General features: G+C 44.3%; 46 protein-coding genes and 1 pseudogene. 12 read left to right on the forward strand and 35 right to left on the reverse strand.

The features are described 5' to 3' along the window. The 7 genes from citD to AC0NJP_RS16205 all read right to left on the reverse strand — a co-directional run. A partial coding sequence (gene citD / locus AC0NJP_RS16175) for a citrate lyase acyl carrier protein (protein ID WP_474700440.1) occupies nt 1-263 on the reverse strand: 263 nt, incomplete at its 3' end. Nucleotides 264-452: 189 nt separating this feature from the next. Beyond that, a complete protein-coding gene (gene citG / locus AC0NJP_RS16180; protein WP_474700441.1) occupies nt 453-1,838 on the reverse strand; it encodes a triphosphoribosyl-dephospho-CoA synthase CitG in 1,386 nt (461 codons plus the stop codon). Beyond that, a complete protein-coding gene (locus AC0NJP_RS16185) occupies nt 1,835-2,512 on the reverse strand; it encodes a response regulator (RefSeq protein WP_474700442.1) in 678 nt (225 codons plus the stop codon). Before AC0NJP_RS16185 ends, citG begins: the two co-directional genes overlap by 4 nt. Before the next feature lie 6 nt (nt 2,513-2,518). Next, nucleotides 2,519-4,099 (reverse strand): ATP-binding protein, encoded by a 1,581-nt coding sequence (locus tag AC0NJP_RS16190; protein ID WP_474700443.1) that lies wholly within the window; start codon nt 4,097-4,099, stop codon nt 2,519-2,521. A gap of 69 nt (nt 4,100-4,168) precedes the next feature. Then, a complete protein-coding gene (locus AC0NJP_RS16195) occupies nt 4,169-5,572 on the reverse strand; it encodes a DASS family sodium-coupled anion symporter (protein ID WP_474039983.1) in 1,404 nt (467 codons plus the stop codon). A 179-nt stretch (nt 5,573-5,751) separates the two neighbouring features. Continuing rightward, nucleotides 5,752-6,399 (reverse strand): HAD family hydrolase, encoded by a 648-nt coding sequence (locus tag AC0NJP_RS16200; protein WP_474039984.1) that lies wholly within the window; start codon nt 6,397-6,399, stop codon nt 5,752-5,754. Between the two features lie 16 nt (nt 6,400-6,415). Beyond that, nucleotides 6,416-7,168 carry a YdcF family protein gene (locus AC0NJP_RS16205; protein ID WP_474700444.1) on the reverse strand — a complete coding sequence of 251 codons (753 nt, stop codon included), beginning with the start codon at nt 7,166-7,168 and terminating at the stop codon, nt 6,416-6,418. A 90-nt stretch (nt 7,169-7,258) separates the two neighbouring features. On the opposite strand from AC0NJP_RS16205, the gene AC0NJP_RS16210 reads away from it, so the two are divergent. Then, complete coding sequence (locus AC0NJP_RS16210) at nt 7,259-7,891, forward strand: YigZ family protein (RefSeq protein ID WP_474039986.1); 633 nt, start codon at nt 7,259-7,261, stop codon at nt 7,889-7,891. 103 nt (nt 7,892-7,994) lie between these two features. Here AC0NJP_RS16210 and AC0NJP_RS16215 read toward each other — a convergent pair whose 3' ends face one another. The 4 genes from AC0NJP_RS16215 to AC0NJP_RS16230 form a co-directional block, all read right to left on the reverse strand. After that, entirely contained in the window at nt 7,995-9,638 is a 1,644-nt protein-coding gene (locus AC0NJP_RS16215; protein WP_474039987.1) for a putative polysaccharide biosynthesis protein, read from the reverse strand. Nucleotides 9,639-9,723: 85 nt separating this feature from the next. Next, the gene (gene gluQRS, locus AC0NJP_RS16220; RefSeq protein ID WP_474700445.1) at nt 9,724-10,704 is read right to left on the reverse strand and encodes a tRNA glutamyl-Q(34) synthetase GluQRS; all 981 of its coding nucleotides are present in this window, start codon (nt 10,702-10,704) and stop codon (nt 9,724-9,726) included. Beyond that, nucleotides 10,689-11,825 carry a M20/M25/M40 family metallo-hydrolase gene (locus AC0NJP_RS16225; RefSeq protein WP_474700446.1) on the reverse strand — a complete coding sequence of 379 codons (1,137 nt, stop codon included), beginning with the start codon at nt 11,823-11,825 and terminating at the stop codon, nt 10,689-10,691. The genes gluQRS and AC0NJP_RS16225 overlap by 16 nt, the downstream gene beginning before the upstream one ends. A gap of 33 nt (nt 11,826-11,858) precedes the next feature. Then, a complete protein-coding gene (locus AC0NJP_RS16230; RefSeq protein WP_474700447.1) occupies nt 11,859-12,692 on the reverse strand; it encodes a methyl-accepting chemotaxis protein in 834 nt (277 codons plus the stop codon). A 196-nt stretch (nt 12,693-12,888) separates the two neighbouring features. Between AC0NJP_RS16230 and AC0NJP_RS16235 the strand changes: the two genes are divergently transcribed. Beyond that, nucleotides 12,889-14,505: a glycoside hydrolase family 26 protein gene (locus AC0NJP_RS16235; protein WP_474700448.1), complete on the forward strand. Its 1,617-nt coding sequence runs from the start codon at nt 12,889-12,891 to the stop codon at nt 14,503-14,505. A gap of 65 nt (nt 14,506-14,570) precedes the next feature. Here the strand turns inward: AC0NJP_RS16235 and AC0NJP_RS16240 are convergent, their stop codons facing one another. Then, complete coding sequence (locus AC0NJP_RS16240) at nt 14,571-15,785, reverse strand: SGNH/GDSL hydrolase family protein (RefSeq protein ID WP_474700449.1); 1,215 nt, start codon at nt 15,783-15,785, stop codon at nt 14,571-14,573. A gap of 122 nt (nt 15,786-15,907) precedes the next feature. Between AC0NJP_RS16240 and AC0NJP_RS16245 the strand changes: the two genes are divergently transcribed. The 5 genes from AC0NJP_RS16245 (at nt 15,908) to AC0NJP_RS16265 (ending at nt 22,008) form a co-directional block, all read left to right on the forward strand. Beyond that, the gene (locus tag AC0NJP_RS16245; protein ID WP_474700450.1) at nt 15,908-17,461 is read left to right on the forward strand and encodes a glycoside hydrolase family 26 protein; all 1,554 of its coding nucleotides are present in this window, start codon (nt 15,908-15,910) and stop codon (nt 17,459-17,461) included. Nucleotides 17,462-17,562: 101 nt separating this feature from the next. Further along, nucleotides 17,563-18,996: a sodium:solute symporter family protein gene (locus AC0NJP_RS16250; protein WP_474700451.1), complete on the forward strand. Its 1,434-nt coding sequence runs from the start codon at nt 17,563-17,565 to the stop codon at nt 18,994-18,996. Continuing rightward, nucleotides 18,993-19,415: a HutP family protein gene (locus AC0NJP_RS16255; protein ID WP_474700452.1), complete on the forward strand. Its 423-nt coding sequence runs from the start codon at nt 18,993-18,995 to the stop codon at nt 19,413-19,415. The genes AC0NJP_RS16250 and AC0NJP_RS16255 overlap by 4 nt, the downstream gene beginning before the upstream one ends. Before the next feature lie 202 nt (nt 19,416-19,617). Further along, nucleotides 19,618-20,679, forward strand: coding sequence for an HD-GYP domain-containing protein (locus tag AC0NJP_RS16260; RefSeq protein ID WP_474700453.1), 1,062 nt, complete (start codon nt 19,618-19,620; stop codon nt 20,677-20,679). A 96-nt stretch (nt 20,680-20,775) separates the two neighbouring features. Then, a complete protein-coding gene (locus AC0NJP_RS16265; RefSeq protein WP_474700454.1) occupies nt 20,776-22,008 on the forward strand; it encodes an LL-diaminopimelate aminotransferase in 1,233 nt (410 codons plus the stop codon). Nucleotides 22,009-22,151: 143 nt separating this feature from the next. Here AC0NJP_RS16265 and AC0NJP_RS16270 read toward each other — a convergent pair whose 3' ends face one another. Continuing rightward, the gene (locus AC0NJP_RS16270) at nt 22,152-22,898 is read right to left on the reverse strand and encodes an HD domain-containing protein (RefSeq protein ID WP_474700455.1); all 747 of its coding nucleotides are present in this window, start codon (nt 22,896-22,898) and stop codon (nt 22,152-22,154) included. Nucleotides 22,899-22,983: 85 nt separating this feature from the next. On the opposite strand from AC0NJP_RS16270, the gene mgsA reads away from it, so the two are divergent. Beyond that, a complete protein-coding gene (gene mgsA, locus AC0NJP_RS16275; RefSeq protein ID WP_474039999.1) occupies nt 22,984-23,358 on the forward strand; it encodes a methylglyoxal synthase in 375 nt (124 codons plus the stop codon). A 56-nt stretch (nt 23,359-23,414) separates the two neighbouring features. Here mgsA and AC0NJP_RS16280 read toward each other — a convergent pair whose 3' ends face one another. The 5 genes from AC0NJP_RS16280 to AC0NJP_RS16300 all read right to left on the reverse strand — a co-directional run bounded on the left by AC0NJP_RS16280 (nt 23,415) and on the right by AC0NJP_RS16300 (nt 27,395). Continuing rightward, nucleotides 23,415-23,855: a universal stress protein gene (locus AC0NJP_RS16280; protein WP_474040000.1), complete on the reverse strand. Its 441-nt coding sequence runs from the start codon at nt 23,853-23,855 to the stop codon at nt 23,415-23,417. Nucleotides 23,856-23,869: 14 nt separating this feature from the next. Next, nucleotides 23,870-24,418 (reverse strand): gamma carbonic anhydrase family protein, encoded by a 549-nt coding sequence (locus tag AC0NJP_RS16285; RefSeq protein ID WP_474700456.1) that lies wholly within the window; start codon nt 24,416-24,418, stop codon nt 23,870-23,872. Between the two features lie 97 nt (nt 24,419-24,515). Then, on the reverse strand, nt 24,516-25,895 hold the full coding sequence (gene bioA, locus AC0NJP_RS16290) for an adenosylmethionine--8-amino-7-oxononanoate transaminase (protein WP_474700457.1): 1,380 nt from the start codon (nt 25,893-25,895) through the stop codon (nt 24,516-24,518). Between the two features lie 127 nt (nt 25,896-26,022). After that, the gene (gene trhA / locus AC0NJP_RS16295) at nt 26,023-26,652 is read right to left on the reverse strand and encodes a PAQR family membrane homeostasis protein TrhA (RefSeq protein ID WP_474700458.1); all 630 of its coding nucleotides are present in this window, start codon (nt 26,650-26,652) and stop codon (nt 26,023-26,025) included. Nucleotides 26,653-26,684: 32 nt separating this feature from the next. Beyond that, on the reverse strand, nt 26,685-27,395 hold the full coding sequence (locus AC0NJP_RS16300; protein WP_474700459.1) for an MBL fold metallo-hydrolase: 711 nt from the start codon (nt 27,393-27,395) through the stop codon (nt 26,685-26,687). Between the two features lie 176 nt (nt 27,396-27,571). On the opposite strand from AC0NJP_RS16300, the gene AC0NJP_RS16305 reads away from it, so the two are divergent. After that, on the forward strand, nt 27,572-27,967 hold the full coding sequence (locus AC0NJP_RS16305) for a thioesterase family protein (RefSeq protein WP_474700460.1): 396 nt from the start codon (nt 27,572-27,574) through the stop codon (nt 27,965-27,967). Here AC0NJP_RS16305 and AC0NJP_RS16310 read toward each other — a convergent pair. Beyond that, nucleotides 27,959-28,660: a flagellar brake protein gene (locus tag AC0NJP_RS16310; protein WP_474700461.1), complete on the reverse strand. Its 702-nt coding sequence runs from the start codon at nt 28,658-28,660 to the stop codon at nt 27,959-27,961. The genes AC0NJP_RS16305 and AC0NJP_RS16310 overlap by 9 nt on opposite strands. Nucleotides 28,661-28,864: 204 nt before the next feature. Here AC0NJP_RS16310 and AC0NJP_RS16315 point away from each other — a divergent pair, with 204 nt between their 5' ends. Beyond that, nucleotides 28,865-30,034, forward strand: a complete 1,170-nt coding sequence (locus tag AC0NJP_RS16315) for an iron-containing alcohol dehydrogenase (RefSeq protein ID WP_474700462.1) — start codon at nt 28,865-28,867, stop codon at nt 30,032-30,034. A gap of 95 nt (nt 30,035-30,129) precedes the next feature. Here AC0NJP_RS16315 and AC0NJP_RS16320 read toward each other — a convergent pair whose 3' ends face one another. The 9 genes and pseudogenes from AC0NJP_RS16320 to AC0NJP_RS16360 form a co-directional block, all read right to left on the reverse strand. After that, complete coding sequence (locus AC0NJP_RS16320) at nt 30,130-30,609, reverse strand: NanQ anomerase/TabA/YiaL family protein (protein WP_474700463.1); 480 nt, start codon at nt 30,607-30,609, stop codon at nt 30,130-30,132. 20 nt (nt 30,610-30,629) lie between these two features. Further along, nucleotides 30,630-31,376: an SDR family NAD(P)-dependent oxidoreductase gene (locus AC0NJP_RS16325; protein ID WP_474700464.1), complete on the reverse strand. Its 747-nt coding sequence runs from the start codon at nt 31,374-31,376 to the stop codon at nt 30,630-30,632. An 86-nt stretch (nt 31,377-31,462) separates the two neighbouring features. Then, nucleotides 31,463-32,638, reverse strand: a complete 1,176-nt coding sequence (locus AC0NJP_RS16330) for a sialidase family protein (protein WP_474700504.1) — start codon at nt 32,636-32,638, stop codon at nt 31,463-31,465. A 32-nt stretch (nt 32,639-32,670) separates the two neighbouring features. Continuing rightward, entirely contained in the window at nt 32,671-34,068 is a 1,398-nt protein-coding gene (locus tag AC0NJP_RS16335) for a sodium:solute symporter family protein (RefSeq protein WP_474700465.1), read from the reverse strand. 135 nt (nt 34,069-34,203) lie between these two features. Then, a complete protein-coding gene (locus AC0NJP_RS16340) occupies nt 34,204-35,367 on the reverse strand; it encodes an iron-containing alcohol dehydrogenase (protein ID WP_474700466.1) in 1,164 nt (387 codons plus the stop codon). 18 nt (nt 35,368-35,385) lie between these two features. Further along, nucleotides 35,386-36,261, reverse strand: coding sequence for a 4-hydroxy-tetrahydrodipicolinate synthase (gene dapA, locus AC0NJP_RS16345; protein ID WP_474700467.1), 876 nt, complete (start codon nt 36,259-36,261; stop codon nt 35,386-35,388). Nucleotides 36,262-36,283: 22 nt separating this feature from the next. After that, a complete protein-coding gene (gene pdxA, locus AC0NJP_RS16350; protein ID WP_474700505.1) occupies nt 36,284-37,291 on the reverse strand; it encodes a 4-hydroxythreonine-4-phosphate dehydrogenase PdxA in 1,008 nt (335 codons plus the stop codon). A gap of 63 nt (nt 37,292-37,354) precedes the next feature. Then, a pseudogene (locus AC0NJP_RS16355) lies at nt 37,355-38,623 on the reverse strand (four-carbon acid sugar kinase family protein); the annotation flags it as partial. Between the two features lie 107 nt (nt 38,624-38,730). Next, nucleotides 38,731-40,626, reverse strand: a complete 1,896-nt coding sequence (locus tag AC0NJP_RS16360) for a sigma 54-interacting transcriptional regulator (RefSeq protein ID WP_474700468.1) — start codon at nt 40,624-40,626, stop codon at nt 38,731-38,733. Between the two features lie 157 nt (nt 40,627-40,783). Between AC0NJP_RS16360 and AC0NJP_RS16365 the strand changes: the two genes are divergently transcribed. Further along, complete coding sequence (locus AC0NJP_RS16365; RefSeq protein ID WP_474700469.1) at nt 40,784-41,977, forward strand: pyridoxal phosphate-dependent aminotransferase; 1,194 nt, start codon at nt 40,784-40,786, stop codon at nt 41,975-41,977. 19 nt (nt 41,978-41,996) lie between these two features. Here the strand turns inward: AC0NJP_RS16365 and AC0NJP_RS16370 are convergent, their stop codons facing one another. From AC0NJP_RS16370 to AC0NJP_RS16385, 4 genes are all read right to left on the reverse strand, one after another. After that, complete coding sequence (locus AC0NJP_RS16370) at nt 41,997-43,598, reverse strand: DUF4127 family protein (protein ID WP_474700470.1); 1,602 nt, start codon at nt 43,596-43,598, stop codon at nt 41,997-41,999. A gap of 63 nt (nt 43,599-43,661) precedes the next feature. Then, entirely contained in the window at nt 43,662-44,381 is a 720-nt protein-coding gene (locus tag AC0NJP_RS16375) for an aldo/keto reductase (protein WP_474040018.1), read from the reverse strand. 128 nt (nt 44,382-44,509) lie between these two features. Then, on the reverse strand, nt 44,510-45,205 hold the full coding sequence (locus AC0NJP_RS16380; protein WP_474040019.1) for a TVP38/TMEM64 family protein: 696 nt from the start codon (nt 45,203-45,205) through the stop codon (nt 44,510-44,512). An 84-nt stretch (nt 45,206-45,289) separates the two neighbouring features. Then, the gene (locus tag AC0NJP_RS16385) at nt 45,290-45,847 is read right to left on the reverse strand and encodes a lytic transglycosylase domain-containing protein (RefSeq protein ID WP_474700471.1); all 558 of its coding nucleotides are present in this window, start codon (nt 45,845-45,847) and stop codon (nt 45,290-45,292) included. A 164-nt stretch (nt 45,848-46,011) separates the two neighbouring features. Here AC0NJP_RS16385 and larAH10 point away from each other — a divergent pair, with 164 nt between their 5' ends. Further along, on the forward strand, nt 46,012-47,319 hold the full coding sequence (larAH10, locus tag AC0NJP_RS16390) for an NPN-dependent 2-hydroxyacid racemase, LarAH10 family (RefSeq protein ID WP_474700472.1): 1,308 nt from the start codon (nt 46,012-46,014) through the stop codon (nt 47,317-47,319). A 67-nt stretch (nt 47,320-47,386) separates the two neighbouring features. Here larAH10 and AC0NJP_RS16395 read toward each other — a convergent pair whose 3' ends face one another. The 3 genes from AC0NJP_RS16395 to AC0NJP_RS16405 form a co-directional block, all read right to left on the reverse strand. After that, nucleotides 47,387-49,585, reverse strand: coding sequence for a DNA topoisomerase III (locus AC0NJP_RS16395; RefSeq protein ID WP_474700473.1), 2,199 nt, complete (start codon nt 49,583-49,585; stop codon nt 47,387-47,389). 163 nt (nt 49,586-49,748) lie between these two features. Then, on the reverse strand, nt 49,749-51,749 hold the full coding sequence (gene tkt / locus AC0NJP_RS16400) for a transketolase (protein ID WP_474700474.1): 2,001 nt from the start codon (nt 51,747-51,749) through the stop codon (nt 49,749-49,751). 43 nt (nt 51,750-51,792) lie between these two features. Then, nucleotides 51,793-52,629, reverse strand: coding sequence for a hypothetical protein (locus AC0NJP_RS16405; protein ID WP_474700475.1), 837 nt, complete (start codon nt 52,627-52,629; stop codon nt 51,793-51,795). Nucleotides 52,630-53,003 lie beyond the last annotated feature (374 nt).

Consider the following 53,003-nt stretch of genomic DNA (forward strand, 5'->3'; position numbering starts at 1 on the left):
GCTCTATTAAGAGCTGTTTTCAGTCGTGCCCGTATTGTGCAATCCAAAGCGCCTTTATCACTGGCTTTAATGATTGCTTCTGTAACACCATTTTCGGCAAGTACGGCTTCAATAACCGCTTTGATTTGTTTGCCATACTGTTTCAATACCGGACTGGTCAGTTCAATTGCAAGACCTGTTCCTGCCGTCGCCGGAGCTACCGTGATATAAATATCATTGGACTCCATCGTGCCGGCAACCGCCATTTGTACAATTTGACTCACTTCGATCCCTCCACATATTTCTTTTGCTTAACTTGGTAACTTATTTTTAGCCTGACAAAAACATTCCCTAAAAACTTCGAAAACTTTGTTGTTCTAGTCAGCTAAACAGCAAAATAAATTCACATCAGTATACAGTATACCAAATTCTCAATTAAATTTTTACTATTTTTCGTAGATTTTACATAATATTTATGATTTTTTTTGAAATAACTGATATAAAAACCAGGTTACAGCCAGTAAATCAGCGGCTCCGCCTGGGCTAATATTTTTATTCACAAACAGATCTTCCATTGCTTGGTATTGCACTTTTCCCGCTTCGGTTGCCAGACCGCCCGCTGTAAAAATCGGTTCAACCTGCTCTTTCACCCAACAGCGCATAACCTCCGGTGAATGACGGTTCATCACCGTCGTGTCATCGACACAAGTCATCAAGCAAAGCAACGTTTCGCCTAGGGCGTCATTGAGCGATAACCCCTTGTCCAAAGACTGCTCTAGTTGCGGCATCGCATGATACTTGATCGCCGGTAATCCGGCCTCCATTTCACCGCGAATTCCCGCCACCTGATACTCTTTATAGAGCCGTTCGCCAGCTGTAAGCTGTTCATCAGGCCGCGTAGTTCTTCCAGCCAGTTCCTTCGCCACGAGCCCTTGGGTCATAGCGGCAACAGCGTCATAAAGGAACTCCTTACAGTTTTTGCCTTGTCGCTGCAGATAACCGGCGGCGGCGGCAACAATCCCCAATGAAAAAATCAAACCTTTTTGCGTATTTACACCCTGAGTAGCTTGAAACATGGCTTGTTCCGCCTCAATACCAATGATACGCAATACCGGTAACAACTGCGAAAGTTCACCGGGGAATTGCCAGCCGGCTTCGGCAAAACGAGTCATATGCGGAGCTAAGGCCGCACTACTGGCCATAAAGGTATAAAAATCCATATCTTGGTGTGCACCGCTATGATAACGATTCACCAAACCTGGCGATGGAGTGCATGATACCTCATACAACATTGCTTCTACTGCTAAGGCGCCAATTTCAGCAGTTTGAGCACGATATTGCTTCGAACGCTCCGCTAGAAAAGCATAGAGAAGTTTTTCCACACCTTGTTGAATTTCAGCTTGACTATGCCTGGCCTCGCGCATACAGAAAAGAGCCGGTTCGTCGCAAACAAAGCAGCGTCTAAGACCACGTTGTTCCCGCGCTGACAGCAATTCTCCCTCGGCTGTAAAAACGTCAATATCGAGCAACCGTCCAAAAGAACTCGCCCCTTCAATGGCAGTGCAAATTTCTTTCACGCTAGCCCCTGGCGCATCAACAGCGAGTAAGGCTTCAGGTCCTGTTGCTAAATAGACCGTCTCAGCCGCAAGTACTGGCGCTTGTTCGGTGACCTTCGCTACAGCAAAGTCCAGAAGCTCTTTACTATACCAGCTATCTTTTATTGAACCAGGCATATTGATCGTAATGCTCACAAGTGTTTTCTGCCAGCGATCAATCCAGGAAAGCTGGCGATTATAACGATTTTCTTTGGCCAGAAGCATGGCCTCTAGATTAGTTGTTGTTCCTGTACTCAATGTCATCGAATCTGATAGCGATGAATCGGACGGCCTAATGGCAAATAGTCCAATATCATGCTAACCCTTCCTTCCTGCACAAAATATTCAAGATAGCGCCGTGCTGTAACACGGGAAATCCCTACTTTTTCAGCCACATCTTCGGCTGATTGGGGTTCATGCTGACTGATCAAAAATTCTTCAATGGATTTTAATGTCTGTTGCTGCAAATTTTTCGGCAGCAACACATCTTTCCCGATCACTTTCGGCACTAAAAATTTGTCCAGTTCTTTTTGACTAAAAGCCTGTTTGCCCTGTACAGATATCTGAAAATCGCGATAAGATTCCAAGGCCGTTCGAAAGCGTTCAAATTTGAAAGGTTTGATTAAATAATCGACAACACCAGAGCGAATAATTTTGCTAATGGTATCACCGTCACTAGCAGCGGTAATTAAGATTACATCAACAGGAACCTCCTGTTTGCGAATCAAGGTCAATACTTCTATGCCATCAATAAGAGGCATATATACATCAAGCAGAATCAAATCCGGTTTTTCTGCGACAATCATGTCTAAAGCTTGCTTCCCGTCGCTGGCAATCCCGACAATGGCAAACCCCTCTACCGCTTCGGTAAAACGTCGATTAATATCGGCAACAAGCGGATCATCTTCTACTATAAGAACTTTTAATGCATTCATCATTTCACCCTATCCCGCCGGAATATTCAAAGCAAATAATACCCCACCTTGCGGGAGATTGCAATAAGAAATTCGGCCGCCATGAATCAAGACCTTTTCCTGTACTAAGGCTAGACCTAAGCCGCGACCTTTCCCTTTTGTCGAAATACCTCGCGCAAAAATACTGTCGCCTAATTCTGCGGCTATGGCCGGACCACTATTTTCCACTTCAATAATAAGTCCTGCTGGTACTTCAAAAATCTTCACGCGTACCCTTTTTTCTATTGTTTCACTGACAGCTTCAAAGGCATTTTCAATGAGATTTCCTAGAATAATAACAAGATCGCCACTGGTCAAATTACCGGGCAGATTGCCTAATAACGTTGCGTCATCAATAACTAGCGAAATTCCTAGTTCTTCTGCTCTGCTGCACTTACCTAAAAGCAAACCAAAAGTTACAGAGTCTTTGATTTGACCGCGTAGTTTTTCAAAATCGCCCTCTTGATTGGACGTATTTTCTACGATAAAGTCAACGGCTTGATCGTAGAAACCAAGTTGAACTAAGCCAGCTACAGTATGCATTTTATTTTTAAACTCATGGTTTTGCGCTCTCAGTACGTCAACAAGACGATGAATCCCAGTCATCTCTTCGGCTAAGCGCGACATTTCGGTACGATCGCGAAAGGTAAATACAGCGCCGACAACTTGTCCTTCTACCCAAATCGGCACACTATTGCCGACAATGATGCTATCATTAACGCGATACTCTTCATTGTACATAGCCTGACCGGTTTGGATCACGTCTTGTAAATGATGGCGCGATAAGAGTCTATCGAAAGCCATTCCCTGGCTTTGTTCGCGTGAAACAGCAAAGGTCACAGCTGCTTCTTCATTCATAAGTGTAATTTCCAAATGACGATTTACCGATATAAGCCCTTCATGAACAGCCGACAATGTGGCTTCGCGTTCTTGCATAAGCCCGGCAATCTGATAAGGCTCTAAGCCATAAATCGTCTGTTTGATCTTTTTGGAAAGCCAGATGGATCCAATCACACTTAAAAGCAAAGCGGCAATAATGCCTGGCAACAGTTTATCAATATCTTGGGCGATTTCTTCATGAATATCCGATAAGGCAAACCCGATAGAAATAAAACCGATTTGCCGTCCCTGTTGATTAAAAATTGGCACATTGGCCCGCAGAGATGATTCGAGTGTGCCTTTTCCCAAATACACATAATCCTCGCCATGAAGAACCGGTTCACGATATAAATCAGTGAGCGGCGTTCCAACTAGCTCAGGAATCGGATGAGTAATACGAATCTGATCCATATTGCCAATTACAATAAAAGCTGCGCCAGTAGTCGTGCGCCACCGCTCGACAAAAGGCTGTAAATACGCCGATGGATTCTCTGATTCCATCCCTTGAATCACCCTGCTATCCTGCGCCAATAAATGGCCTAGGTCCAGGGCTTGTTCTACTCTTTCTTGCTGCACCTGCTGCTGAATACTGGAGACCGTAAAATATCCAGCCATTAATAGTACCAAGCAGACAAGCGAAATGGTGAGTAGCATAATATGGTATTGAATCGGCAAGCGATGTAAAAAACGCAAAATAACATTCCACTTCCTCGCTATCATTTCCCTACCTATTGTTCGCTACTCACCATGAAAAATCCTATTTTACCAGAAACCAAGAACCTTCCACCAAATACCGCCAACGCCAAGCCAAACAACAATATGGACAACAGACATTATAAAGCCCATTTTCCACCATTCTTTTTGATCAACATAGCCAGCACCAAAGTAAATCGGCGCCGGACCTGTACCAAAATGGGTCAGACAACCGCAGACATTGGCCATGAACGCAATTGCCAATACAGTAACCATAACGGGAGCGCCTGCCGCCACAGCTACAGCAACAAGAGCCGCATACATAGCTGTTACGTGCGCCGTCATACTTGCAAAGGCATAATGAGAATAGAGATAAGTCAAGGCAGCTACCACAAGGGCAACGATCCAGTTCGTTCCGGCTAAGCCGTGGGCTACACCTTTAGCAAACCAAGCAATAAATCCGCCTGAATTCAAGAAGCCAGCCAAACCAACAACAGCGCCAACCCAAACGAGCGAATCCCAAGCTTTACTTTCTTCAATAACCTGTTTCCATTTCAATACTTCGGTAGCAAGCAAAATACAAATTCCTAAGAGCGCAACTGTCGTGGCTTCCATGTGCGTAAAGCTGGAAGTTGCCCACAATACCAGCGCCATAATGAATACGCCAAGCATAATTTTTTCCTGAATCGTCATAGGACCCATGTTAATCAGTTCCTGACGAGCAAACTCTTTTGCTTCCGGCGTCTTTTTCAGTTCAGGCGGACACATTTTATAAATGACTAACGGTACTACAATAAGACCGACAACGCCAGGAACAACAGCAGCCAAGAACCAGGTTCCCCAGGTTACGTTGACGCCGACTGTCTTTTTGGCCAGTTCCATCGCCAAGGGATTTGCAGCCATTGCCGTAAGGAACATGGCTGATACAACAATATCAACATGGAACATAGCCAGCATCAAAAAGTTACCAAGCCGTTTTGACGTTGGTCCCGGCTGCGAGTTAAAGGATGCACAGAGACTTGATACAATTGGAAATAGCACGCCGCCGGCGCGGGCCGTATTGGATGGCGTAGCTGGTCCAATAATTACATCACTTAACGTCAACGAATAGGCTAATTTCAAGGTACTGTCACCAAAAGAACGAGTAATGACAAAAGCAATTCTTTGGCCAAGACCTGTTAAAATAAAGCCGCGAGCAAATAAGAAAGCTGATACAATGAGCCATACAGTACTATTAGAGAAAACGGATAATGCCTGATTTAAAGTTAATACTCCTGAAAGTACGGCAACCATCAAACTGATCAAAGCAATTGCGCCATTGGCAATTGGCTGCAGGATAAAACCAACTACAGTGGACATAAAGATAGCAAATAAATGCCAGGCTTGCGGCTTCAATCCTTCTGGCGTCGGGGTGAGCCAGATCAGAACAAGGGGAAGCAACGTAATAATTGAATTTCTAATTTTTTTGTTCATAAGAACCTCCTTTTACTTAACTAAGTATTCTGCCTATTTCGCCTATTAGAAAAATATCATTTTTTCTGAGATTCGAAAAGGTTTTGGTCATATTGTTCATAAAAAAACAGTCCCAATATACAGGACTGGTCCAAAGCTTAAATAAAACTTGTCTAGTCACATTTGCGTAGCAATTGCCTTTAGCGCAACAATAGAGAGCCTAGATCGCCTACAGATGTTGCCAGTGTTTTGGCTCCTGCCGCTTCTAACTCAGCTCTGTCGCCAAAACCATAGAGCACACCGATCGCAGCAATCCCCATTTTCTGCGCACCAGCAATGTCATAGCGACGGTCGCCCACCATCACGGCCTGTGCTTTCGCTTCAGGCGGTAACGTTTCCAAAACAGCGGCAATTACATCGGCCTTATGGATCCGACTGCCGTCAAGCTCACTGCCGACAACGGCAGTAAAATAGGAAGTTAAAGAAAAATAGTCAATAATCTGCTTGGCAAAGTACGTTGGCTTGGATGTAGCTACATATAGTTTTTTCCCCTTAGCTTGCAATGCTTCTAATAAGGCCGGAATGCCGGGATAAACAGCATTTTCATACATTCCTTGCTGAGAAAAATACTCGCGGTAGTAGGCGACAGCTTGCTCAGCTTTCGCCTCGCTAAACTGATAGTAAGTACAAAAAGACTCTACTAGCGGCGGCCCCACAAAGGGAATTAAATCATCTAGGTCGGCTACAGAAATTTGAAATTTTTCTAAAGCATAAGCCACCGACTTCGTTATGCCTTCTTTGGAGTCGGTCAATGTTCCATCTAAATCAAAGAAAATATAATCATACATAAAAAGCACCCTTTCTTTAATACCAGCGCACTGCTAATAGGCCCAAGTATTCTTTTAAAGCTAACGATAAGTTACTGAGTGCATCGGCGTCAGGCCACAGACTACGAAAGTCGAAATGGAGCTGGCGGTTTGTCAGGTAATCCGTCGGAAAAGGCGTTACCGTAATCCCCTGCTTCGTAAACTGGCTGACAGACCGTGGCATATGAAAGGCCGAAGTAACAAGAATCGGCGCTGAAAAACCTCTTGACGCTAATACGTCTTTCGTAAATAAAGCATTTTCTGTTGTATTGATACTGGCATTTTCTAAAATAATCTGATCCTGAGGCACACCGAGCCGTAGCAAAATATCACGAGCTATTTCCGCTTCGCGCCCAGTTGTAGCAAATACGCGCCCGCCTGACACAATAATCGGTACATGAAGCTGTTCATAAAGCTGAACTGCCGTGAGCAGACGATTGGCTGCATACCCGGATAAGTGACCTTGTGTGGTAAAATTAGGCGTATCAAAGGTAGCCCCGCCGCCCAGCATAATAATTACATCGCCGCGGGGATTATCAGGCGGTATATACTGCGATTCTAGCCCCCTGATAACAGAACCGGAAACTAACGGAGTCGTAGCAAAATAAAAACAGCAGGTTAAGATAGCAATATAATGACGATAAGGAGCTTGCCGCTGATAAAGCCGCAGTGTCAGAAACAGTAGCGCCAAAACAAAAATTCCCGGCGGTAGCAGTACTGTAGTATAGAAAAATTTGATAAAATAGAACATAGCTTCACCTGCTTTATGAACGTCTCTTGTCATCTATCATATCATTAATTGGCGCTATTTACTAAACTTTGTGCAATAAGAAGGGATTCTATGCTTACGTCTTATCAAACAATTTTAACAGTCTGCGAAGCGCAGTATGAAATTCAAAAATCATTGTTCATTGCCCATGCCGCCCCGGCTCCTAGCGAGGCGGCAGCTCAAGAATACATTCACAGTCTGAAAAAACGCTATTATGACGCTACTCATAACTGCTCGGCCTATTCCATCGGACTTGATGACGAACAGCAAAAAGCAGATGATGACGGTGAACCGTCAGGCACAGCGGGACGACCGATTCTCGAGGTAATTAAGAAAAATAACATGAAAAATATTGTTGTTGTCGTAACCCGCTATTTCGGCGGCATTAAACTTGGCGCCGGTGGCTTGGTCCGGGCTTACAGCAAAAGTGCCGCTCTTGCCCTGCAGTCAGCCCCAATCACGACCTATATTTTAAGTGAAACCTATAAAATTTACGTAGATTACCTGTATCAAGGCCCGTTGGAAAATCAGTTGTTTCATGCCGCGTTTCCCATTACCGATAAAACCTTTCAAGAACAAGCCTGCTTTTTCGTAAATATTTTGCCGGAACAAAAAGATCGACTGCTGCAGCTTGTCAATGAAAGCACACGCGGTACAGCCGTTTTGGAAGCTTGCGGCAGCGGTTATGTGGAAAAAAGCTGTTAAACTAGTTGTTAAACCGGCTGAAAAGCTAATAAAAATTAAAAGCTGTTTTGCTAAGAAATTTCTTAACAAAACAGCTTTTTCTGTATACACCGATCTTTTACAGTTAGTCATGATTTTTCAAAAAACCAGCTCGGCGTAATATGCCAGCAAGAGATCGGCCACATAGAGGAATTCGTTGAATTTCCGTTTCTTCCACACAGCGAAACCAAATAATAAACAGACCATAGACGAGGGCTCCCACTGCCGAAGACAGCAGCGTAGCGATAACATTATTACCTAACTCATGCCACAAAAAGCCGTAAGATAAGTAAATCATGCCTCCCATAAAGAGAGCGGATAGCGTGATCCGTTTCGTATCTTTTAAATTCAAACTACAGCCTGTATAGTGCTGCACATAGGCTAAATTTAGGGAAGCAGCAATCCCCACATCAGCCACTGTAGCCCAAGATGCGCCTAAAATTCCTAAAGAAGGAATAGCCGTCAGCACCCAGTTTAATAAAACTTTAATGGCTGCGGCAATAATCATGTTGATTACGGGAATATAAGTGTGACCAAGTCCTTGCAATACCCCAGTGGTCACTTGATGAATTCCTAACAGGAACACAGAAACAGCCAAAACTTCTAAGGGACCGCCCACTTTTTCCGTACCATAAAGCATCGTCGATAAGGGATAAGCCAACAGGGCTAATCCAATAAAGCCAGGAATCGTAATTAAGTTGGAGAGTCGCATGGCTGAGCGAATTCGTTGTTGAATCTTGGCTGTATCTTTTAGGGTATACGCTTCAGAAATAGCTGGTACAAGGCTAATGGCTAGCGAAGCCGTCAAGATCGTCAATAAATTAATCAGGGGAACCGCCATACCTGTTAAGTACCCGAACAATTCGGTTGCCTGCTCTACCGTATAGCCAGCAACCTCTAGCCGCATTGGCACAATCATCAAATCAAGATTGGAAACAATCGGCAGCATGATACTGGCAAAAGACACAGGCAATGCCAAAGTGATAAGCCGTTTCATAATTTGCATACTTGACTGAACCGGTACATCGGCTTGCCGTTCCTGGCCTTGTTGCTGTGACGTTTTTCGGTTCATGCGCCAAGAATAGACTAATAAAACAATCAAAGCGGAAAAAGCAGCAGGCGCCGCCCCAAAACTAGCGCCAGCCGCGCCAAATTCAATGCCCCGTGGCAACAGCAAAGAGGCGAAAATGATCATGGTCGCTACCCGGACAAGTTGCTCGATGATCTGGGAAACGGCCGGTGGCGTCATTTGCTGCAACCCTTGAAAATGACCGCGGTAACTAGCCAAAATCGTAACAAAAAAAACGGCCGGCGCCAAGGCCAAAATTGCATAGTAAGCTCTCGCATCACGGACTATATGAAAATCAATAAGCCAACGAGCGCCAAAATATAACAGGAGACTAAAACAGACGCCTGTCACCACCATGAGTTTTAAGGATGTGTGAAAGACTTTTTTAGCACCTCGATAATCATACAAGGCGAGCCTTTCGGCTGTCATAATGGAAATCGCTGTTGGTACGCCAGCTGACGAAACACTGAGCGCCAATAAATACAGAGGAAATGCCATCATATAAAGTCCAATGCCTTCGCCGCCAATAACCCGTGATAAAATAAACCAGTTAATAGATCCAATAATCTTAACGACGATCCCGGCAATGGTTAAAATTAAGGCCCCTTGCAAAAAAGTATCTTTTTTAGCGGCCGGTTTTTCATGCTGATTTGTTGTCATTATCTTCCCTATCCCATGGTACATTTTCTTAATAAGACTCGATTGTATTCGCCCTTTGCCGTAGGCAATCCTGCTTCTTAGCAAATCATGCCGACAAAAAAGCAGTAATCTCTGCCTCTTGAATTATAATATTTCCCTTTGGTAAAGTTCCTAATCGAAAATATGGCAAAAGTTTCACAGCACTGATCGGCTCTGCCCGTTCGCGCCAGCCTGCCAAATAGGCTAAATAGCCAATAATTGCTTCGCTTGTGACGCCGCGCTGCTTCAGTTCAGCCAACGATAAATCGTTGTGCCGTTTTGATAAACGCGCGCCGTCATCGCCGCAAAGCAGCGGTACATGAATAAATTCTGGCGTCTTAAACCCGAACAAACGATACAAATAAATTTGCCTTGCTGTAGAATCAAGTAAATCAGCGCCTCTAACGACATGACTGATCCCCATAAGTGCATCGTCAATAACGACGGCAAACTGATAGGCAAACACACCATCAGAGCGGCGCAAAATAAAATCTCCCACAGAAAACGCCACAACTTCGGTTATAGGTCCATAAAGACCATCATTAAAATGAATGGTCTCATCAGACACTTGCAGCCGCAGCGCCGGTCTCCGACCACTAGCTAACCGCGCCTGCCGATCTTGCTCACTCAATTGGCGGCAGGTTCCGCGGTAAACACTATAGGCTTCGCCAACATGGGGCGCCCCTGCCAAAGAATGGAGTTCCTGGCGCGAACAAAAGCAGGGGTAAAGCAGCCCTCGCGCCTGTAATTTTTGCAAATAAAACTGATAGATTGCCTGACGTTCACTTTGTCTGTAAGTATGATGAGGTTTTTCTTTTCCCGGGCCTTCGTCGTAATCAAGACCAAGCCAAGACAAATCAGCGATCAGCTGTTTCGTATACTCTTCCTTGGAACGGTCAGGATCTAAATCCTCGATCCGCAAAATCATCCGGCCTGACTGGCTGCGAATATATAGCCAGGAAAGCAGCGCTGTCCACACATTGCCGAGATGCATCGAGCCTGTCGGGCTGGGAGCAAAACGACCGCAAGGTGTTATTTTCCGTTCCATGGTGTGATTGCCGCTGCCTCAATTAAGGCTTTGACATAGTCGGCCGCTAAAAATAACTCTGTGGTTTCAATAAATTCTTCGGTCGTATGAACCTTAGACATGCCCACACCGAGAACAACACAAGGTACGCCATAAACATTAAAATAATTGGCATCACTACCGCCGCCTGTCGCGCCTAGTTTCGGCTCTAAGGCAAGCGCTTTTGCCGCGGTCACGGCAATTTCCACTACGGGAGCATCGTCAGCCAACACGAAAGCGTCATAAGCGCGTTCCACTTTGACCTCAGCCCGACCGCCGCCGGCTTGTGCTACAGTTATAAAAGTTTCTTTCATATGAGCTACTTGTTTAGCTAATTTTTCGCTGTTGCGGCTGCGGGCCTCACATTTGATTTCCACTTGATCAGGAACAATATTTGTTGCTACGCCGCCGCTGATTTTACCAATATTGGCGGTTGTCTCCGCGTCAATCCGGCCTTGTTCGATGGCGGCAAGAGCTTTTCCTGCTAAAACAATGGCATTAAGACCGGATTCTGGCGCCAAACCAGCATGGGCCGTCTTACCATAGATAGTAACATCAATCTGATCCTGCCCTGGAGCTGCCGTAATAATTTCGCCTACGGGGCCGCCGCCGTCCAAAGCGTAACCAAAATCAGCTTTTGCTAACAACGTTTTATCGATATAGCGTGATCCCTTCAGACCGCCTTCTTCGGCGACAGTGAAAACAATCAAAATATCGCCATGATCAAGTTTCGCTTCTTGTAACGAACGTAGCCCCTCTAAGATCGCCGCTACGCCAGCTTTATCATCAGAACCTAAAATGGTATTGCCAGCCGAACGGATCACCCCGTCAGCTATAACAGGTTCAATGCCGCTACAAGGCTCTACACAGTCAAGGTGAGCAGTAAGCATCACTGTTGGCACGCCTTGTTTCGTACCGGGAAGCAAAGCAATCACATTGCCTGTATTGCCGCCAAACTGTTCGCCTGCTTGATCTTCCGTCACCGTACAGCCTAAAGCTTTTAACTTTTCTGTTACAAACTCAGCCGCCTGCCGTTCCTTCCCCGTCGAACAAGGGAGTTTGACTAAATCAAAAAACTCCTGCAACATTCTGTCTTTATTCATAAAATCGTCTCCTTTGTCCTAGCCAAACCCCAATTAACTATTTAGATTTTTCGCCAAAGCATCTAATTCCTTCGACATGGCGCTCGCTTGTTCAATCGCCGTGGCTGTATTTGTAATCGCTTCAGCGACCTGGCTAATCACTTGTTCAATATTGTGAATCTGACCTTGCATCTGCGCGCTATCATTTTGAATGGCTGCAATAATTTCATTAATTTTTTTCGTGGAATCGGCGCTTCCCTGCGCCAGTTTGCGAATTTCTTCCGCCACAACGCCAAAACCGCGGCCTTGTTCGCCGACTCGCGCGGCTTCTATGGCAGCGTTCAATCCCAGCAAATTTGTCTGGCCCGCTAAATTACGAATTACGCTGATAACATGGTCCGTTTCCTTAACCCTCGCGGCAGAAGACTCCGAAGCACTGACTAAATTATGACTTACAGCCGCAATTTCTTCCGATTGCGCTGAAATTTCCTGCGTCGTACTTGCTAATTTTAACATGCTAGCATTTAAAGAGTCAGCTATTTTCTGCAAACTTTCCTGCTTATCAACGCAATGTTGCGTACTTACTGCGCCGATGAGTTGCTGCGCTTCATTATAAAGAGGAATCGCCACAGCAATATAAGGTACGCCGAAAAGTTCTGGTCCAAAGCGTCTAACGATCTGTTTTCTTTCTTTCATAGCCACATCAACGCAGCTTCCCGGACGCACTGCATCACCTGGTTTTACACCATGATTCAAAGCCTTGCCCGCTTTATAAAAAACATATTTTTCTTTGTCTGTAAGACTTACACTCACGTCATCTAAGGATAAATCGCTAAAGAGGTTAAGCACATATCGAAAATGTTCAAAAATATCTTCGTTGCTTGCCATAAAATACCGTCCTCCTTTTCTCTTGACTTAAAAGTTTTCGACTTCACGTAAAGATTTCCCTGCTCTAAAGCCCAGAAAGCCGAAAGAGTTTCCGACAAAATCGGCCTTATTACATTGTATTCTTCTTTTATCTTTGCTATAGTGTTAACCAATACGACTTTTCTTCTGAAATAAATTGCAAGGATAGTGAATCACAGTGAAAATCAGGTTACAAACGATTGCTTTTTGTCTGGCTAGCTTGGCCTTCCTAAGTGCTTGGCTGCCGTCGGCTGAAGCTGCGGAATCAACTACTTCAACAAGTTCGACAACAGCACCAACTTATATCGTCAATGGCGAAAAGGCTGACGCCGATCCCCAGCTTCCCTACGAAGATCTAAAAAAGATTGAATCCTACAGTCCTTGGTACAATCGCTATACCGATTATACTGGCGGCTACATGATCTGTTTTCCCCGCGACATGCAAATTGATGCCAGTCTATCTGCGGTGCGAACTACCTTTTCCAATGCGACGACGCAAATTGAAGTTTACGCCGATAAATTAGACGGAGATCCGCAATCTGGCGCCGCCTACTTGACCGACAGCAATAAATTTGCGGAAAATCAAAATGATCATGGTATTTTAGCTGACAGCCGCTTTGCTTTAAACGGTTTTCAAGTCCGCTTATTAAAATGGACGCGCCACCGCTTAAAAACCGTCACGGAAGATAAAAATAACTATGTAAGCATCGAGCTCGTCAAAAACAACCGCGACGCCTTTACCGTACTTATAAAATCAAGCGAGCCTATTGTAAATGAAATGCAGATTTTAAATAGCTTTCAAACCGTTGCTAAAAAGGGAATCGCCGGAGTATATCAACACTATAAACCGACGCCAAAAACACCAATTAATGAAGAAACAAAGCAATTTGCCAAAAAGTATCTGGCCGATAGCAGCCCGCAGCGTTGGGGCATGTATGAGGCCAATGCGCCCGAAGAATTTGGCTATTTAACAGGCTTAGAGGAAGAACTGCGTTACTCCTTTCCTGTATTAATCCGCTATCAAACTTTTGATGAAACCTTTCCCGTGAAATCCCTGCAAAACGCCTATGATCACAAAAAGATCATTGAGCTATCGTTGCAGACCTTTCATTATAACGATGACAACTCAAGCGTGCTCTATGAAATTTTAGACGGCCGCTATGATGATTATTTTAATACTTACGCCCAATCTGTAAAAAAATTCGGCCATCCGATCCTGTTACGCCTCGACAATGAAATGAATGGCCGTTGGTGCCCTTACTCAAGCTTTTTCTTCAGTAAGGATCCTGAGTTATTTAAACTCGTCTGGCGTCATATTCACGATATTTTTACCAAAAATGGCGTAAATAATGTCTTGTGGGTCTGGAATCCTAATGACGAATCCTTCCCCAAAGCAAACTGGAACAACTATTTAAATTATTATCCCGGCGACGCTTATGTCGACGTGGTAGGTTTAACAGGCTACAATACAGGAACGTCCCTGCCTGGCGAAAAATGGCGCGAGTTTAATACAATTTATCGTCCCTTGTATGGCGAATACAGTCGACTCTTTGATCAGCCTTTGATCATCGGCGAATTTGCTTCAGCCTCGGCTGGCGGCAACAAAGTTGCTTGGATTCAAAAAATGTTTGATCAAATCGGTCAGTATGATCGAATCAAATTAGCTATTTGGTGGAATTACAATGACTATAACAGTTCTGGCGCTATTTTGCGCAATTATCGTATGGATGATTCCTTAGCTTTGAAAGAAACCTTCCGCCAAGGTCTGGAACTCTTTAAAAGCAATCAAAATTAAATAAGCTGTCTTGCTATCCCTTCTTGATATTAGAAGGGAAGCAAGGCAGCTTTTTCGTTAATTCACTACTTTTGTGATAAAATCTCATAAAGTTTGCCACTGATGGCTTGGGCAATCAATCGTTTCCCTTCACTATCGGGATGAAGTCCATCAGCTGACAAGCGATCAGGCAGGATATCATTACGGTCGCGTAACAACGCTGCCGCATCGACAGCATCATTTTGACTTAGAACCCAGCGATTTACCGTGCGACGCACCGACTGCCAATCAGGCGGCAGTGGTCGGCCAATCTGCACAGCTACCTTCGCTGGATTGACTGGGCAAATTGTCACAAATACAGGCCGCATATGATGTTCAAGGGCCTTTTTCCTTAATTGTTTCAAATTAGCAATAATATCGGCGGCGCTAGCGCCATCACGAATATCGTTAATTCCAGCAAAAATAACGAGTACCTTGGGAGAAAAAGGCAGTACATCCTGGTCAAATCGCTCTAACAACGCCTCAGTCGTATCGCCGCTTTTACCAAGGTTTTTTATCGGATAAGAGACCGACTGCGTCCAGTCGTAAATGGCGATACCTGGCGGCGATGAGAGAGCGCCGCCGCCATGAGTAATGCTATCACCTAAAGCAGCCACAGTATATCCCGTCTGTCTCACCGTAAACGTACTAGGCTTAGACCAATCACTAATAGGCCGGCCTGTTTTATCAAGAGCCTGTACCTGCCAATAATAGGTACCTGCGCAATTATAACTATGCCAATCATAACAATCAAAAGAATTACCGCCATCAATTTGATAAGACACGACTAGTGGATTATTGCCACTATCGGGCTGTCCAGCATAAACAGAAACACGATAACTGTCAGCCCCTAAAACAGGCACCCAATAATAGGCAGGATATAACAGCGTCGATTGCGGATCGGAAAAATCTGTTAAAGGCAACGGCGCTGTCGGATTTTTTTCTCCCCTTGCCAAAGATTTTATTTCACTATACTCGCCTACTGGCTCCTTAGCGCCATTCAACGGCCGTACGCGCCAAGAGAGTTTGGGGGATTTAGGTAAAGCCGTGAGATCTATTTCCTTGCCGGGCACACTTGTCGTAATAGTAGTAACGACCGAAGCCCCGTCACGAATTTCCACTTCATACATAGCGGCATCAGCCATACTATCCCATAAAACACGAACACTTTCCGCTGCCGCCATGCTTGGTGTAATCAAACCAAAACAAAAAAACAAACCGATTGCCATACTCCAAATAGTTTTTACCAATTTTCTTGTCATTCTTTCTCCTTCTTCCGAAAAATTTGCCAAGCTAGATTCCCTTTGCTATAGTAAAATAGTTATCAACTTGTTCGTTCATTATAAATTTATGAAATTGATTCAAGAACAAAGGACTGATGTGTATGAAAAAATTGCTTCTGTTAAGTTTGCTGCTGTTCCATTTTACCTCTTTTTCTATGGCCTTGGCTAGTCCAAAGACAGCGCCTGCGTCAAATGCAGCTCCGCCCGCGCCAATAAAGTATACAGTCTATCAGGATCAGGCCAACGGTTATAGTCTCTCCTATCCTGACACCATGACTGTTGATGATCATGAATCGGCGCTAAGAACGATCATTAGTGACCAAACGACCAAAATTGAAATCTACCGTGATGATTTCACGGGCACAGTGACAAATTCTGATGTATATATTACCTATGGTAATAGCTTTACGAAAAACACCAAGGATCACGTCATTCAGGAAGAAACGAATCAAACGATCCATCGACTTCCCGTCCATGGCTTAAAATGGATGCGAGCTAAACTCATTCATGCTGACGATGACAAGAATTATTACGCGTCCTATGAGATTGTTAAAAATAAGAATGAGGTTTACACGCTCTTTTTCAAATCGAGCGAACCGATTACGATTGATAAAGAAGTTGTCCAAAGTTTTAAAGTGACCGCACGCTCTGGTGCAGCCAATCTCATTCGTCCGGCTGTTGCGATTACGCCCAATTGGAATGACGAAACGAAAGCTCTCTATCAACATTATTTTGCCGCTACAGCACCGCTGCGTTGGGGTATCTTTGAAAAAACCTCGCCAAAAAACTTTACCTACTTAAAATCCCTGGAACAAAAATTAGATTATCAGTTTCCCGTTGTTACCCGCTATCAATCACTCACCGGCCAGTACTTTCCGATGGAAGATTTAAAAAACGCTTACGCGAATGGACGTCTCGTCGAACTGACGATGCAAACCTTTCTCTGGGGCGCCAAAGATGAGGTAAACCGTAGTATTATGTATGATGTCCTCGACGGACGCTATGATGCCTATCTCAATTCCTATGCGAAAAAGCTCAAAGAATTCGGGCACCCCGTTCTGTTTCGTCTCAATAATGAAATGAACGGCGACTGGTGCTGGTATTCTGCCTTTAACACTAGCAAAGACACTGATATTTATACAGGCGTGTGGCGTTATATTTATCAAATTTTCCAAGCCAACGGCGTCAATAATGTGTTGTGGGTCTGGAATCCTCATAGCCCATCAAAACCAACTTTCGCCTGGAACCATTATATGATGTATTATCCCGGCGATGAATATGTCGATATTATCGGTTTAACTGGTTACAATAACGGCACGTATTACCCTGGCGAAACCTGGCGGTCTTTTGATCAGATTTATGGCAATCTCTATAAAGAATATGCCGACCTCTTTGTACAACCCTTTATGATTGCTGAGTTTGGTTCTAATTCAGTCGGCGGCGATAAAGCGGCCTGGGTAAGAGATATGTTTGCTTCTCTGCCTCGCTATGACCGCATTAAACTGGCCGTATGGTGGAGTTCCACTGATTATGATGCCAAAGGTCAGCCTGCCCGTATTTACAATCTTGATGAAAATTCAGCCGTCATTGAAGCCTTTCGTGAGGGGTTAACGAAAGGGGCCTCTTTACAGGACAGCTCTAACCCGGTAAAATAAACCTGTGTAACATTGTATGCACCACTGTAGGATTGTAGTATTTGGTAGGATGAAGCAAGTAAAACTAAACTGTTTCTTTGTAGAAAGGTAGGATGGTATTTATGTCAATTCCCTTGATTATTGTCTCACTTTATGTCGTGCTGCTCTTTGCGATCAGCCTCTATGCTCGTCACGTGGCTTCCAAAAATAGCGCTGGTTTTTTACTAGCAGGACGCCAGCTCAACACAGCCATGGTGGCTGTCAATATTTCCGGTGTGGCCGTCGGCGCCGCCTCCACGATCGGCGTAGCCGAAAATGCCTTTCAGGTTGGTATTTCCGCCGGATGGTATACAGCCGCTTGGGCGGCAGGCGCTATTGCCATGGGCGTAATCGGCGCAAAACGCTATCGTGCCGTGGAGTGCACTACGTTACCGCAATTCTTTGAACATTACTATGATACGAAAGGTCGGACTGCCTGCGTATTTGGTCTAATTATTATTCAGCTTGTTATTACCTCGCTGCAATATCTAGCCGGCGGTGCAATCTTATCATCACTGCTGCCGGAAGTATTTACAATGGAGACAGGTATGTATACAAGCGCTGTCGTCTTTATCGGCGTTACGCTCATCGGCGGTCTTTGGTCTTCCGGCCTTGCGAATATTATAAGCATTACACTCATCTATTTCGGTATTTTCATCAGCACTTTTGAAGCAGTCACCAACCAAGGCGGTCTAGCCACGCTCGCTGCTAAACTGCCGCCTACGACAGATTGGTTTGGTCCTGTCGGCGGTTTAGGCCTTGCAACAATTACTGGCTGGTTTGTTGTTATGATTACTCAAACACTGTCAGCACAAGGTCCGGTCCAGGTTGCCTGTGCGGCTAAAAATACCACAACAGCTCGCCGCGGTTTTCTCTGGGGGGCGCTCCTGATTCTACCAATTGGTTTTCTCTGCGCAATCTTAGGACTTGCCGCTAAAGTAAATTATCCCGGCATTCAGTCTACTATGGCTCTGCCGCAAATCATTATGAGTTTGAACCCTGTTTTGTCAGGCATTACCTTATCAGCCCTCTGGGCTGTTGACGTCTCAACGGCCTGCCATTTGCTCCTTGGTGCTGGCGCGCTCTTTTGCCAAGATATTTACAAGCGCTTTATACACCCCACAGTGAACGAAAAAACCTATCTCTTGGTAAATCGCCTCTCCGTGCTGGTGTTAGGTCTTATGACTCTCTACTTTGCTTTCCATGCCGTCGGCATTTTAAAAACATTATTAATCGGCCTAAGTCTGACAACAGCTTTTACACTTGTCTTTTTGGCCACGCTCTTTTTCCCAGGGCTTTGCCGCCGCAGCTCGGCTTTTTATACGACTATTGCCGGAATCTTAGCGCTAGCCGCGTGGCAGTTCATTCCAGCCGTCCGTATTTTCTCTCACCCAATTTATCTAGAATGGGTTGTCTGCCTTGCCGCCTTTACTCTCACAGCCATTGTCGATAAACGTTCGATTCTCAGTGATTCCCCGCAAAAAAACGTTTTGATTGGAGATATGATTAAATCATGACAGAATCAAGCACTCATGTTGCTAGAGCAGCGTTGCGTCTGGCGCTTAGTCAGAGCCGCGAAGAAGAACAGCAGCTTCGCACGATGTACGGCAAAGAACAGATCCTTGTCACTGCAGTCGATTTTGGCGGCGATTTTGTTCCCCTCATGAAAAAAATTATTGAGCGAGCTGCCGTAGCCGCTCAGCGTCAAGGGCTTGTACCGGCTAACCACGTCGGAGAAGGCGCTGTCGCTGGTGCTACTAAAGCCGCGTTGGAACAAGTTTCAGCAAAAGCTTTAGGCATGAGTGTCGGCGGTAAAATTGGTCTGGCCCGCTACGGCGAGCATTTGTGTGTGGCCCTCTTTCTCGCTGTCGGTGTGTTAAATTTGAATGAGGTCGCTGTAGGGTTGGCACATCGTTCCTTAGCGGACATTTCATAGCACACTTACGCGTAAGTAATATTGCCAAATTTTCGCCAAAACCGCAGATATTTTATATCTGCGGTTTTATTCTTAACTAGAAAACGCCAAATTTTTTTCCTATTTCGCTATTTTTTACTAGTCAAAGACTCTTATTGTGACATACAATTGATAGAGATACTCTTATTTTTATACTAGACTTTTATTTTGAGGAAGTGAGTCTTTGCGACGAATTGATATCCAAGAGGCAAAACCAGGGATGGTTTTAGCCCGTGATATTATGACTTATACAGGGATGATTCTATTATCACGCAACGTGGTGCTAACTCAAAGCTATATTGCCAAGCTTGAGGCCATGCAGGTAAGCACTTTATGTGTCATTGACCCCCTTTATGAGGGGATTGAAGAAACAGAATATATAAGCATTGAAATGCAACAACAGGCGCTGTCTATCCTTCATCAAACCATGTCTGACTTAAAAAACAAGGGGACTTTTTCGGTAAAACTGTTATCCAATATGGCCTCCGACTTAGTCGAAGAACTCCTTAGTCAGGCGGATATTTCTATTTGTTTAACAGGAATTTTCTCCCATGATGATACGACCTTTTCCCATTCTCTCAATTGTGCAATTTACGCAATCTTGCTAGGAAGATTCAGCGATTTGACAGTACCGCAACTCAAAGAACTTGCCTGCGGCGCCTTACTTCACGATGTAGGCAAAAACGAAATCAGTCTTGATTTATTGAATAAACCAGAGAAGCTAACTGAAGAAGAATTTGAGCTATTAAAAAATCATGCTGAGTGGGGATTTAATTCCTTAAGAAAAATGCGGTGGGAGCTCTCTAGTTTATCGGCCCATATGGCCTGGCAACACCACGAACGAATTGATGGGACAGGCTATCCTCGCGGCCTCAAAGGCGAAGAAATTTTGCAATATGCTCGTATTTTAGCTATTGCTGATGTTTATGACGCTATTACGGCGAATCGCCCTTATCGCCGGGCAATGCCGCCCAAACAAGCTTATGATATTATTTATAAAGGTCTCGGAGTGCATTTTGACCAAGCTTTAGGACAACGTTTTCTATCTCGCGTGGCTCTCTATGCGCCGGGAACCATGGTTGTATTAAATACAGGCCAGTCCGCCCTCGTTGTATCGGTTCCCTTTGACGCTCCGTCTAAGCCGGTGATTCGCATTATAACCGATCAAGAAGGCAAGGTTTGTTCGCCCCATGAGATCTCATTAAAAGATACTCCCCTGCTAAAAATCATGTATTGCAAGACCTAAACAGGATTTTGAAGAAATTTGCAGGAAAAAAATGCGTAAAAGCTTTGATTGTTGTATAATTTAAGTATTGTTTACAGTTTGAAAGGAGTTTATTACATGGCTACTATTAATGAAAATTATTTGAAGTTACCAGGCAGCTATTTGTTTGCTGAAATTGCCCGTAGAGTGGCGCACTTTAAAGATGAACATCCTGATGCGGACATTATTCGTTTAGGGATTGGCGATGTAACACGCCCCTTGCCGCCCGCAGTGATCGACAGCTTACATGCAGCAGTTGATGAAATGGCTGATGAAAAAACCTTCCGCGGTTACGGTCCAGAGCAAGGCTATGCCTTTTTAATTCAAAAAATTATTGATACTGATTATGTTCCACGCGGCATTGATTTAGCGGTTGATGAAATCTTTGTCAGTGATGGTTCGAAAAGTGATGTAGGTAATATTCAGGAAATCTTCGGCTTGGAAAATACCGTTGCCATTACGGATCCTGTATATCCGGTTTATCTTGACACCAATGTCATGGCTGGTCGTACTGGCGAACTCGTAAATGGAAAATTTGGCAAAGTTCTCTACCTTACTTGCAATCAGGCCAATAACTTTGTGCCAGAACTTCCCCAGGAAAAAGCAGATTTAATTTATTTGTGCATGCCTAATAATCCCACAGGAACTACACTGACAAGAGAGCAGCTAAAAGTTTGGGTCGATTACGCCAAAGCGAATGGCTCGATCCTCCTCTATGACTCCGCTTATGAAGCCTATATCCAGGAAGATAATATTCCTCACAGCATTTATGAAATTGAAGGCGCGAAAGACGTAGCTATTGAATTTAGATCCTTCTCCAAAACAGCAGGATTTACTGGTACTCGTTGCGCTTATACAGTAGTACCGAAAACAGTTATGGCTGCTGCTGCTGACGGAACAAGGCATCCCTTAAACAGCCTCTGGAATCGTCGTCAAACCACGAAATTTAATGGTGTGCCTTATATTATTCAAAAAGGCGCTGAAGCTGTTTACTCCGAAGCAGGCCAAAAACAGGTAAAAGCCCTTGTCGCTTATTACATGGCCAATGCCAAAATCATTCGTGACGGTCTCGCCAGCCTTGGCCTCACTGTATTCGGCGGCGTGAACGCCCCTTATATCTGGCTGAAAGTTCCCGAAGGCCTCGACTCCTGGCAATTCTTTGATAAACTTTTATCGGAAGCTAACATTGTCGGTACGCCTGGCAGCGGCTTTGGACCAGCCGGCGAAGGCTATTTCCGGTTAACCGCTTTCGGCAATCAGGAAAGTACCAAAGAAGCAGTAGAACGCATCAAAACAAGATTAAAGCTGTAAAAAGCATCTTTTATCGGGAATAAGTATAAGTATACGAAAGGCCCTATCACAGTTACGTGATAGGGCCTTTCGTTCAAAAATTACAAGTCGCATTGCTGCAAAAAATGATTTGTACACTGATCGGGCTAGCAGCTATTTTATACCTACTTTTGAGCACGTTTTGCCATATAAGCATGCATGGCTTCACGAATCGCTTTCAGTTCGGGCGTGCCAGGTAAATAGGCAAGAATATGATCGACATAGTTTTTCTCCCTAACTTTCTGCACCGTCCAGTCAAAATTTAAATCATACACCCAAGAAAGACGAACAAGTTTTCGATCATCAGGCGTTTTCATATTTTCAAAAAAAGTTTGTTTGCCAACAGCTAAATCCTGCAGAATCTGAGGGCTGCAGCCTTGTTCCGTCGGTGGCGCCAGAAACGGTTCCAGAACGCGAAAAATATCAAGCTTATCACCATCGCGAATGATTTTCGCAAAAAGTAAGTGACGTTCCGTCGGCGCTGCTTCAATTTTGACAGCATTATGGGCTCCGATGGCAAACCGCACAATATCAGCATCGGCTTCACTAATCAGCGCCAACCAGCCCAGCCGTTCCAGTTCGACTAGACCTAATTCAGCGTGATTGACGGAAAGTTTATCATTAAAAGTCTTATAACGACTATATTGGGAAAAGCGCCCCACATCATGCCACAAACCAATGAGCTCGCTTAAAGCTTGATCCGCCGCGCCAAGCTGCAAGACTTGAGCTAACGACCGGCAGTGAGCCGCTACTTTATCAGTATGAAATTCTTTCATATCCATATGCTGCTGAATATCAACATCATCAGAACGAAACTCAGCCACATAGTCATAAAAAGACTTTGTTCTTTCTGCTAAAAAAGCTTGATCCATACAAACTCCTCCCTACGGTAAAAAACTTTACGAAGCCCTCAATCTTTGCTAAGATTACATTAGGAAACAAAAGGAGTGAGGCCAGTTGAAAACAATAGCACTAATTGCCCATGACAAGAAGAAACAAGAAATGCTCGCCTTTGTAAAAGAACATAAAAACATTCTTTCGCATTATCATCTGATTGCCACGGCTACCACCGGTCGCCTAATCTCCGAAGAAACATCGCTCCCTGTTCTCACCTTTTTATCAGGCCCTTTAGGCGGCGATCAGCAAATTGGCGCTCGTATTGCTGACGGCGAAGTAGCTCTCGTTATTTTCCTACGCGATCCGCTTACCGCGCAGCCCCATGAACCTGACATTACAGCGCTGCTTCGCGTTTGCGATGTTCATAATATTCCCCTTGCAACAAACCAGACTAGTGCTCATCTATTACTGACAGCTTTTGATGAAGCCCATTAATTTATGACTTTTGACAAAATAAGCGAATCTATCACGTTTGATAGATTCGCTTATTTTTATTTAACGGCCAATACTGGTACAGGCAAATACGTTACAAGTTTATGAGCCACACTGCCCACAAGCAGTCCTTCAAAACCGCCAAGACCACGGGTGCCGCAAATGACCATATCGGCCTTTACGTCTGTTACATAATGCTGTATCTCGTCAACAACATTGCCAAACAGAGTCGCAGTATGAACAACTACATTCTGCGCTTCGCAAAAAGATTTTGCCGCCTCCAGCTGTTCCTCAATCTCTTTTTCAGCCATTTCTTTTAACTCTTCCGAAAAGCAAACGCCGGCATAATCGACACCGACAAGTAAAGATGATGGTACTAGCACCATGACAACATCAATCACCGCTTTAGAAGCGCCAGCAAATTTCACAGCCCAATCCAGAGCCCGTTTACTATGCTCTGATCCATCATAGGCCACTACAATTTTTTTGAGTTCAATCATGGGATTTCCCTCCTTTAAACGATCTTTTCGCCGTGATAGCGTTCGCCATCGGCATCAGGCAACAGTCCATACCGCTCGGTCCATAAGGTTTTATATTTGAGCGCTTGAGCATGAATACTCGGCCAATCGGCTTCTGTCGATTTTATAACCTTACCAGGCAGACCCATTACTAGAGAATGCGGCGGAATAACCTGCTTTTCCTTAACAAGAGCGCCAGCAGCAATAATACTTCCCGTTCCAATGACCGCGCCACTTAAAACAATAGCCCCCATGCCAATAAGACAATGATCTTCAATGGTGCAACCATGCAAAATAGCATTATGACCAACAGTCACAAAGTCGCCGATGATAGTGGGAAAATTATCAGTTACATGGACAACACTATTATCCTGCACGTTGCTATAGCGGCCAATTTCAATACGATTGACATCACCGCGTACAACGGTATTGAACCATACACTGCTAAATTCTTTCATGGTTACAGCTCCGATAATCTGGGCTCCATCAGCAATGAATGATTTCTTATCTAGAGCCGGACTGTGTCCTTCAAAATCTTTTACCATAGGCTCGCCCTTCTTTCCTTACGCTATTTTTCTTTCATTAGTTTATAATGGTTCTTATCTTTTGTATTCTGGAAAAATTCACAACTTCCTGCTGCTTCTAAAAATGAGCCCCCCCGCCACAGGTAGAAAATTGTCCTTGATTCGTTACTTCGTCAATTGCGGCAGCCACCTGCGACAACATATGGCGAATCTCTGTTACCGTACTGACAAGCGGCGGCATAAAGACGATCACATCGCCAACAGGACGGATAAAAATTCCATGTTCTCTTGCTTTCATGCATACTTTGGCCCCCATCGTCTGATCCCAGGCATAAGGGGTCTTTGTTGCTGAATCTGCCATAAGCTCAATGCCCGCAATCATACCGCATTGTCTAGCATCACCGACATGCTCTAGAGCCGCAATCTTAGTTAATTCTTCAGCAATAGCCGCCAGCTTCGGCGGCAAATTTTCAATAACTTGATCCTTTTTAAAAATTCTAAGACTCGCTAACGCAGCCGCGCAAGCTAGTTGATTCGCAGTATAGGAATGACCATGATAAAAGGTTTTCTTTGCCGCCATATCACCCAAAAAAGCATCAAAAACAGCCTGAGTCGTAATAGTTGCCGCTAGCGGCATATAGCCGCCCGTAATCCCTTTTGATAAAGCCATGAAATCAGGTGTTACCCCTTCCTGCTCACAAGCAAAAAGCGTACCAGTCCGTCCAAAACCTGTCGCTACTTCATCTGCAATTAACAAGACCTCGTAACGCTGCGTCAATTCCCGTACTTTCGCCAAATAGCCAGGTCGAGCCATAAGCATGCCAGCTGCCGCCTGAACGAGCGGTTCCATTACCAGAGCGGCGATTTCCCCATGATGCTCTGCCAACAGTTCTTCTAAGGCTTTTACACATTCCCACTGACAAGATTCCGGCGATTTAGCCAACTTACAGTGATAGCATGACGGCGAAGGAATCGAAAAGGGTTTAAATAAAAGCGGCTGAAACACCCGGTGAAATAAATCAATCCCCCCTACGCTCACTGTTCCCACTGTGTCACCATGGTACGCTTGTTCCAAAGAAATAAAGCGCTTCTTGTTAGGTCGTCCTTGATGCTGCCAATATTGAAAAGCCATCTTAATAGCCACTTCAATGGCTGTTGATCCGTCATCAGAATAAAAGATCTTACAAAGCCCCTTAGGCGCCACAGCAATGAGTTCAGCGGCAAACTGGGATGCCGGAATATTAGCCAGCCCTAGCGCTGTGCTATGGGCCACTTTGCCAAGCTGGGCTTGAATGGCTTCATCAATTTCCGCACGACCATGACCATGAATATTAACCCATAAAGAGGACACGGCATCATAGTAGCTTCGCCCCTCTGTATCTGTCAACATAATGCCTTTCGCGGCGGCAATAACAGTCTGCGGCTCTTCTAGCCAGCCTTTCATTTGTGTAAAAGGATGCCATAAATACTCTTTATCTTGCTGTTCAATCTGATTCATTCCAATCCCCGCTTTCGTTAACCTTATTTAAATTTTAAGTTTACCAAATAAACAAAAGAAATGTTAACTGGCTGAAAAGCCAATGTTAACATTTCCACTATACACTCATTTATAATACTTGTAAACCCTAACTCACAACAGGTAGCGGCAGTACATAAAAGAAAACAGCAATAAAATGCGCTGCGCTGCCAGCCAGAACAAATAAATGCCATACGGCATGATTATAAGGCATGCGGCGCCATAAGTAAAAAATCGCTCCCACAGAGTAGAGAATTCCGCCTATCATCAGCCACAACAAGCCTTCATGGGGCAAGGTTTCCATAAGCGGCTTGATTACGACGACGGCAAACCATCCCATAAGCAGATAGCAACAAGTAGAAAAGATCTTAAAACGTTTGACGAAAAAGATTTGAAAAACAATTCCGACAAGCGCCACAGACCAAATCACTGCAAAAACAGTCCAACCCAAAGTCCCATGCAACGGCACTAGTACAAAGGGCGTATAGGTTCCTGCAATCAATAAATAAATCGCCGAATGATCAATAATTTGGAAAATCGCCTTAATTCGTTCATTGGAAAAACTATGATACAACGTGGAAGCTAAGTATAGCAGCACCATAGAAATTCCATAGATGAAAGAACTGACAATATGCCAAGTACTGCCGCTCGTATAAGCGGCAAAAACGAGAACAGCTAAAGCAACAAGAGCAAAAGCCGTTCCGACACCGTGAGTAATCGCGTTTAATTTTTCCTCCATGCAAACCTCCTTATCACCCAATAAAAATTCATTTATTTAACCGCTTTCGCCTCATAAATAAAAGTTTCTCCCGCAGCCTTAGGAATCCACAGCGGAATTTCCCGATTTTCAACACAAAATGGCGTCGGTGGTTCCCATACAGGACCAAAAGCATGCATCGCTACGACCAGCTTCGGATCCGTATCGCGGCAAAAAGTCTCAACGCCAAGCGTGCGATATTCTTCCAAGCGGCTGTCCACCGGGAAAAAGGCAACATCAAAAGACTCTCCCTTTAATTTTTCCATTTCTCTCGCAAAATCAGCAGCGGCTTGCTTAATATTTTCGGGTGTATCACCATTCCAATGCCACCAGTTCAAATCACCAGCATGAAAAATCTTATGTCCTTCTACTTCAACCAAAAAAGAAATTCCTGCATCAGTCGAACCAAAGCTCTTTACTGTCACTGTAGCTTGGCGGCAAGTCTCATAAGGCGCCATTACGCTAATTTTATCAGACATAAAAGCTGCAGTACCACTTTCTGCTGCAATATCATGCGATAGAAAGTAATAAGAATCATTCTGCCATTGGGCAATTGCCGGATTAAAATGATCACCATGGTTATGGGAAGAAAAAACAAACCATTTTTTCCCATTCCCTCGTTTAGCGGCTACCTTGCCTGCCGGATCACGATAGTAATCAAAAATCAATATATGGTGATCGGTTTCCACCATAAACCCACTATGTTCTAAAAAGGTTAGCTCCACGCTAATCCCTCCATTTCGGCTCCTTCAATAAAAAGGAAAGTGATTTTTACTTTATTATACTATAAATTATCATTTAACAGCATATCTTAATAAAAAGTTTTTTTAGTTTCAAGTAGGAATCATCGCTTCCATGCAGAAAATAATAAACCATAAACGAAAAGAAAGGACTGAGTACCATGGAATATAATTTATCGCTAGGTTTAAGCAGCGAAAAACAAGAAAAGGTTACGACTGATAACACAGCCATCCGTTATGGCAGCGGCGGAGCAGCCGTCTATGCTACGCCAGCCATGATTGGTCTTATGGAAGCAACGGCTCTATCTATTGTCGACCCACGACTACCGGCAGGTCTCGCTACGGTAGGAATTCAGCTAAATGTTCGCCATCTAGCTGCGACGCCAATCGGTATGACAGTCCGTTGCACTGCAAAGCTTACTGAAATTAAAGGAAAACGTTTGATTTTCTCCGTAGAAGCCTTTGATGAAAAAGAAAAAGTTGGCGAAGGTACCCACGAACGCTACATTATTGAATTAGAAAGCTTTTTAAAAAAATCTCAATCAAAATTAAATTGAGTCATTAAACAAAGCATCTTCCTTTTTCCGGCGCTCGATCTGTTTTTTATAAATAAATTGAATCAGCTTTTGCCGCTCTACTTCTTCAATCTTAGTAAAGCGTAAACCGCAAAAAACTTTTTCATTTTCCGTAATGACAATTCGCAAAATTTCACCTTCCACTTCTAACGAGAAAAAAGGCGATAAAGGCAAAACAATATTCCAACAAGACCCTATAGCTAGTTTACTATCCTCTGGGCAAAGAATACACATGCCATTGCCGCTAATATCACGCGTAAGAGTTTTGATGACCACTGGCAAAGCAGGCGTCTCCCCATCTTTTGCCGCCACTTCCTTTGCTGTCAAAACAACATCAAGATTAATGTTAAACCGGACAAAATCGCGCAATTGGTCTCGTCTGGCTGTTGTCGGATAAGTAATGGTCCACAAAGCAAAAGGTTCTCTTGTGTAGCGCAGTAATGAAGCTTGAAACACATAGGCGCAGTCATCAGCCACAATTCTTACCGTATAAGGTTCTTGGTAGCGTCGCGGTAAAAGCTGCCCCTTACCATAGGGTTCTGATACTAGCAGCGTTTTTTCTTTGTCACCAATTTCCTCAATACGGCTGTGATACATATGAACCGACTGATTCAAGGGGTCAAATTCAACAAACTCTAACTTTCTTAAGGGTGTAAGAAATTTTTTTATATCCATAGCTTTTCCCCCTTCAAACAGGAATAAACAAAGCGTTTTTCTAGGTAATCTGTTGCTATTTTTCTTTTTTTCTTTGACAAAGTCCTGCTAAAAAAATGGAATGGTATATTTTTCTTTTCCATATTGACGGCAAAAACAAGGTGCTGTAAAATGAAGTTGTGACAATTTTGTGAAAAAAATAACACTTTTGATGAGGTGACGTAAATGAGCAGATTTACAATTCCAAGAGATGTTTATTTTGGCCGCGGTTGCATGGCAGAAGTACTAGAAAACTTAACAGGCAAACGCGCTGTTATTGTAACAGGTGGCAGCTCGATGCAAAAATTTGGTTTTCTCGATAAAGTGACTGACGCTTTGAAAAAAGCTGGTTTGGAAGTAAAACTCATTGAAGGCGTTGAACCAGATCCCTCTGTTGAAACAGTCTTTAAAGGCGCCGCTTTAATGCGTGAATTTGAGCCTGACTGGATCGTAGCCCTCGGCGGCGGCAGCCCTATTGATGCGGCTAAAGCAATGTGGATTTTCTATGAACATCCAGAAACGACCTTCGACGATGTCAAAGACCCCTTCACAGTCCCTCTTCTGCGCAATAAAGCAAAATTTATCGCGATTGCCTCTACTAGTGGTACGGCAACAGAAGTAACAGCCTTCTCAGTAATTACGGATTATTCCACCAAAATCAAATATCCTTTAGCTGACTATAATTTAACGCCCGATATTGCGATTGTCGATCCAGAACTTGCTGAAACAATGCCACCGAAACTTGTCGCTCATACCGGCATGGACGCCTTAACTCACGCCTTGGAAGCTTACGTGGCTAGCGCCCGCTCTCCCTATACAGATCCGTTAGCATTGCAATCCATTATTATGATTAAAGAACATATTTTGAAATCTTACGAGGGCGATCACGTAGCCCGCGAACAAATGCATAATGCACAGTGCCTAGCTGGTATGGCTTTTACGAATGCGTTGTTAGGCATTACTCACAGTATTGCCCATAAAATTGGCGCTCTTTTCCATATTCCCCATGGCTGCGCCAATGCAATTTTGCTGCCCTTCGTTATTGAGTTTAATCAAAAAACCGTTGGCAAGGATTATGCGAAAGTGGCAAAACAGCTTGATCTCCCTGGCGCTTCTACGGAAGAGCTTACAGCAAGTCTCGTACAGTTTATCCGTAATCTCAATAAAAAACTAGAAATCCCCGCTACGTTAAAAGAAGCTGGCGTAACTCAAGAACTCTTTGACACAAGTGTCGACGGGATTGCCACACACGCGCTAGAAGATCCTTGCACAGGCTCAAATCCTAGATCCATTTCGGTAGAAGAAATGAAAGAACTTCTGACTTGCGCCTATACGGGAAAAGAAGTAACTTTCTAAGCAAAATTGCATTTTGAATCCCCATAAAGAAATCTCGTACTGTCTGGTACGAGATTTCTATTTTTATATACTTCTTTTGAAAGGGGTACTCTCTGTTATTGTGCGACTAATTCAGCAAGCAAAATTTTGACAACCACTTTCTTTACTTTTTCCGGCATGTTGACAAAACAATTTGGCCGATGGACATCCCAAGGAAAATAAATGGCAAACATCCCCGCCGTAAGCGTATGGTACACTTCATTGTCTAGTTTCTTATAGAAAATGGCATCGCGCTGCGCCAAAAGGTCTTCTGTTACTTCACCAGCTGCAGTAAGCGGCGCCGTACCAATTACTTCCCGCCCAGTAAAAATATACTGAATGTCAATATATTTTTGATGAGCTTCTGGTCGTCTAACCGTTTTTGCCTCTGTTTCGTATTCAGAAACCATGGCATAGATTTTGTCACCGTCAATTTCTTGACGACCTAAAACAACTTGGGAAAAATCAGTATCGAAGAGATACTGCAACCCTTGTTGCAAGGTTTTTGGATAAAAATGAATTTCTTGTGCTACATTCGCCAAAACACCAGTAATCATAGTCTCCACTCCTTGTTTAGTCAATTCATAAAGGTGCCGCCATTAATATTAATTGTTTCTCCAGTAATAAAATCCGACATGGACGATGCTAAAAAGAGCACTGTATCAGCCACATTTTGCGGTGTTCCTAATTTCCCCAGCGGAATTCTAGCAAGAACCTGACTGCGATACTCTTTGGTCCATTGCTGACTCATATCCGTTTCAATCGGCCCAGGGCAAACTCCATTAACATAAATATTATGCTTAGCCATCTCTAAGGCTAAATGCTGTGTCAAATAATTTACACCAGCTTTAGAAGCGCCGTAAGAAGGCGACGCATTGCGATGCGGCGTTTTTGCCGTTGTTGATGATATATTGATAATTTTACCGCTTTGCTGCGCGATCATAACTGGCAGAACCGTTTTACAGCAATATAAAGTCCCGTTTAAATTCACATCCATTACTTGCTGCCATTCGGCAAGATCCATTTCGAGTGTTGGAACCCGCCGATTAATCCCAGCATTATTGACTAAAATGTCGATTCGTCCAAACTGTGTTTGCGCCATACTGGCAATACGTTCCGCTACAGCATAATCAGACACATCGCCTACGGCAACAATACACTTTTGCCCCTTCGCTTCGATTTCCTGTGCCAGCTGCTGTAGCAAAACCGTCTGATTGCCATTGATGACGAGTGATGCGCCTTCCCTTGCTAAAGTAAGGGCGATCGCTCGACCAATTCCCCGTGTAGCTCCTGTTACAATAGCAGCTTTTCCTTGTAAAAACATAATTTACCTACCGCCTTTTCTAAAGCTATCCAGAAAGAAAGAAACTAGGAGATTTTACTAACCTACCTAGTTTCTGTTTCCACTTTTTATTCTTTAACCCACGCTTCTGTGACAGAAACATATTTAATGGCCTGACGGAAATACGTAAAAGTCACGTGAATTCTTTGATCCGGTGTTTGTTTTATGGAAGGATAAGAATACTCGCGATTCAGTTTTTCCCGTGAATTATTCGTCATACAATAGCCATCGCCCACTTCAATATTTTTCTGGTAAGGCCAGGTTTTGCCATGATCTTCCGAAATAGCAATTGTCATGGGCGCGCGCGGCGTTCCCCAAAAAGCTTTCTTTTCATTAGAATTTTCTATCGGAGCGGCTGCCACTGCCGGTTCTGTTACTACGGTTTCCTCATCATCTTCAATCTCATCATATAACGAAGCGCGTCTTTCCGTCGAAGCCTCAGCACTGATATGATTATATACGAGAGCAAGATGACCGTTCGCCAGAACGGTAAACTGAATCGAAGAATTATTATTAGGTAATTCTGTAGCGACAGGCTCGCTCCAAGTCCGGCCATGATCAGCCGAACGGCTGGCATAAATGAAGTCAGCCCAACGGCTTCTAAATAAAGCAAGCAGTGTACCGTCCTGAAGCTTTTCCACATTCATATGGACGCAGCCAGTACTACTTGGTACCACATACTCGGTCCAGGTTTTCCCTTGGTCAGCAGAAATTTTCACCGCACTTGTATCGTAATCGCCAACCCATTTTACCCCAGGTTGTACGTGACAATAAAAAACGGGAATGAGCCATTCGCCATTTTCCAATACTACGATCGGCTGACGAATAAAGGTCCCCGGCGTACCAAATAAAGTTTCAATCGGTCCCCAAGTATAGCCGTTATCTTGCGAGATACGGTAGCGAACAATCGCCGTATCTTGGTTGCCTGACTTCTGCGCCGTATATAACAACCACAATTCGCCATTCGGCGCTGAAAACAAAACAGGGTTCTGCTCTGACCGCCCAGCATCGTCAGAAAGTTTTACAGGCTCAGTCCATACTGATTCGCCTTGATTCAGTCGCGACATATAAATTGAAATATCAGCTATTCCTTCCTGCGTTCCGCCAAACCAGACGCAAAGTAAGTCGCCATTCGGTAAGGGCATAATATTGGACGCATGATTTTGCGGACAATTCGATGGAATATAGGCATCAATCCGATCGCTTGTTTGATCAGGATAAAGTTTCCCGTCTTTATCTTCCACTGTATTCAAAGAAATCACTCCTAACTTCTAAATTATGCTTGAACTTCCTTGGATTCATTCTTGCCGCCGCCAAACAGCTTATCAAGCACCATAACAATGGCTGGCGTAATCAAAGCGATGTACATATTATCAATTCCATAAGGATCGCCCATCATGTACCAGCCACTTGTAGCGACTGCTGCGATTCCCATCCCCAAGTTGGCGCCGCGCGTGCTATTAAAGAACGGCAGATAGAAAGCGAGCATAGCAACTACAGAAATAGACAGACGAATCGCTCTGGTAAAGAAGGACAGTTTTAGAATCTCCGGCACAAAGAATACGAAAATGAGCGGAATAAAACCGATAATAACAGAGATAATTTTGGTAACTTTAAATTCTTTTTCCGGACTTGGTTTATAAATAGGCACATAGAAGTCCTTTACAGCCAAAGAGGCAATCGCCAACGCAACTGTACTTACGGAAACGAAGACAGACGCCACCAGCGAAGTTGCTACAAGACCGGCTAAATACGGGCTCATATACTGCATGAAGATAGGCAGAGCGTAGAGAGCTTTCATATCAGGGAATAAAAATTTAGCAGAAACCCCAATCAACGCCAGTAAAATACCGAGGGGTAAAGAGAAAGCAGCCGCATAGAGAGCTGATTTTCTCGCTTCATTGGCATTTTTACTTGATGAAGTAGCTTGAATAACAAATTGTGTGGAAAAAATTGCGCCCACAGTGCCGATAATCCAGGCAAATATAGTTGTGGCGCCGATTTTCCCATCCCAGGTAAAGTAATAACTCGGCATTTTTTCCATCATCGGGCTAATCCCGCCAGTCATAGTTAAAGCCACACCAAGAATAATGATAATACCGACATATTTAAGGAAGCTGTGTAGAATCGTAACCCAGGCAACGCCTTTCATCCCGCCAAACACAAAGTAGAACGTACTCACTACTGCAATAATCAGCATAGCTGTCGGCAAGTGAACCTTCAGCACCGTCGATAAAGCTGCAGCGCCACTGATATAGTTCCCAACATTCACAAGGAGCAAAGCGTACATCATGATTAAGGAAACCATATATTTCGTGGATTTCCCGTACTTTTGCGCAATAGCGCCGGAAATAGTAATTTCGCCAGAGCCGTAGAGCCGCTTTGCCATAAAGAAAGCATAGAGAAAATAGCCAATGGCCGCGCCAATAACAGACCAAGAAGCAGCCATACCATATTTGAAAGCCGACTCCGCCGTTCCTACCGTAGATTTGGCGCCAATAAATTCGGACATGAGTAAAATACCTACAACGATTGCCGGCATAGACCTAGCTGCCGTCATAAACTGGTCGCTGTCTTTACTGCGAAGTTTCACTGTCAACCATGATGTAAACAAGATATAAGCAACAATCATAGCCACGATAATCGCTGTATCAGCATAACTAAATTCTTTCATGAACACCACTCATTTCTCTATAAATTTTTACTACTGATTTTCTTTGAGCTATCAATGATTTCGTTCATTTTGGAATAATCAGTTTTTTTGCTTCGTAGGAACAGGCAAACCATGCGGCGGTTGCCTGCTGTTTCACTAAAAGAGTTTTTGATAAATTGCCTTGATGGCTTCTTTGTCCAGAGCCTGAGGATGATTATTGAGAAGACGCGTCACTTTAAGCGCTGCTTCAGCCATAAAATCAATATCCTTAGCCGTAATGCCCTTTTTGGCCCAGTTTACCGAAAGCTCTAGATCATGATTTAGTGAATACAAGTTCTCAATCATTTTTTCCGCGGCTTCCCGACTGGACAGACCGGCTACGGGAAGTTCCATGGCTTGTGCAATATCTTTGAACTTTTCTTCCGCTGCATCAATTGTCACTTTCATTACATGCGGCAACAATACCGCGTTAGAAAGACCATGGGGAATCCGATATTTTCCGCCCAAAGGATAAGCCAAAGCATGAACAGCCGTTGTACTCGATGTAGCAATACAAATTCCGGCAAGCATAGCTCCTAACAGCATATCATGGCGGGCTGATACATTGTCGCCATCACGATAAGCGGTGCGCAGACTCCGTGAAATCAACTGAATCGCTTTCAGGGCATAGGTATCACTGAAGGGATTAGCCTTTTTGGAAATATAGCATTCCATGGCATGAGCTAATGCGTCCATTCCTGTTGCCGCGGTGATCGCTTTCGGCAATTTCAGCGTCAAAGTCGGATCAAGAATGACATAGGCCGCCATCATTTTAGGGCTGACAATGCCTACTTTCAACTCATCTTCCGGTACAAGCACAATGGCATTATACGTCACTTCTGACCCAGTTCCAGCGGTGGTAGGAATCATCACTGTGGGAATTCCTTGTTTCGTAATAACCGCGCCTTTTACCAGTTCCGGCAAAGTCACGTCATTGGTTAGCAGCACAGCCACTAGTTTTGCCACATCCATGGAACTACCGCCGCCAATACCAATAATCATTTCACAATCACACGCCCTAGCTGCGGCAACAATTTCCTCAACCTGTTGCACCGTTGGCTCTGGCGGTGTCGTATTAATCATGGCTACTACAGCGCCAGCCGCTTCCATCACTGCTTTCGGTTTATCAATGAGACCAGCATGAAACACGCCCTGATCCGTAATGATCAATACTTTTTTTACAGTTTCTTCTTTGATGATTTCAGCCAGACTTTCCACACTATTCAGCCCTGCCGTAATTTTTCCAGCATTAAACAACGTATATTGCTCTTCAAAATTCATCTGTCTACCCCCCCCTGTTTACTTATACAGTTCAAAAACTTTGCGTAACTCAGCATCAATTTCGGGATTGCAGCAATTCGACGGTTCTCGCGCCGGTCCTACCGGATAACCAAGCAGATTTACTGCCCGCTTTACCACTGAATTGGGGTTCCCCATCTGCATAACATTGCGGAAAGGTCTGATTTTCTTCTGCGCTTCATTGGCCTCGGTAATTTTTCCTTCAGCCCATAATTTATAAATGCTTACCATCAATTCGGGAAATACATTAGAGCATCCCGAAATAGCGCCAGTACCGCCAGCCATTAAAGTCCATAAAATGAGCGAATCGCTTCCGGCTAAAACACTCAGGCGTGGATCCGTGTTCTCAATATACTTTAAGGTGTTGTCAAAATTACCGCTACTATCTTTAATTCCAATAATATTTTGATACTGGGCCAAACGATTTACTGTGGCGGGAGCAATGCTATTGCCCGTACGAGCCGGGATATTATAGAGCAAAATCGGTAAATCTACCGCCTCAGCGACCGTACTAAAGTGACGATATAGATCCTCTTGCGACGCTGCTGTAAAATAAGGCGAGATAATCGAAAGAACATCAACTCCTAAATCTTTAGCAATCTTAGAAAGCGCTACGCTTTCTTTCGTCGTAATGCAGCCTGTTCCCGCATAAACCGGAACACGGCCATTGACTTCTTCTACGGTCACTTTAATAATCTCAATTTTCTCTTCCTGCGATAACGCATAGAATTCACCATTTGTTCCCAAAGCGAAAATCCCGCTGACGCCAGCGCCAATTAAACGATTGATCTGATTTTTCAATTCTTTAGGATTAAATTTTTCATCTTCCGTTAAGGGTGTAAGAATCGGCGTAATAATTCCTTGCGGTTTCAACATATATTTCATCCTTCTTCCTTATTTATCCAAGTTTATGGGCAAACTTCACTTTCGCCATTTGAGATCCTAACACGAGTGCCTCGGTCATACTGCGGCTGTCCGCCACACCCTGACCGGCAATGGCAAAAGCCGTTCCATGATCCACTGAAGTTCTAATACAAGGCAATCCTACCGTTACATTCACGCCTGTTTCAAAACCAAGTACCTTAATGGGTATATGACCCTGGTCGTGATACATAACCACCACAATATCAAAATCTTTTTTGATAGCAGCCTGATAAAACACAGTATCTGGCGGCACAGGTCCCGTAACATCCATTCCCTGACCTCTAGCTGACTCAATCGCTGGCGTGATTTCTAAGATTTCTTCACGGCCAAATAGACCATTTTCACCGGAATGAGGATTGAGCCCGGCAACCGCAATCCGCGGTTTTTCAATTCCAAGCATTTTTACAGCTTCATCAGCAAGCTGAATGACGCGTAAGACTCGTTCTTTTTTCACAAGTTCTGGAACCTTAGAAAAGGCTACGTGAGTTGTTACATGAATCACTTTTAGAGGACCGCCCACAAGCATCATTGAGTAATTCTTTGTATTGGACAAAGCGCCTAAAATTTCAGTATGGCCAGGATAATGATACCCGCCGAGATTTAAGGCTTCTTTATTTAAAGGGGCTGTAACAATAGCATGAATTTCCTCCTGCATAACAGCAGCAACAGCTTTCTCGATATATTCATAGGCAGCCTTTCCTGCTCGACCATCTACCTGAGCAAAAGGCAAATCCGCCGGTAAATTATCAAGATCTACGATGTCAATCACGCCAAAATCCTGGCCGCCTTCTGTGGCCGCCGTAATGCTGCGACATTTTACATCAGAGCCAACAATCTTTACAGCTCGCTCCATTATTTTTTTATCGCCAAATACAACGGGTCTGGCCATGTCATAAAGACTTTTCTCTGCCAAGGCTTTTACAATAATCTCAGGACCGATTCCGGCCGCATCCCCCATGGTAATTCCCAGTATTGGTTTCATTGCATTTCCTCCCTGTACACGTTGTCGTAAAATTGCTTTTTTCGCTGCAACAAGCGAGTCTTGTTTACCAAAGGCTCCCGCTTTCGTTACTACAGGCAGTCCGCTGCAAGGACCGCCGACCAGTCTTCCTAAAGGAATTCCTACGGCAACTTCCTGTAGTATCTCAATCGCTTCGGCCTGTAGGGCCCGACATACATGAATCGCCGTATCGCCCCCAGTAAGCACCATACCCGCTAGCGGCGCCTGAGCTAAATTGGCAGCAATTTCGCCTAAAGCTGCGGCAATCTCTTCACTCACTTGACAACCTGTCATTGCACGTTCTTGTCCAGCTTCAACAGCAGCTTTTACGTCTTCATCAGTAATGGCGCTAGCCAAAACGACGTCTTTATTCTCAGCTAAATACTGTTTGACTTTTTTAGCGCAGTCGGCAATTTCTGCTTTTCTAGCGCGCAAAAGATTTATCACATTTATTTGTATCAAATGAGTATTCTGTGAATTCAATAGACTTTGAATCTGCGTCTGAGTCACTTTACTTACACTACCAGCAATCGTCAAAACTGGACCGGATCGCTCTGAAAGTGCTATAATGCTACTTTTATGCCATTCATAAAAACTAGGCAATTGTTCCGCAAGTCCTGCAGATCCGACCCATAAAACCTGCTGGTATTTTCTCGCTGCACTGGCAATGGACCGCAAATGCTGATCTTGGACAGCATCAAAAACAATCCATTTTTGTCCTGCCGCGAGACAAGTTTCTATGGCTTCACCAATTGCACTAGCACCTTTAATTACGTCAGACAAAGCAACAAAGCCAATGGACCTTTCCGCCTGCAATCGTAAGAGCTCAACAATTCGCGATTCTTTCACCGGACTTTTAGGCGCATGAGCAATTTCCGTTAATTCAATTGGCAGTTGATTCAATAAGTGATAACCGCCTACTGTAATACGATGATTTACGGGAAAAGCGGGAGCAATCACCACAAGTTCCGGCTGAAGAACATCATCGGCTGCCATAATTTCCGCGCCAAGGTTGCCTCGCAAAGTAGAGTCCACTTTTTTATAGATCGTTTGCGCCTGGGCTTGCTGCAAAACGCGACAAGCTGTTTCCACTCTATTGTAGGCTTCCTGTGGCGTAATATCACGGCTGTCAGTATCAATAACGACTACATCGGCATTTTCGTTAAGTTCATTTTGACAGAGATTAATTTTGACAAAACTGCTCATTCCTTGCTTAACAAATTGCACTGCCGTATCGTTTGCTCCGGTTATGTCATCGGCAATTACGCCTATCTTAATCAAAATATCACCTGCTTTCTCCGCACTCATTAACATCTTTTGCAAGAATTATGCCAAAATTCAATATTGATTTTCCGCCATGTCTAACAACAAAGAAAGACGTTCAGGTTGCATTTCGCAACTAGAACGTCTTTCTTTGCAACTCAATTGTTTTCAAAAGCCTTTAGCTTACGCCAAAGTGTCGACCGATGAATTCCTAACCTGGCAGCTGTCCGTTTCACATTATAATTTTCTTCCATTAGCACACGCAGCAACGTATCTTCTTCTAAAACAGCTAAATTATCGCCAGTTATTCCGGAACTCTCACGCTGTTTTCCCGCAAGATCATCCCGTTCATCTTTATAGGCTTCTGCTACATCGGTTTGCGAAATAATCGAACCTTCTGCTAAGAGCATAGCCCGCTCCATTGTATTAGCTAGCTGACGAATATTGCCACGCCACTCACATGACACCAAATAAGCCAATGCTGCTTCTTCGATATCACGAATCGTAGGATTCACTGATTTGAGTTTTTGCAGCATTTGTTTGGCAAGGAGCGGAATATCAGCCGTTCGTTCCCGCAATGCTGGCATACGCAGCCGCAAAATATTCAAACGGTAGTAAAGATCTTCCCGAAATTCTTTTTTCTCAATCAAATCCGGTATGTGACGATTCGTCGCGGCAATGATCCGTACATCAATGGGACAAACGCTTTCACCGCCCAAGCGCATAACCGCTTTTTCTTGCAGTACTCGGAGCAATCTTGATTGCAATGACAAGGGCATTTCGCCGATTTCATCCAAAAAGAGCGTCCCGCCATGAGCTAATTCAAACAAACCTTGGCGCCCACCGCGTTTCGCTCCAGTAAAAGCCCCTTCTTCATAGCCAAACAATTCACTTTCCAACAATGTTTCCGGCAAAGCGGCACAATTAACTGCAACAAACGGTCCCTCTTTGCAGCTACTGCTATTGTGAATTCCTTGGGCCATCATCTCTTTACCTGTGCCAGATTCACCAGTAATCAGCACCGTGGACTGAGTCAAAGCATACTTATACGCCTTGCGCTTTAATTCAGAAAAGACACTAGAGCCGCCAATCATATCCTCCATCTGAATATAGGCCACTAGGCCTTTTTTATGGAGACGCTTGCGAAGATTCTGCTCAATCTGTTGCAGCTGCGTCACATTTTGAAAACTATAAATAGCGCCGATCTTTTCATCTTCCACCGTAATAGCATGATATTTAACCATAAAAGTTTTATCACCAATATGCTGTAAATCGCCATTCTTCTGATCTTTTTTTACGGATGCAAACTGAGGAATCACGTTTTTCAAGGGAAAACCAGTAAGCGCCTGTGAGGAAACTTGAAGTAATTTTTCTGCTGTCGGATTTAAAATCGTAATCTCATCGTTTGTGCTTGTCGCAATAATTCCTTCGGCGGAAGTCGCTACGACAATCCGCAGAAGTTCAGCCTTCTCTCGTTCCTCCCGGCGGACTTTCGCCATAATCCTAGCTTCATTCAACGCTTTAAAAATTGCTTCTTTACCTGATTGAATTAAAATTCCTTGCAGCCCTTCGCGACTAGCAACCTTGGTAGAAATCGCATCACCAATAATCAGCTTGACCCCTTGCTCTTTAGCACGAATAATTTTCTCTTTGGCTTCTTCCTGACTATGCACAGGAAATTCCACAAAGGTACTCCCTAGCAAATCAGCCAAATCCTCCCAGCCATAAATTACATTTTCAAAGCCGGCAATGCCGATTTTCTCCGGATAAGAGCCTGCGCGCTTTAAAGCGCGCAATACATCGGTAATCGTAACTTGGATATACACAGTTGGTATATCCAGCTGACTTTCGATCAACTTGGCTGTACCGCCTCGACTCACAACTACTTCGACGCCTTCGGCTATCGCTTCTTTCACCTGAGAAATAGATTCATGCAAATCTCCCGTAATAATGCGGATTAAATGAACGGAATCGGCAAATTGTTCCATGACTACAGCTTGCGCTAGTTCAGCCAAATCTTCAAATGGAGCTACGAGTAAAATTTTTTCTTTCATTTTCGCTTCCTCTTCATCTTAAAAATCGCACTTGATTCTTCTTGATTTTGATCATAGCACACTATGCTAAAAATCTCTATTTTTATTCTGTCGAGCGAAAGAGGAGAAAGAACATTGCAGCCAGAAGAAGGTAGAAAAATACCAAGGAGGATGATCTATGAAAACAGCCCAGCGCCTTACACAGCTAGGAACCGAAAATGCCTTTGAAGTTCTAAGTGAAGTGCAGCGACTGCAAGCCTCCGGCCAGACCATTCTCAGCTTTGCCATTGGAGAACCTGATTTCGATACACCTGATAATGTAAAACACGCCTGTATTCGCGCGATTTTGGAAAACCATACTCATTACAGTCCGTCAGCTGGACTGCCTGTCTTCCGCGAAGTAATTGCCGCTCATATTGCTAAGAGCCGAAAAATCACCGTAGATAAAGAAGAAGTACTTGTAACCCCTGGCGTCAAACCAATTATTTATCATACTCTCCATGCCTTGATCAACCCTGGTGATGAAGTTTTGTATCCCAATCCCGGTTTTCCCATTTACGAATCAGTCATTCGCTTTCTTGGCGGCGTCCCGATTCCCATTCCACTATTAGAAGAAAAAAACTTTGCCCCCGACTTAGCAAAGCTTACGCAACTCATTACGCCTCGCACTAAAATGATCATTCTTAACAGCCCCCATAATCCCACTGGCGGTGTTCTCACCAAAGAAGATTTAACCGCAATTGCCGATCTGGCTCTCCGCCATAAACTTTGGATTCTCTCTGATGAAATCTACAGCCGTATCATCTATGAAGGAACCTTTCATAGTATCATTTCACTTCCCGGCCTAAAAGAACAAACGATTCTTTTAGATGGCTTTTCCAAGACCTATGCCATGACTGGCTGGCGTCTCGGCTATGGCATCATGCCGCGTCACTTAGTCAATGCTGTAGCCCAACTAATTACGAACTGCGAATCTTGTACCAATACCTTTATTCAACATGCCGGTATGGAAGCGCTAACCGGGTCACAGGATTTTGTCAAAAAAATGGTTGCTGAATTTAAAGTCCGCCGTGATCTAATCGTAAACGGACTCAACCAACTTCCCGGCTTCTCCTGTCAAGTTCCGCTTGGCGCCTTCTACGCCTTCCCCAATGTGACGAAAGCTTGTGAAAATCTAGGATTTTTCGATGCAAAAGAGTTGCAGCAATACCTCTTGCATAAAGCAGGCGTAGCTACTTTGCCGCGAAGCGCTTTTGGACAAAAGAATTCAAACGAAACAGAGGAATATCTCCGGTTTTCCTATGCCACCTCCCAAACAACCATTCGCAAAGGACTTGAAAAACTGTCTAAAGCTTTACACGAAAGAGTCTAAAAATAAAACAAGCGGGCGTTTAACGCACCGCTTGTTTTATTTTGCCAATTTGGCTTGTATCAGAATCGAGCGAAACAGCAATTTCAAATAACCGATTCCAAGGAAAAGATACTTGCACCCGCTGCGGGTTTACCCAAGCAAAGTGTTCTTTGGCAAAATCTCGCTCCTTCTGCGCTGCTTCCTTCGTTACAGACAAAAGATGGCGATCTAAAAACTGAATCGCCCGTTCATCATGAGCAAAGAAATAATCCATAAGCTCATCGCGAAGATTGGCCTGATAGGCCCATTCATCGAGATAGCGCACAGCTAGCAAATCTCGCCGCGCTGCTGGCGTCATTGACGAAGCCATCATTCCCTGCCCTATAGCATAACCAACAGTATTGCTCGCCGTATTCCAACCTGCATAAGCAGTTAAAGCAGGTAGCAACTGATTCTTCTCCAAAGAAAGCATCAGAGCATTATCAGAACCATTGGCAAAGGCAATATCAGCTAAAGCTACCGGTTCCTTTTGTGCAACTCGCTGCTTCACTTCGTCAACAAACGCGCCCTTTTCTTCCGATAAAGCCAGACCGTTTTCCCCATCAGAAGCCTCTCTTGTATGTCCGTCTTCCGGCGTATTTACTAAGAGTGCTAAGTCAGGGTTTTGCGGCTGCGGCAGCACAATCCCGCCAGCAGCAACAACATGTCCGTCAATCGTAGCTCTGGCTGGCTGATCTTCATAAGCCGGAATAGTATTTCCGCCTACGCCTGGCGTATAAATCGTTTGTACGATAGGCAGCTTTCCTTCGCGATCATTGTAAGAACGCGCTACCAGCACCATAGCCAATTGATCGGCTCCCGGAAAAGATTGAAACTGACTGATCGAAAGATCTGTCGTTTTTTGTTTTAATAAACGCCATTCCCGATGCGATTGCGAAAAAGTGGCGCTGTCATCACGACCAACGATTAAGTAATCGATCGTGCCATCTCGCAATAAATCAACTAAATCTTCATTGACCATCATATTTTTTGTACGGCGATCCAGCCAGTCTCTCAGATATTCTGCCGGAACTGACCGAACAAGTTCTTGCAGGGTTTGTCGCTCTGGCCCTGATAGACCTTTGACAACTTCTTTATCTGATAAAGCAGTCAGCTTAAAAATTTGTCTCCCATACGTTTCGTAATAAGAGGGTTCGACACCGCCCAGGCTCACTTTTGGCGAACGCATTATCGTACTAAATACGTACACTCGTATGGCAGGATTCTGCTCTTTCAGTTTTGCGAAACGCTCGACCCTGCTGGCCAGCAGCGAGTAATCTAAATGGTGTACTCTCGAATCAACTAAGCCGCCATAAATCAATGAATCAGCGGCAATGACGGCATAATCAGCCTGCGACCAATTCTCTTCTAACCACTGCCATAATTTATCGGCTTGACCAAGCCTTCCTCTACTAGCTAACCATTCAGCTGGCGGGGTTAACACGGTAAAACCAGCCTTCTCGGCAGTATCAATTACATAATCGCGACAAACAGGACGATCATCAAGTGGAATAAACAGTAAAGCTGCCGCATGCGCAGCAGCCGGAGGGATAACCCATAAGAACATAAATAAGATCGAGATAAAAATCGCCGAAATTTTCATTACTTACTCTCCTTATTACAGTAAAGCCTGGACGATTCTCATAAAGAACCTCCAGGCCGCTCATCAAACAGGTTTTGCCTTTTCTTGTATATACGCTGTAGCTTCACTCAGTTGCGCTTCACTATGCGTAGCAATCGCTACAGAAGCAACGCCTGGAAGCGTTCGGGAAAAATCGATAGCAGTCTGTAGCGAGCTGTTTCCTTCATGGGGTAACGCAAGCAAATAAACGCCTTTACCAGCGCTATTCACATAGCCAAGCATCTCTGCCATGGCCGAATCTTCTCGCTGACTTCCAGCTACATCAATCAGCGGAATGATAAGATCAACTTCCGCAAATTCAGCCGCCTCACGTAAGACTGACAAACTATTGGAGCAAAGCCCAACCGCCTCAATCAAGCCCTTCGCCTTAGCATCACACAAGTAATCCAGCGCACCGCGCCGTTCTTGTAAAGCGGCTAGATTGTCCTCAGTAATTGCAAGCGAAAAAACTTCTATGCAGTCGCGATGTAAGGTTTGACGCGCCTTTTCCACAGCAAGTTTCATCTCTGTATAAGTCTTTACTGCCGCTTTCCCAGCAAGAATCGTCGGGTGAGGATAACCCTGCAAGGCCTCGGAAATCAAATAATAGCTTGTTTCCGCCATATCGATAAAATTCATCCCCTGAGCCAAACCATGACGAATCAACGCAACAGAAAAATCGCCTTCTTCTACCTGACCTGATTCCAGACTATAGCTCAATTCAGAAACAAATAAGCCAGTTCTGCCTAATGGATAGTATCTCACCAGATTCCCCCCCTAAACTAACAAGCTCAGCAAAGCGCAAACAGCCGAATTTAAGCTAGCAGTAAAGTGACAAAGAAATCGCTTAAATACTCAGATTCATTATAGCATACTTTACACAAGATGGCACCTTAGCTATTTTTCTCAGAAACAGTTTTTTTATAACGTAGAAAAAAATAGTAAGCCAGACAAGAAATAACAACAAGCACAAGCAAGCGAAAACTATGTTCTCGATAAGCCATAAGATCATGACCTAGTGTAACTTCAATCCAAGCCGATGGCAGTTTGCCAATCAGCGTAGCAGCGGCGTAATCCCAAAAAGTAATGCTGCTGACAGCGCCAAGAGCTGTAATCAGCCCTGAGGGAATGTAGGGAATACTCCGCGCAATGAGCATAATACGAAAGCCCTTTTTCCCGCTAAATTCATCCACTTTTTTCAAGGCATTGCTGCGTACGATGAGGTTATGGGCATAATCATGAAACAGATAGCGCATCACAGCGAAGCTAATAATAACCCCCACTGATTCGGCCAGCCAAGACAAAATCGTGCCTTCTACCACGCCAAACAGAATACCATTCGCTGCTAAAATAAAAATATTGGGCAATACAGCAACTATGTTAATAAATACAACAAGGAAAAAACTAATGACCATGGCATAGGGGCCGTAAGAGCGGATAAAATCAATCAACCCTACAATATCGCCGCTGACAAGCAAATTTCCAGCCGTAGTAAAAAAATCAGGGTTAAGCTGATAACTCATAACTCCCAGCAGAATAACCACTAACACAACTATAAAACGCAGTGCTGTCTGATTGATTGTTTTCATAGAATATTCTTCTTTCTCCTTCGTTTGATCGAAATGGCCCGCTAACAGGGTTGTTCTTATTATACTTCATATCAATTCGCTTGCCTATCGCATCTGCAAAAGGATTTCATAGTTTCGCGAAATCTGTCTTACATAATTTTGCGTCTCGGGAAAAGGCGGAATCGCCCCATACCTTCGTACCGTCGTCGGACCAGCATTGTAAGCCGCTAAAGCGAACGAAACTGGCTGGTTGGTCCAAGCAAATTGTTGCAGCATTTGCGAAAAATATCGGGCAGATCCCTCGACATTCTCCGCTATATCAAAAGGATCAGCGACCCCAACTGAGGCAGCTGTTGCTGGCATAAGCTGCCCTAGCCCCATAGCCCCGGATCGGGATACCGCATCAGGGCGAAAGGAAGATTCTTTGGCAATCAAAGACGTTAACAGGAGTGGATCCACTTGATGATTTCTTGCAGAGCGGACGATGCAGCGGGCAATATAATCGGCCGCTCCATCACTCGTTCTATTCACTATGCCGATATAACGAGTAATCGATTTCACATAATCCGAATCACTTTGGTTCGGCGCCGCTTCTACGGCCCCAGAAAAAATGAGTAAGCAACAAAGGATAAACGTAAATTTACGAAAAAGAATAAAAACCACAGCCTTTCCCGATAAGTTACCACAAAAGTCCTCAAATCAAGTAAAATTGCGTACAAGGATTTGCACTCTCGCATTGACTCTTCCCTAATTCTTTGTAATAATGTAAAAAAGATAGGGATACGTATTCTAAATACAAACAGCCCCTAGCAGCAGGAGGATATTCCATGACAGAAAAAAAAGTTGCTTTTGGTTTTGGCGACAGCACCATCTCACTTTCACTGCCCCAAGAAAAAATCATTTATGAAATTGAAGGAGCTCCGGCGCCAGCTATTACTGATATTCCCGCCGCCGTTTTAGAAGCCCTTCGCAATCCAGTCGGCACAGCTCCCTTAAAAGAAATTGTAACGAAAACCGATTCGGTCGTTATCATTGTCAGCGATATTACACGCGGCTGGATTAAATCTTATGAATTTTTGCCAACACTTCTCAATGAACTGAATGGCGCCGGCGTCCCTGACAGCCAAATTTCTATTGTCATTGCCCAAGGGACCCATCGTCCTCATACGCCAGAGGAAGATCTGGCCGTCTGCGGCCAAGAAGTATGCAACCGTATCAAAATTTATCAGCATGACTGCCGCAACGAGGCAGAACTCGTTTACAAAGGAACAACCAAACGGGGCACTCCCGTTTACTTCAACAAACGGGTTGCCGAAGCTGATAAGGTCATTCTCACAGGTGGTATTGTCTTCCATCTAATGGGCGGTTTCGGCGGTGGCCGCAAGAGCGTTATGCCTGGCATCAGCGGTGATAAAACGATTCAAGCTAACCATTGCCTCGCCTTGCATCCCGAAATCGGCTTCGGCTCCAACCCAGAATGTCTCTCAGGCAAGCTCGTTGAAAATCCCGTACATGAAGACATGGCTGAAGTTACGTCTATGTTAAATCCGGCGTTTCTACTCAATGCCGTATTTACACCAGATGGCAAATTTGCTCGCTTTTTAGCAGGTCACTGGCTAAAAGCCTGGCAAGAAGGTTGCCAAACAGTAAACCAAATTTACGGCATCCCCATCGAAGAGCAAGCCGATCTAGTCATTGCTTCAGCTGGCGGCTTCCCCAAAGATATTAATCTTTATCAAGGATCTAAAACCATTGATAACGCCTTTATGGCCACAAAACCAGGCGGTGTAATCATTTGCTTCTTAGAATGCCGTGATATTTATGAGCCAGAAGAGTTCAGCGGCTGGTTCCGCTTTGATGATACGCTGACTTTCGAAAAAGCTGTGCGCGATCATTTCACCATTCCTGGCTTTATCGCCTTTAAACTTGCCGATATTGCCAAAAAGAATACCGTGATTCTCGTAACCAAACCAGAAAATGAAGCCTTTATTAAGAAAACAGGCATGATCTTTGCAGCTACAGGCGATGAAGCACTCCGCCTTGCCAAAGAAAAACTAGGTCGCGACGACTATACGATTACCTGCATGACCCACGGCGCTAATACAGCACCGATGCTAACGAATAAAAACCACTAGAAAATTCGGCAATAATTATGCGAATAAAAGCAGAGAGAGCGAAAGCTCTCTCTTATTTATTGTCTCGCTACTTAGACAGTTTCAGCTTGGCTAAGGCATCAGCCAAAGCGGTATTCACCGGCGCTTCTTGTTTATCTTGCGCCTTTAAAAATTGATGTACTGCCTTTTTATCGACTTTACCGCCAGTTTCTTCCCGCCGTTTTTTAAAGGCTGACAATTTTTCGCGATAACCGCAAGAGCAAACAAATAGCTGGCCCTCCCCTTCGCCGCGAAGCTCTAGTTTTTTATGACAGGTAGGACAACGAGCATTCGTCACTTTGGCAAGCCCTTTGCGATAGCCGCATTCTCGATCCTGACAGACCAGCATCTTGCCTTTTTTCCCTTTTACTTCCAGCAAATACTTGCCGCATTCGGGACATTTTGTCCGCGTCATATTATCATGATGAAACCGAGACTGGCTGTTTTTTATTTCCGTAACCACTTCCATGGCATATTGGCGCATCTCAGCAACAAATTGCCGCTCTGAAAGGGCGCCTTTAGCAATAGCGGCAAGCCGTAATTCCCACTCGGCCGTAAGGGCTGGCGAACGTAATTTTTCTGGCACAAGCGACAATAGCTGACGTCCCTTTTCCGTCAACAAGATCTCTTTACCTTTTTGCTCAAGCAAGAAACCATTAAACAATTTTTCAATAATATCAGCTCGTGTCGCCACGGTTCCCAAGCCGCCCGTTGCACCAATTGTTTGTTTCAACGCTTCGGCCTCGCCTTCCATGAAGCGAACAGGATTTTCCATGGCGGAAAGCAACGCAGCCTCAGTAAATCGAGCTGGCGGTTTCGTCTTGCCTGTCGTAACCGCCAAATGATCTACAGAAAACGAAGCGCCTTCTGTCACACTAGGAAGTTCTTGATCGCTACGTTCATCATCACTTTCCTCCATCTGCTCATGCACTAAGCTAGAACCGTAAATTTCCTTCCAGCCCAAATCTGTCACACGTTTCCCCTTAGCGCTAAAAGCTTCCTGCCCAATCTGTCCATTTAGCGTGGTCTGTTCGTAGCGGTAAGGCCGATAAAACACGGCAAAAAACCGTTTTACTACCAGATCATAAATTTTTCTTTCTTTATCTGACAAATTGCTGAGATTTACATACTGTTCCGTAGGAATAATCGCATGATGATCAGATACTTTACTATCATCAACAACATTCTTATGGATCTTAAGTGGCTGTTTTAACAATTGAAACGCAAATTTCGTATAGGGCCCTACACCAGCAGCTTTCATGCGTTCTGGTAAAGTTTCCACGATATCCGCTGATAAATACCGCGAATCCGTACGGGGATAGGTTAATAGCTTATGACTTTCATAGAGACTCTGCATAAGACTGAGCGTCTCTTTAGCCGAAAAGTCAAACAGGCGATTCGCATCACGCTGCAGTTCTGTTAAGTCATACAACTGCGGCGCTGGCATTTGCTTTTCTTTCTTCTCGATTTTTAGAACTTTTAGAGTTTGGCCGCACAATCCAGTAAAAATATTTTTACATTTTGCTTCATCAAAAATGCGACTGTTTTTCTGCGTTTTTTCGTGCCATTGCCACGAAATTTGGCCAGTTCTAGCCTGTATGCCATAATAAGTTTGCGGCTGAAATGCTGTAATTTCCGCTTCTCGCCGGGCAATCATTGCCAACGTAGGTGTTTGTACGCGCCCGCAAGAAAGCTGCGCATTGAACTTGCAAGTTAACGCCCGGGTCGCATTGATGCCCACAAGCCAATCGGCCTCCGACCGAGCCACGGCTGAAGCATAGAGATTTTCATAGTCTTTGCCAGGGCGGAGTTTCAAAAATCCCTCACGGATCGCCTTATCAGTTACCGAGGAAATCCATAATCGCTTTAGCGGTTTATGCACAGAAGCTTTGGCCAATATCCAGCGTGCTACCAGTTCCCCTTCCCGGCCAGCATCCGTAGCAATAATAACTTCTGTCACATCCTTGCGTAACAGTTGTTCCTTTACCGATTGAAACTGACGAGCGCTTTGGCGGATTACAGTGAGCTTCATTTGCGGCGGCAGCATGGGGAGATCTTCTAGTCGCCACGATTTATATTGATCATTATAGACTTCTGGATCAGCTAAAGTCACAAGATGGCCTAAAGCCCAAGTCACAATGTAACGGTCTCCTTCTAAGTAACCGTTGCCTTTTTTATGGCATTGCAATACTCTGGCTATATCACGACCTACTGAAGGTTTTTCAGCTAATACGACGATTTTACTCATATTCATTCCTCACGTTTACTTAAACTCTTAACTTTTTTATTATAGACTGTTCGCCTGCAAATGAAAATATGCAGCAGGGAATAAGTGCAGCAAAAAGCATAAAAAGGAAAGAGCGGCTTTTGCTTGTCAGGCAAAACCCGCTACTCCATTTTGAAGATACTCTCTATAGCAAAGCCTTGACAGCAGCCACTACTCGTTCGACTGTAAAACCATACTCTGCTAACACCGTCTCAGCCGGAGCCGAGGCGCCAAATGAATCAATCGCAATAATCGACCCTGCGTCGCCAGTATAGCGTTCCCATCCTAAGGAAGACCCCATTTCTACAGCAACACGGGCTTTTACATTAGGCGGTAAAACTTTTTCTTTATATTCCTTCGGCTGCTTGGCAAAAAGATGCCAGGAGGGAAAACTAATAACATTTACAGAGATATTCTCTGCTATCAGTGCGTCGCGCGCGGCCATAGCCAGTTCTACTTCAGAACCGGAAGCCAAAATCAACGCGGCCGGGTTGTCGCATCCCGCCAAAACGTAAGCGCCAGATCGTACGCCCGCTTCCTGCACTGTCGAATCGGCAGGCTGAACTAAAAGATCCTGCCGCGATAACACTAGCGCTGTTGGCGTTTTCTCTGATTCTAGCGCAATCTGCCAAGCAATCCTTGTTTCATTCCCATCAGCCGGACGAATGACATTCAGATTGGGCATCGCCCGAAAAGCGGCAAGCTGTTCCACTGGCTCATGGGTGGGACCGTCTTCCCCGACAGCGATACTGTCATGAGTAAATACATAGGTAGTCGGCAACCCCATTAAAGCAGCGAGACGAACAGCGGGACGCAAATAATCGGAAAAGACAAAGAAGGTCGCTCCGTAGCTTTTTACGCCGCCATGAAGCATCAAACCATTGAGCGCCGCTCCCATGGCAAATTCTCTTACGCCAAACCAAATATTTTTCCCTTCATAAGAGAAAGGTTGGAAGTCGCCGCCGTTCTTAATCATAGTTTTATTGGAACTGGCCAAATCAGCTGACCCGCCGAATAAAGCCGGAATTTTTTTGGCTAAAGCCTGCATCACTTCCCCTGAAGCAGAACGTGTCGCAATCTTCTTGCCTGCTTCATAGTGAGGTAAGAGTTCATCATAGTCTTTCGGCAAGCGACCTTCAATGCGTTCAGAAAGTTCTTCGGCCAGTTCCGGGTAAGCTTCTTTATAGTCCTCAAATAAAGCTTGCCAAGCTTTTTCCTGGGCCGAACCCCGTAATAAAACCTTCTCGCCGAAATGTTCATAAACACTTTTAGGTACAGTAAAGGGCTCATCATAAGTCCAGCCATAGGCATTTTTAGTAAGCGTCGTTTCAGCTTGTCCCAGAGGAGAACCATGCACAGCCGAAGATCCGGCCTTATTCGGAGAGCCAAAACCAATGACTGTATTGATTTCAATTAAAGTTGGTCGAGTCAAATCTTTTTTCGCTGTAGCAATAGCCTGACCGATAGCTGCCAAATCATTGCCATCGCCAACTCGCAGTACCTGCCAACCGTAAGCATCAAACCGTTTTAGACTATCTTCAGAAAAGGACTTGTCTAGTTTCCCGTCAAGGGAAATCTGATTGGAATCATAAAGAACGATCAATCGCCCCAAGGCAAGATGGCCAGCCAAAGAGATCGCCTCAGCGGCTACGCCTTCCATCAGATCGCCGTCGCCGCACAGCGCATAAGTAAAATGATCAACAACAGGGTAATTCTCCCGATTATAAGTAGCAGCCAGATGACGTTCAGCCATTGCCATGCCTACAGCCATAGCAATTCCTTGTCCTAATGGCCCAGTGGTCGCTTCTACGCCTGGCGTATGACCATATTCCGGATGTCCTGGCGTTTTGCTGCCCCATTGACGAAATCTCTTTAATTCTTCCAGGGACAAATCATAGCCTGATAAATGTAGCAAACTATAAAGCAGCATCGAGCCATGCCCCGCCGACAAAATGAAACGATCCCGATTAAACCACTGTGGGTTTTTCGGGTTATGATTCAAGTGATCTGTCCAAAGCTTATAGGCAAAAGCCGCGGCGCCGAGTGGTAAACCAGGATGACCTGAGTTTGCCTGTTCAATGGCATCAATAGAAAGCGTCCGTATCGTTTGAATCGCCAATTCTTCTACAGAAAATTTACTTGTCATAAGTCTCTCCTCCTCCAATGTAAAACAGCTATCTATCATATCGCTAATACTCTATTGAAATTTGCAAGAAAGGATCAAAATCATCGTAAAGACGGATTGAAATCAGTTTATCGGCTGTACTAGACCGCTCATAGACAACAGCGCCAGCCTGAGGCAGACAATTTTTTTTACCAAGTCTGTCAATATAATACTCCAAAGCGCAATGAATTCCATCATCAACAGCTGAACAATAATGAACAAAAGCGCCACCGTGAGCCAGTTGCAAAAAATTGCTATAGAAATTCTGCAGTGTTTCTCGGTCAGTCATTACATTTCCCGTGGCCAGTTGCAACGTAAAGGTCGTTTCATCAAAACAGGCAAAAAGTTTTTCCAAACTTCCTGTACTGAGCGCCTCAGTATACTGCTGCAACACCCCTGTAAAAACTACCTCTTTCTGAGGCAAAAAAGGCTTACGCCAACAATGCTTTCCGATCATCGGCCAATGACTGTAATAAATGCGCAGACTCACATGGGGTCCCGTCTCTGTTTGAGTCATTTCGCGAATTAATAAAACAGGAACAGGCACATCACCGCCGTGCTCTAAGTAAAGAATAAATTCAGCCGACTCCATAACTGTACTATCAGCGGTCGTCTGCGCCCACTCTCGTTTCAGTTCCACAACAGCATTTTCGCCTAAAAGCCAAGCGCGGCAGTGGTCATAGTACTGGCCAATAGCCTCTATACCGCGAATCTCGCCAAAATGAGGATCATAAATCACTGCATTCTCGCCGTCCTGCGCTTGTTGGAAAGCAGCCATAAATTCTGCTTTACCATCGAAAAGCATTTGTAAATAAAATTGTGCAACTTCTAAGCGGACGCGTTTACTAGAAGCCTCTGACATGATTACCCCTCCGGCAGCTTTTTAGCAACAAAATGTAATAGTAGTATTCGTCTTTTAAAGCAAAAAACCTTTCCTGGGCAAAAACAAAAAAAGAAGAAGGCGCAAGACCTTCTTCTTTTTCTATGCAAAGCAACCATCCTTATAGCTTCGTAAAACTTGTTTTTCTAACAAAATGGTAAAGCAGCCTCTTTTCAAAACCAAAAATTCATACGGGAGTTATATCAGATGGAGGATATTACGTTTGAAGCATTTGAAGCATTTGAAGCATTTGAAGCATTTGAAGCATTTGAAGCATTTGAAGCATTTGAAGCATTTGAAGCATTTGAAGCATTTGAAGCATTTGAAGCATTTGAAGCATTTGAAGCATTTGAAGC

The sequence above is a fragment of the Pelorhabdus sp. sgz311002 genome, from assembly GCF_056134285.1.

What these genes read in the sequence shown, in the direction of transcription:
- citG (WP_474700441.1), bottom strand. Translation starts at nt 1,838, where the DNA reads ATGACATTGAGTACAGGAACAACAACTAATCTAGAGGCCATGCTTCTG.
- AC0NJP_RS16185 (WP_474700442.1), bottom strand. Translation starts at nt 2,512, where the DNA reads ATGATGAATGCATTAAAAGTTCTTATAGTAGAAGATGATCCGCTTGTT.
- AC0NJP_RS16195 (WP_474039983.1), bottom strand. Translation starts at nt 5,572, where the DNA reads ATGAACAAAAAAATTAGAAATTCAATTATTACGTTGCTTCCCCTTGTT.
- AC0NJP_RS16200 (WP_474039984.1), bottom strand. Translation starts at nt 6,399, where the DNA reads ATGTATGATTATATTTTCTTTGATTTAGATGGAACATTGACCGACTCC.
- AC0NJP_RS16205 (WP_474700444.1), bottom strand. Translation starts at nt 7,168, where the DNA reads ATGTTCTATTTTATCAAATTTTTCTATACTACAGTACTGCTACCGCCG.
- AC0NJP_RS16210 (WP_474039986.1), top strand. Translation starts at nt 7,259, where the DNA reads ATGCTTACGTCTTATCAAACAATTTTAACAGTCTGCGAAGCGCAGTAT.
- AC0NJP_RS16215 (WP_474039987.1), bottom strand. Translation starts at nt 9,638, where the DNA reads ATGACAACAAATCAGCATGAAAAACCGGCCGCTAAAAAAGATACTTTT.
- gluQRS (WP_474700445.1), bottom strand. Translation starts at nt 10,704, where the DNA reads ATGGAACGGAAAATAACACCTTGCGGTCGTTTTGCTCCCAGCCCGACA.
- AC0NJP_RS16225 (WP_474700446.1), bottom strand. Translation starts at nt 11,825, where the DNA reads ATGAATAAAGACAGAATGTTGCAGGAGTTTTTTGATTTAGTCAAACTC.
- AC0NJP_RS16230 (WP_474700447.1), bottom strand. Translation starts at nt 12,692, where the DNA reads ATGGCAAGCAACGAAGATATTTTTGAACATTTTCGATATGTGCTTAAC.
- AC0NJP_RS16240 (WP_474700449.1), bottom strand. Translation starts at nt 15,785, where the DNA reads ATGACAAGAAAATTGGTAAAAACTATTTGGAGTATGGCAATCGGTTTG.
- AC0NJP_RS16245 (WP_474700450.1), top strand. Translation starts at nt 15,908, where the DNA reads ATGAAAAAATTGCTTCTGTTAAGTTTGCTGCTGTTCCATTTTACCTCT.
- AC0NJP_RS16250 (WP_474700451.1), top strand. Translation starts at nt 17,563, where the DNA reads ATGTCAATTCCCTTGATTATTGTCTCACTTTATGTCGTGCTGCTCTTT.
- AC0NJP_RS16255 (WP_474700452.1), top strand. Translation starts at nt 18,993, where the DNA reads ATGACAGAATCAAGCACTCATGTTGCTAGAGCAGCGTTGCGTCTGGCG.
- AC0NJP_RS16265 (WP_474700454.1), top strand. Translation starts at nt 20,776, where the DNA reads ATGGCTACTATTAATGAAAATTATTTGAAGTTACCAGGCAGCTATTTG.
- AC0NJP_RS16270 (WP_474700455.1), bottom strand. Translation starts at nt 22,898, where the DNA reads ATGGATCAAGCTTTTTTAGCAGAAAGAACAAAGTCTTTTTATGACTAT.
- AC0NJP_RS16280 (WP_474040000.1), bottom strand. Translation starts at nt 23,855, where the DNA reads ATGATTGAACTCAAAAAAATTGTAGTGGCCTATGATGGATCAGAGCAT.
- AC0NJP_RS16285 (WP_474700456.1), bottom strand. Translation starts at nt 24,418, where the DNA reads ATGGTAAAAGATTTTGAAGGACACAGTCCGGCTCTAGATAAGAAATCA.
- bioA (WP_474700457.1), bottom strand. Translation starts at nt 25,895, where the DNA reads ATGAATCAGATTGAACAGCAAGATAAAGAGTATTTATGGCATCCTTTT.
- trhA (WP_474700458.1), bottom strand. Translation starts at nt 26,652, where the DNA reads ATGGAGGAAAAATTAAACGCGATTACTCACGGTGTCGGAACGGCTTTT.
- AC0NJP_RS16305 (WP_474700460.1), top strand. Translation starts at nt 27,572, where the DNA reads ATGGAATATAATTTATCGCTAGGTTTAAGCAGCGAAAAACAAGAAAAG.
- AC0NJP_RS16310 (WP_474700461.1), bottom strand. Translation starts at nt 28,660, where the DNA reads ATGGATATAAAAAAATTTCTTACACCCTTAAGAAAGTTAGAGTTTGTT.
- AC0NJP_RS16315 (WP_474700462.1), top strand. Translation starts at nt 28,865, where the DNA reads ATGAGCAGATTTACAATTCCAAGAGATGTTTATTTTGGCCGCGGTTGC.
- AC0NJP_RS16320 (WP_474700463.1), bottom strand. Translation starts at nt 30,609, where the DNA reads ATGATTACTGGTGTTTTGGCGAATGTAGCACAAGAAATTCATTTTTAT.
- AC0NJP_RS16325 (WP_474700464.1), bottom strand. Translation starts at nt 31,376, where the DNA reads ATGTTTTTACAAGGAAAAGCTGCTATTGTAACAGGAGCTACACGGGGA.
- AC0NJP_RS16335 (WP_474700465.1), bottom strand. Translation starts at nt 34,068, where the DNA reads ATGAAAGAATTTAGTTATGCTGATACAGCGATTATCGTGGCTATGATT.
- AC0NJP_RS16340 (WP_474700466.1), bottom strand. Translation starts at nt 35,367, where the DNA reads ATGAATTTTGAAGAGCAATATACGTTGTTTAATGCTGGAAAAATTACG.
- dapA (WP_474700467.1), bottom strand. Translation starts at nt 36,261, where the DNA reads ATGTTGAAACCGCAAGGAATTATTACGCCGATTCTTACACCCTTAACG.
- pdxA (WP_474700505.1), bottom strand. Translation starts at nt 37,291, where the DNA reads ATGAAACCAATACTGGGAATTACCATGGGGGATGCGGCCGGAATCGGT.
- AC0NJP_RS16360 (WP_474700468.1), bottom strand. Translation starts at nt 40,626, where the DNA reads ATGAAAGAAAAAATTTTACTCGTAGCTCCATTTGAAGATTTGGCTGAA.
- AC0NJP_RS16365 (WP_474700469.1), top strand. Translation starts at nt 40,784, where the DNA reads ATGAAAACAGCCCAGCGCCTTACACAGCTAGGAACCGAAAATGCCTTT.
- AC0NJP_RS16370 (WP_474700470.1), bottom strand. Translation starts at nt 43,598, where the DNA reads ATGAAAATTTCGGCGATTTTTATCTCGATCTTATTTATGTTCTTATGG.
- AC0NJP_RS16380 (WP_474040019.1), bottom strand. Translation starts at nt 45,205, where the DNA reads ATGAAAACAATCAATCAGACAGCACTGCGTTTTATAGTTGTGTTAGTG.
- larAH10 (WP_474700472.1), top strand. Translation starts at nt 46,012, where the DNA reads ATGACAGAAAAAAAAGTTGCTTTTGGTTTTGGCGACAGCACCATCTCA.
- AC0NJP_RS16395 (WP_474700473.1), bottom strand. Translation starts at nt 49,585, where the DNA reads ATGAGTAAAATCGTCGTATTAGCTGAAAAACCTTCAGTAGGTCGTGAT.
- tkt (WP_474700474.1), bottom strand. Translation starts at nt 51,749, where the DNA reads ATGACAAGTAAATTTTCTGTAGAAGAATTGGCGATTCAAACGATACGG.
- AC0NJP_RS16405 (WP_474700475.1), bottom strand. Translation starts at nt 52,629, where the DNA reads ATGTCAGAGGCTTCTAGTAAACGCGTCCGCTTAGAAGTTGCACAATTT.